Origin of the sequence: Methylobacterium dankookense (genome assembly GCF_902141855.1) — a bacterium.
Classification (GTDB): domain Bacteria; phylum Pseudomonadota; class Alphaproteobacteria; order Rhizobiales; family Beijerinckiaceae; genus Methylobacterium; species Methylobacterium dankookense.
Map to the genome: position 1 here is coordinate 1 of NZ_CABFVH010000024.1, position 55,994 is coordinate 55,994.

Here is a 55,994-nt window from a genome sequence, read left to right on the forward strand (position 1 = left end):
GGCGACCCTCGCCTCGGCCCAAGCCTTCCTCTACGCCGCTGCCGTCATGATCCTCGTTCGACGGCTGGGACGCGCCTCATGACTTATCGGACGGACTCTGAGATGAAGGCCTGCTCGCCCTCGTGTGCGATGTTGGTCAGGAGCTCCTCCGCCACGAGGTGTTCAAGGCTGATGCCTGCTCCCGGATCGCGGGCAATCATACCCAGCACGCGCGTGAGGGCGTTCAAGCGTCCGTCGAGATGCGCGGCATAGTCCTCTGCGGTCAGGCTGGTGTCGCCGGTGCGGCGCGCCAGCGCGCGCACCGCCATAAGCGTGCTCATGACCCGATGCTGCAGCTCGCCGAGCAGCAGGGTCTGGTGCTCGGCGGCTTTACGGAGGCGCCCTTCCTTCTGACGCAGATCGGTGATGTCGCGCTGGATCGCGATCCAGTGGGTGATGTCCCCGGCCTCGTCGCGCATGGGGGTGATCAGCCAGTCGATGAGGTAGGTGCTGCCGTCCTTGCGGTAGTTCACTGCCTCGCCGTGGAAGGATCTGCCGGCAGCAAGATCGGCGCGCAGGCGGTCGAGCGTGCCGCGCTCGGTCTTCGACCCCTGCAGGAAGCGGGGCGAGCGTCCAACTGCTTCCTCGCGCGTGTAGCCGGTCAACCGGGTGAAGGCCGGATTGGCGTAGACGATGAGGGGTCCGGGCGGCTCCAGATCAGGCGTGGTGATCAGAATGGCCTCGCCCGCAGCCTCAGTCGCAACCCGGAATAACCGTGGATCCAGGCCGCCCTCTTGTCGATCAAGGCAGTCCGCTGAGTTGCCGTCGGATGACCCTGTCACACGCTGGACCTCGTGAGTGTTCCTCCACGGAGAACCGAGGGTCGGAGGTCCTGTTCCGAACCCAGGGTTGCACCCGCATTGCCAACAGAGCGGAGGCAGCAGGCATCAAAGCCTACCGCGGCGAGCCGTTGTGAGGAGCCGCAGGCCTAGCGAACTGGTCGAAACCTGGCGATCGAGCCGAGCCTTGGATTGTCAGTCGAGGTCGGGCTCTGCTGTGACGTCCGCGAAGTACGCCGCCAGCCGGTGCATGGCACCGACATCGTCGCCCTCTATGTGGATTTGCACAGGCCACACCCGATGCTGTTTCCTGAGCTGATGAAGAACCAGCTCGGCCGCATCCGCCGTCTCAGCCTCGGTGTCCCCAAAGACCCGGCACTCGTAATGCTTGCCAATGATGACGACGTTCAAGGGAGCGATCTTCATACACATCAACGTGGCCGCGGAGTGTAAGTTCGAGCTGCACCAGTAGGTTTGAGGCCGAGATCAGACATGCGTAGACCGGCCGCCACGACGGGCGAGCAATGCTCCCCCTCCCATCCTGGCAGCCGGTCCACTGGCTGGATAACTGCGCCCAACCAGGATGGGTTCAGTCACCAGCACCTGTGCCCTCGGATACCTTCCCATGGTTAGCAATCGGTAAATATCGCTAACCGTCCGATGCCGCACCGAAGCAGACACTGAAGTCGACCGCTGGCTAGTGGGTCAGTTCGAAGGCCACGTCCGCCAGGTAGTCCGCGATGCGTTCGCCGGCGGCCCGGTTCTCGCACTCGACCGCGTAGCCCAGTGATAGAACCTCCGACGAGTGTCGGCGGAGCACCGCCTCGGCCGCCAGTGCGGCTTCGCGCTCCGATGTCGCCGTGATGAGGCGCATGCGCCCTTCAACTTCAATGGCGATGCAGCAGTACATGAACATGGTTAAGCCTGACGCGCGAACTGTACACAGAGCTAGGCCGCACGATTGGGCTGGCAACTGCACATACATCAGGGGTGGTGAGAGCAACGTTGGAGCGCCCGCTGCGTTGTCGCAGTAATCCAATCGCGACAGCAGGGACGTGCCCGCAAGGGGCACGGCACGATCTCCTATGGCCGAAGTTCAAAGCAATCCCCGCGAACCAACCCACCTGAACATCTGGGACCGGGTTGAGCGCGAGGCGTTCGCGGCCCGCATGGGCGTCAGCGAGGACAAACTGCGCAAGGCCGTCCAGATGGTTGGCTCGCGCATCACGACGCTGTCCTCCTACCTCAAGATCTGATCGCGCCTCCTGGCGTCAACATCAGAAAGGGCGCCGCAGGGCGCCCCTTCCATGTCCGCAGGCCCTGTAAGACGCTGCTCAGGCAGCCTTGCGCCCACCCTTGCTCTTGCCCGCATCCTCCTCGGCGTCGCCTCAGAGCCCTCGACGTTGATGCGCTCGGCGATCTCGGAGAGGAGCTGGCAACTTCAGGCGCCTTCCTCCGGCACACCCCGGTGCATCATGGCAAGCAAGGTGGCGAGAACGCAGCCGGCGATGATGCCGGCAGTCAGATCTTCAACCAGGGTCAGGCCGAAGGTGGCGAGAAGTACCGCTGCTGTGCGCCAACTCTTCAGGAGCCCCGCGAACTCGCTCTTCTCCGCCATGTTCCAAGAGACGACTACCAGCACTCCCGCCAGAGCCGCCAGCGGCACGAAGCCGGCGAGCGGGGCTGCGACCAGCATGAAGAGAAGGAGGAAGGCCGAGTGCAGCATGCCGGAGACAGGGCTTGCCGCACCGGCACGGACGTTGGTCGCAGTGCGAGCTATCGTGCCGGTCACGCTGATGCCGCCGAACAGGGCCGAAGCGACGTTCGCGATGCCCTGGGCGATCAGTTCCATGTTCGACCGGTGAATGCGATCTGTCATGCTGTCGGCAACCTTGGCAGACAGGAGGCTCTCGATCCCGCCGAGAAGCGTGAAGACCAGGGCAGTCGGGAGGACGTCGCGCAGTAACTGAGGGGTCACCTGCGGTAGCTGCGGCATAGGCAGGCCGTGCGGTAGGCTGCCGAAGCTGCTCCCGATGGTGGCAACGTCGAGGCCGCCTAGCCAAGCTAGGGCGGAGGCGGCGGCAACGGACATGAGCATGCCAGGAAAGGAAGGCTTCCACCGCCGCAGCGCAAAGACCGCGGCAGCGACCCCACAGCCCAGGGCAAGGGCTGTCGGATTAAGGGTGGGCAAGGCGTGGGCGATGGCCACAAGCTTCGGGATGACTGGTCCGGGCTCAGCGCCGGCCAGTCTGAGACCGCCCAGTTCCTTCAACTGACTGGCCAGGATCGTACAGGCGATACCCGCCGTGAAGCCAACGGTGACCGCGTGCGGGATGTGCCGGATCAGCGAACCCAGCCGGAGCGCGCCGACGAGTGTCAGCAACAGGCCGGAGAGCAGCACGGCGAGGAGGGTGCCGTCGACGCCGAAGCGGGCAACGGTGGTCGAGACGAGGACGATGAAAGCTCCTGCCGGGCCGCCGATCTGGAAGCGGCTGCCGCCTAAGGCGGAGACGACGAAGCCGCCCACGATGGCGGCGTAGAGCCCCCGGTCCGGCGAGACCCCGGACGCGACAGCGATGGCCATGGAGAGCGGCAAGGCAACGATGGCGACGGTCAGCCCAGCCATGACGTCGCGGCGGAGCGCGGACAATCGGTAGCCTTCCGCTAGGACGGTGACGAGCTTGGGCTTGAAGAGGTGCGCGGAAGCGGCGCCGTTGGGCATAACTTGGTCTTCGGGTTGTGCGCTCTGGCAGTGAGGAGTCCATTCATCAAAGCTTATGCGCACCGCAACCGCATTGATTCAGCGCAAGAGTTCCCGAGGGTCGCGTCCGCAGGCTGATGTAGACCGATAGGCACCGTGGCACCAGCGCGGCTTCGTCAGTTGGCCGGCGGCTCCTCGTCAGTTGAGCCGTTGAGCGCTTGCAGACTCGTGTCGAGTCGATGGCCTTTGGCGCGGACGGCGCATGCCATGATCCAGGTCAAAGACGGTCCTAGGGTGTCCGTCGCTTGATGAACGGGAGACATCATCTGGATCTGGCCATGTTCGACTACCTGCAGGCCGCGGTCGCCTCCATGAATCCGAAGAGCGGTCCCCCGGACGGGCGCCCGCCGGCTGGTCCGGAGGTCCGGCCCGAGGACGACTTGGACGTCAAGTTGGCGATCTGGATCCTAGTCATCGCGGCGATCCTCTACGTCGTGTCCACCGCAGCGTGAGACGCGTGCCCGCCGGGTGCCGGGTGCGGCGCGGGCGGGCGTTCCTGAGCCGGTTCGGGGAAGGGCCCGTTCCGGCGGGGCATCAAGCAAACCAACGGAGATTGCCATGTCCGCACTCGGCACACCCAACCCGTTCGACCCCTTCGGCGTCGTTGCCTCGATGAACGAGTGGTGCTGCCTGCTGAAGGCGGCGCGGGAGCTCGGGGATGCGGACGCGGAGATGATGGACACGCTGATGGAGGCTGACGCGTCGGGTCCCGCGCCCCTGTCCCCGGCGGCCCAAGCAAAGGTCCGTAACCTCTCCAGGCTGTTGCGCGGCCTGAACGTCGATGTCGATGCCTACCGGCGGCGCGCGCCCGAGGCCATGCGGGGGCTGGAGGCGGCCTGCCTCGCCTGCACGGAGCGCAGTCGTTGCACGCGTGAGCTCTGGACCGGAACGGCGGCGGCGAACTACCCGGGATTCTGCCCGAACGCGGCGGCCCTCGACAAGCTGCGCGCTGCGTGAGCCTCCGCGCCCATGCGTCGGACTCGGGCAGCCAAGGCGCACACGGGCCCCTCGACCGTCGTCCGCACTCTCCGTCATCGACGACCGCAGGGCCGCCCGCGGCCGCCTCTCGACGAGAGGGCGGGATGATGCGCGAGGCGGAGGCGGACACCTCCGATCCAGGGGATCGTACCTACGGTCGTCGGCCTCCCCGACCTCCGAGTGCGACCCAACCGTCGAACGTGCGGGCCTGCACTCACCTTGACATCCATCGACAAGGACGTTGACCACCGAGGCGAGGAAGAGCGGCTTCCGGGACCGAGGCGTCGCCGGCTGCACGGTTGATCCAGCTCAAGGCTCGCACGCCATGCACGGATAGTACGAGAGGCGCGGGGTCCGACAGCAACCAGCCCCGCGCTACCCTGACGACACGGTCGTCCGCTTCCCCGGGAGCGGCGCGGCCGCGCCGCCTCGGAAGTAACCGTCGCTCCGCCACGCGACGCCACGGGCCGCCGGTCAGGGACCGAGGCCCCCAACCGCGAACCCCTGTTTGCCGCCGTGACCCAACGCAAACGCCAACGCCTGCTCATGATCGCATCCTGCGGTGCCGTGCTGACGCTGGCGGTCGGCCTCATCCTCACGGCCTTGAGCGGCTCGGTCGTGTTTTTCCGCTCGCCGAGCGAGATCGCCCTGCAGGGGGTCGGGCCAGGCGTGCGCCTCCGCCTCGGCGGCCTCGTGCAGGAGGGCTCGATCCGGCGCGGGCCCGATCAGACGGTCGACTTCACCGTGACCGACACCAGTGCCTCGGTCCCGGTCCACTACAAGGGCCTGCTGCCCGACCTGTTCCGGGAGGGCCAGGGCGTGGTGGCGGAAGGGCGGTTGGAGCCCGGCGGCCTGTTCCGGGCCGACACGGTGCTGGCCAAGCACGACGAGGCCTACATGCCCCGCGAGGTCGCCGAGGCCCTCAAGGGCCAGGGCCACTGGCAGGGCGGCCGCCCCACGGCCAACTGACCGGGCCCGCGATCCGAGGCGGGATCGCGGGACGCCGATCGCGAGCAAGGTCGGGAGCACGGCCGGGACTCGCGTGGCGCCGTTGAGAAGGCGGCGCCGCCCCGCACCTGCCGTCAACGGTGTTGCCGAGGCCGCTGGCCTCCGGGCGGAGTTCGAACGATGCCGGGCCGGAGATCCGCGGCCAGGCCCCGAGACGGTTCCACCTCCGCCGTGTGCCCGCGTTCCTTCCATGGACCGGGGCTTACGTCCAGACCTCGGGTTCACGTCCCGTCGCGACTTCCGGATCCATCTGGACGGCGAGCCTGAGGCGCGGCACCGTCCTGTCGTACAGAATCCCGAGGATCACGACCGCGGCCGGCCGTCCGGTCGATCCCTGGGCCCGAGCTGGACGACGTCGGAGGCTCCCTTCATCCGACCGCTCGCCACCGCGGTATCGAATGAGCGCGTCGTCGGTCCGGGTCCTCGCCTTCGAAGGCCATGCCTCCGTGCATCCCGCAAGCGTCCAGGGATCCGGGCGTCTGGGGAACGGGGTGTGGCCGTGTCAGGCGGCCCTCGGCCCCGTCAGCACCCGCCAATACGCCGCCGCGAAGCCGAGGAACGCCATCGCCCATAGGGCGCCCGCCACAGGCAGGAGCGACCCGGTCCAGGCCGGATGCAGCGAGGCGCAGACCCGCGCCAGCACCGACGCGGTCGCCAGGACGTAGACCGTCCGCACGGCCGGCGAGGCGGCGAGTGGCCGCCCGGTGTGCCCAAGGCTCGCCCGCGACATGACGGCGAGCGTCATCACCCCGACGGCCCCTCCCGTCCAGGCATGGATGCCGGCCCCGACCGGGACGAGCCCGAGCGCGGAGGCCCCGACGAGGACGAAGCCGAGCGGCACGAAGGCATAGGCCACTTGCAGGACGAGCACGAGCGGGTCGGGCCAGGTGCGGTCGCCGGCCCAGCGTGCCAGGCGGGCCGCCTGGACCAGTCCGGTGACGACCAGGGCCGCGCCCGTCGCGCGGCTGCCCGGCGCGAGCGTCCAGCCGGCCAAGGCCGCGACGGCGAGGATCATCGAGGCCTTGTCGAAGGTCCCGAAGGAGGCGGGCATGCGGCCCGGGTTCTCGCGTGCCAGCCAGTTGCGGGTGAAGCTCGGGACGATGCGCCCTCCGATCAGCATCACCATTGCCAGCGCCGCGGCGATGCCCACCCGGATGCCGTACTCGGCCGTGCCGGACCGGTAGGCTTCGACGTGGAAGAGGGCGTTGCCGGCCAGCAAGGCCGACAGCGCGACGAGCACCTTGAGGTTCCGCCAGTTGCGGCCCGCTACGACCTCGCGGGCGATGGCGGCCGTGAGGAGCGTGAGGAACGAGAGGTCGAGCAGGGCCGCGGGAAGCCAGCCCAGGACGGCCGAGAAGGCCACGGCGAACCGGCCCGCCAGCCAGGCCGCCACGAGCAGGAGGAGGGGACCGCCTTGCAGGGGCAGCCGACCGGTCCAGTTCGGGACCGCCGTCAGCAGGAAGCCGGCCATGACCGCCCCCGCGAAGCCGTAGAGCATCTCGTGGACGTGCCAGTCGCGGGGCGCTAACGCCGTCGGTAGCGCGAGGTCGCCGACGAACATGGGCAGCCACGCCAGGACCGCGAGTCCGGCGTAGAGCGAGCCGAGCAGGAAGAACGGCCGGAAACCGTATGACAGGACCGCGGGTCCCTCGTAGGCCCGCAAGCGCGGTATCGGAGCCATCGTCCACCTTCCTTCGCGCGGCGCGCGTAACCAGCCGGGTCCGCCGCCCGGCCTCCCCGATACTGCGTCGGGTCGCGGCGAGGCATGATTCAGATCAATGCCGGTGCGGGAGGGGCGGGCATCTTGGCGCCGGGCAACGAACGGACGGGTGACGAAGTGCTTTCCTGGTTGAGAAGCCGCGCGACGCGGCACGCGCCGCAGGGTGATGCGGACCTTCCGCCCGGCCGCCGCGACCCGCTCGACACCGACGTGCTCGACTGCCTCCTCGACGTGCTCGACCCCGAAGTCGGCATCAGCGTGGTCCATCTCGGCCTCGTCTACCGGGCGGCGAGGACACCCGACCGCATCGAGGTCGACCTGACCCTGACGGCCCGGACCTGCCCGCTCGCCGGCCTGATCGTGGAGGATGCGCACGATTGCCTCCGGCGCCGCTTCAACGATTGCCGGGACATAGAGGTGAGGCTGGTCTGGACCCCGGGCTGGACTCCTGACCGCATCTCCGACCTTGGCTTGGCGCTGCTCGGGCGCCCGCCGCGGGGCCTCTCCTGATCGCAGGCATGCACGGCCAGGTTCACCCTCGGGCTACCGAGGCCCTAGGGTCAGCGAAGGACAGCGTCGTGCCCCACGTTCCCATCCCCGTCCCCGCCGCTCGGCAGCCGAAGGATCTCAAGCCGAGCGTACCGGCGCCGCCGGTCCAGCTGGTTCCCGTTCCGGACCGTACCGTCCATCCGCTGCGCCGCGCGGTCCTGGCCTGCGCGGTGGGAGCCTTGCTTGCGGGCCTCTGGGCGGGCTTGGCTCGCCTGGGATGGGAGTTGCCGCGTGCGGCGTCGCTCGCGAGCCTGCACGGCCCGCTGCTGGTCTCGGGTGTGTTCGGCACGCTCGTCGCCCTGGAACGCGCCGTCGCGCTGGAGGGGCGGTGGCCCTTTGCGGCTCCGGCGCTCTCGGGGACAGGATCGATTCTGTTGGTGGCCGGCGCGCCGACCGCGGCCGGCGCCTGGGCCTACGTCTTGGCGGCGGCGGTCCTCACGGCCGCCTCGCTCCTCGCGGTGCGGCGACAGCCGGCCGCCTTCACGGCCTCGCTCGCGCTGGGCGCCGCCGCGTGGCTGATCGGGTCGGGGCTATGGGCTCTCGACCATCCGGTGTCGGACCTCGCGGGCTGGTGGCTGGCCTTCCTGGTGCTCACCATCGTCGGCGAGCGCCTCGAACTCAGCCGCCTCATGCCGCGCAGCGGCTTAAGCCTGCCGCTCTACCTGCTTGCCACGGGGACCTTCCTAGCGGGGGCCGGAGAGGGGCTTTACACCGCCCGCGGGGCCGGCCTGGCGGGCCTCGGCCTCCTCGCGCTCACGGCCTGGCTGGCCCGGCACGACATCGCCCTGCGCACTGTGCGGCTCGGCGGCCAAGCCCGGTTCATGGCGATCTGCATGCTCGCCGGCTACGTGTGGCTGGCGGCGGCGGGCATCCTGCTCCTGGTCGCTCCGCCGGGGACGCACGCCTACGGGTACGACATGGCGCTCCATGCCATCCTTCTCGGGTTCGTGCTCTCGATGGTGTTCGGGCACGCCCTGATCATCCTCCCCGCCGTCGTCCGCATCCGCCCCCGCTTCCGCGCCGGCCTCTACCTGCCGCTCGCCGTCCTGCACGGATCGGTCGCCCTGCGCGTCGCGTCCGACCTGCTCGGCGCGGAGGCGGGCCGCCGGTGGAGCGGCCTCGTCACGGTTGCCGCCATCGCGGGCTTCGCGGCCTGCATCGCGCTCTCCACGCGGGGCGCCCGCTCCGACCACGCGCGGAGCGGCGCGTGAACGAGTTCGCCGCCGCCCTCGGGATCTTCCTCGCCGCGCACGCGATCCCGGCCTCGCCACACGTGCGCACGCGCCTCGTCGGCCTGCTCGGTCGCGGTCCCTATCTCGCGGGGTACTCCGTCCTGTCCACCGGACTGCTCGCCTGGCTCGTCGTCGCGGTAAGGCGGGCCGACACGGTGGAGCTCTGGGCGGCGGCACCCTGGCAATGGCACGTGACGATCCTCGTGATGCCGCTCGCCTTGTTCCTCATCGTGGCCGGCGTGCTCGCCTCGAACCCGCTCTCCGTGTCGCTGCGGCCGGGCGACGAGCCCGGCCCGGTCTGTGCGGTCACCCGCCACCCCCTGCTCTGGGGCTTCCTCCTCTGGGCGGTCGCCCACATCCCTCCGAACGGCGACCTGACCTCCGCCATACTCTTCGGCGCGTTGGCCGCATTCGCCGCCATCGGCATGCCGCTCTTGGACGCCAAGGCGCGCCGGCGGCTGGGGCGTGGACGCTGGGAAGCCATGGCACGGCGGACTTCGGTCCTCCCGTTCGCGGCACTTCTAGGTGGACGCGCCCCCGTCCGGGGCGTGGGACGGCTGATCCCACCGGCAGCGGCGACCGGTTTGCTCTACGCCTGGTTCCTGCTGCAGGGCCACGCGTTGCTGATCGGCCCCGACCCTCTCGCCACGCTCCGGGCGCTCGGTTGATCCCGGTCACCGGGAGCGGAGGCCTGCCCCGACGCCCGCGTTCCCCCGGCGATGGACGCCGGATGCCGGCGGCACGGGTCAACGTCTCGCCACCAGCCATGCCGTGCCGGGAGGACGGGGCCCGGCCTGCGGTGTCACGCGGACGATTGAGCCACATCAAGGCAGCGCGGCCGGAGAATATCTTATCGCTGGCCTCCGAGGCTCAGGTGCCCCCTTTGCCCCGAGTATGACAGGGAAGAACGCGCATGCGCGAGGATCTGAGGACGCTCTACGGCGATGAGCGCCTACCCCGCTACACCAGCTATCCCGCGAGCCCGCATTTCGGTCCGCAGGTGGATGCCGGCATCTACGCGGACTGGCTGGGCGCGCTCCCGGCAGGCACGACGGCGTCGCTCTACCTGCACGTCCCCTTCTGCCGCTCGATGTGTTGGTACTGCGGCTGCCACACCAGCATCACTCGGCACGACGCGCCCATCGCCGACTACCTGTCGACGCTGCGAGCCGAGATCGGCATCGTCGCCCGCCAGCTCGACCGTTCGCAGCGGGTCCGTCACGTGCATTTCGGCGGCGGCACCCCCACCATCGTCGCGCCGGACGCCTTCCGCGACCTCCTCGGCCTGCTGCGCGACACCTTCCGCCTCGATCCGGACGCCGAGGTCGCGGTCGAGATCGACCCCCGTACTCTCACGCCCGAGATGACCCTCGCCCTTGGCAAGGCCGGGGTAACGCGGGCGAGCCTCGGGGTCCAGAGCTTCGACCCGGCGGTGCAGCAGGCGATCCGGCGTCGCCAGGGCTACGACGTCACCGAAGCCTCGGTCGCCGGGTTGCGGGCGGCCGGGGTCCGCGGGATCAACCTCGACCTGATCTACGGCCTGCCGCACCAGACGGTGGCCTCCTGCGTCGAGACCGTGCGGCAATGCCTGGGCCTGCGCCCCGACCGCCTCGCGGTGTTCGGCTACGCGCACGTGCCGAGCTTCAAGAAGCACCAGCGCCACATCGACGAGGCGACCATGCCCGATGGCGCCGCCCGCCAGGCACAGGCCGAGGCCATTGCCGGGGCGCTCGCGGAGGCCGGCTATGTCCGGATCGGCCTCGACCACTACGCCCTGCCAGCCGATCCCATGGCGGTCGCCAACGCGGCAGGCACGTTGCGCCGGAACTTCCAGGGCTACACCACCGATCCCGCCGAGGTGCTGATCGGCTTCGGCGCTTCCTCCATCGGGCGGTTGCCCCAGGGCTACGTGCAGAACGAACCGGCCCTACGCGCCTATGCCGAGCGCGTCGCGAGGGGCGGACTCGCCACCGTGAAGGGCTACGCCCTGACGCCGGACGACCGCCTCCGAGCCGACCTGATCGAGCGGATCATGTGCGATTTCGCCGTCGATGTCGGGGCGGTTTGCCGCGCTCATGGCCGCAACCCGGACGCGATCCTCGCCGCCACCCCGCGCCTGGCCATCCTCGCGGGGCACGGCCTCGTCCGACGCGACGGTCGCGTCCTGAGCATCCCGGACGGCGCCAGGGCCTTCGTGCGCAACGTCGCCGCCGCCTTCGACGCCCATCTCGGGACGTCCGCCGCGGTGCACAGCCGCGCCGCCTAGCTTTCAGGGTCGTGCCGGGAGCCGCCGGCCGAGTCGGACCGCCCAAGCCGACAGGTGCGCCGGCGTGACGACGGTTGCCATCGTCGCAGCGCGTAGGCCTCTGGCAGGGGATGCGCCGGGACCGGCGACCGCCGGCCGTTGGCAGGCTCCCTTGTCGGCCGCGGCGGCCGGTCGGGATCTGGCTTGGGCTTGGACAGCGCGGACCCCGCTCGGCTAAGCCCGTCGCGGAGTGGTTCACGAACCTACTTAAAGGTGTAGAACCCGGCCTCAGGACCTCACCGACGAAGGGCTTGTTCGACCCGTGCGACCAGCATGACGAAGCTTGAGGATCGACTCGGCTCGCAGCTCGGCGGTGACGATCCGTCCTCCGGCGAGGAGCTAAGGCTCACGCTCGAGGAGGCGGGCATCTGCAGCTGGGCGCTGGACATCCCGACCGGCCGCGCCACGGTCTCGCCCACCTGCGCCCAGCTCTTCGGCGTCCCGCCCGAGCGCCTGGCGAGCTTCGAGGCCACCCAGGCGCTCGTGCACGAGGACGACCGCGCGGCCCGGGCGGGAGCGATCCGGGGCGCTTTGGAGCGCGGCGGCAGCTACGAGGTCGATTACCGCGCGGTGCATCCCGACGGATCGCTCCGCTGGCTGCGCTCGCGCGGCCGGGTGCAGCTCGGCCCGGACGGCCGGCCGTGCCGGCACCGGGGCGTGATCTTCAGCATCCACGAGCAGCGGCAGGCCGACGAGGAGCTGCGCGCCCGCGAGGCGCATCTGCGCTCGATCCTCGACACCGTACCCGACGCCATGGTGGTCATCGACGAGCAGGCCCGGATCAAGTCCTTCAGCGCCGCCGCCGTGCGCCAGTTCGGCTACGCGCCCGACGAGGTGGAGGGCCGCAACGTCAGCCTGCTGATGCCCGAGCCCTACCGCACCCAGCACGACGCCTACATGGCCCGCTACCTCGCGACCGGGGAGCGGCGCATCATCGGCATCGGCCGCGTCGTGGTCGGCCAGCGCCGGGACGGCTCGACCTTCCCGATGGAGCTGTCGGTCGGCGAGATGCGCTCGGGCGGCGAGCGCTACTTCACGGGCTTCATCCGGGACCTGACCGAGCGCAACCAGACCGAGACGCGCCTGCAGGCGTTGCAGTCCGAGCTCGTGCACATGTCCCGCTTCACCGCGCTCGGCGAGATGGCCTCGACGCTCGCCCACGAGATCAACCAGCCGCTGACCGCGATCGCGAGCTACCTCAAGGGCTGTCGGCGCATCCTCGCGCGCATGGAGGGCGCGGAGGTGGCGCGCCTCGCCGACGCAGTGAACCAGGCCGCCGAGCAGGCGCTGCGGGCGGGGCAGGTCATCCGGCACCTGCGCGAGTTCGTGGCGCGCGGCGAGAGCGAGCGGCACATCGAGGGTCTGCCCAAGCTGATCGAGGAGGCGAGCGCGCTCGCCCTCGTCGGCGCCAAGGAGAAGGGCGTGCGCGTGCGCTTCGACCTCGACCCGGACGCCCCCCTCGTGCTGGCGGACCGGATCCAGGTGCAGCAGGTGCTGCTCAACCTCATCCGCAACGCCATCGAGGCCATGCAGGGCGCGCCGCGCCGCGAGCTCGTCGTCGGCACGCGCGCGCTGCCGGACGACGGGCTCGTGGAGGTCACCGTGGCCGATACCGGCAGCGGCATCGCGCCCGAGGTGGCCGCCCAGCTCTTCCAGCCCTTCGTGACCACGAAGGCGAACGGGATGGGGGTCGGCCTCTCGATCTGCCGCACCATCGTGGAGGCGCACGGCGGCAAGATCCTGGTCGAGCCCGGCCCCGCGGGCGGGACGACCTTTCGCTTCACCCTGCGCACCGTCGACCGAAAGGAGCTCGCACATGCCCAGTGACGCGCCCAGTGACGCGCCCGTGCACGTCGTCGACGACGACCTCGCGGTCCGCCAGGCGCTCGCCTTCCTGCTTGCCAGCGACGGGCTGACGGTCCGCGTGCACGAATCCGCCAGCGCCTATCTGGCTGCCGTGGTCGATCCCGGCGGCTGCATCCTGACCGACGTGCGCATGCCCGAGCTCGATGGCATCGAGTTCCTGCGCCGTCTCCGCCAGCGGGGGCCGATGCCGCCCGTCATCGTCATGACGGGCCACGCGGACGTGCCGCTCGCCGTCGAGGCCATGCGGGCGGGCGCCGTCGACTTCATCGAGAAGCCGTTCGACGACGAGGTGCTGCTCGCCAGCGTCCGCTCGGCCCTGGCCCAGGCGGCGCGCAGCCTGAACCGCGCGGCCCACCAGAGCGCGGTGCGGGCGCGCCTTGCCACACTCTCCGAGCGTGAGCGCCAGGTGCTGGACGGGCTGGTCGCCGGCAAGGCCAACAAGGTCATCGGCCTCGACCTCGGCATCAGCCCGCGGACCGTCGAGATCTACCGGGCCAACGTCATGGCGAAGCTGCAGGCGGGCAGCCTGTCCGAGCTGGTCAGGATGGCGCTCCTCGCAGGGGATCCGCACGGCGGGTGATGCGTTGGCGATTCGGTCCGTCCCGACTTGAAGCGTGTTGCCGCTCCGGAGCACTAGCACGGTCTCGACCTTGTGTGCGGCATGGCTCCGGCATGGTCTCGGCGCGGTTACGTACTGTTCCTTAGCGGTTGTCCCTGAGTTTCGTGCCGGCGTTCCACGCGATAGCCATGCGCCCACGTCACGCTTTCACGCCGAGGGGGGCCATGCGGTTCGCACGCGCCATTGCGGGAAGGAAGGATCCTCCCTGCGCCGACCAACCCGAACCGCGGTCCGCGCGGCAGGGTACCGCGGCGCCCGACGAGGTTCGCGCTCGACCTGCCGCGACAGCCTCGCCCATGGCCGCGCCGGAAACGCGCGACATGGCCGGCCCCGACGACGCGCAGCCCCGGGCTTCCTTGGGCGCGCTGGGGCCGCTCGTCCCCTATGCCCTGCGCTACCGGGGGCGGATGGGCGCGGCCTTCGCGGCGCTGGCCGCCGCCGCCGGCGCGACCTTGCTGGTGCCGATGGCGATCCGGCGCGTGGTCGACCTCGGCTTCTCGCAGGCAGGCCCCACGATGATCGACGCCTACTTCGGCGCGCTGGTCGGCGTCGTGGCCGCGCTCGCCCTCGCGAGCGCGGCCCGCTACTACTTCGTGGCCACCTTGGGCGAGCGCGTGGTCGCGGACCTGCGCGCCGCCGTCTTCGCCCGGCTGACGAGCCTCGATCCCGCCTTCTTCGACCGCGCCCGCAGCGGTGAGCTGGTCTCGCGGCTCACGGCGGACGCTACGCAGGTCAAGTCGGTCTTCGGCACCTCGCTTTCGGTCCTGTTGCGGAACGCCTTCCTGTTCCTCGGCGCGGTCGCCATGATGGTTTGGACCAGCCCGAGGCTCTCCGTGCTGGTGCTCGCCGCGATCCCGCTGATCGTCTTCCCGCTGATCCTCTCGGGCCGCGGCGTGCGCCGGCGCTCGCGCGCCGCCCAGGACCGGCTCGCCGACGCCTCGGCCTACGCGGCGGAAGCCGTAGGGGCGGTGCGCACCATGCAGGCCTTCGGGATGGGGCCGGCGACGGCCGCGCGCTTCGCGGCGGCCTCGGATGAGGCCTTCCTCGCCGCCAGCCGGTCCGCCCGGGCCCGGGCGCTGCTCACGGGCGTGGCCATCTTCCTCGTCTCCGCGAGCGTCGTCGGCGTGCTGTGGTACGGCGCGCAAGGGGTGGCGACCGGCGAGATGTCGGCCGGGCAGCTGTCCCAGTTCGTGCTCTACGCGGTGTTCGGCGCGGGCGCGCTTGGGCAGCTCTCCGAGGTATACGGCGAACTCACGCTGGCGGCGGGGGCCGCCGAGCGTCTGGCCGAGATCCTGCAAACGGAGCCCGCCATCGCGGCGCCGCCTGAGCCGCGCGCCCTGCCGGTCCCGCCGCGGGGCGAGGTCGTTTTCGAGCGGGTGTCCTTCGCCTATCCTGCCCGACCGGAGCGGCCGGCCCTGCACGACCTCTTCTTCACGGTGGCGCCAGGCGAGCGCGTCGCCCTCGTCGGCCCCTCGGGGGCCGGCAAGAGCACGGTGCTGCAGCTGCTCCTGCGCTTCTACGACGCGCAAGGCGGCCGCGTGCTCGTCGACGGCGTCGACGTGGCCCAGGCCGATCCCGAAGCCCTGCGCGCCCGCATGGCGCTCGTGCCGCAGGACCCGACCGTGTTCTCTGGCACCGTCCTGGAGAACATCCGCTACGGCCGCACCGAGGCCGGCGAGGCCGAGGTGGTGCGTGCCGCGAAGCAGGCCCATGCCGACGGCTTCATCCGCACCCTGCCGCAGGGCTACGCGACGCACCTCGGCGAACGGGGGGTCACGCTGTCAGGCGGCCAGCGCCAGCGCATCGCGATCGCCCGCGCCATCCTAAAGGACGCGCCGGTCCTGCTCCTCGACGAGGCGACCTCGGCCCTCGACGCCGAGAGCGAGCGCGCGGTGCAGGCCGCGTTCGACGAGTTGATGCGCGGGCGCACGACCCTCGTCGTCGCCCACCGCCTCGCGACGGTCCGCGCCGCCGACCGCATCCTCGTCCTCGACGAGGGGCGCGTCGTGGAGGAGGGCCGCCACGAGGCGCTGATCGCGCGTAATGGGCTCTACGCGCAGCTTGCCGCCTTGCAATTCGAGGAGCCGTCGGCCGGGGCGCGGACCAACTTGCGTCCCGCCGCTTGATGGGCACACTCGACCCCTCCCTCGTCGACGGGATGCCCCCCTTCGCCGACCTCACGCCCGCGGACCTCGATTTCGTGCTGTCCCTGGCCAAGCCGGTCCGGTACCCCAAGGGCACGGCGGTCTTCGCGCAGGGCGGCACGGCGGATAGCTTCTTCGTGCTCCTGCACGGCCACCTGCAGGTCGTGAAGCTTACTCCCGAAGGCCGGCAAGTCGTGCTTCGGTACGTGTCGCCGGGGGAGATGTTCGGCATCGCCGTCCAGACGGGGCGCGCAGCCTACCCCGCCACGGCGGTCGCGGTGGCCGACAGCATCGCCCTGGCCTGGCCGTCCGATTGCTGGCCCGCCCTGCTGACGCGCTGCCCGGCCCTGGCGGCGGGCATCATGCGCACCGTCGGGTCGAGGCTCGACGAGGCACACCTGCGCGTCGTGGAGATGTCGACCCAGGAGGTCGAGCGCAGGGTCGCGCATGCGTTGGTGCGCCTCGTGCGGCAGGCGGGCCGCCCGGTGGGCGAAGGGATCCGCATCGACTTCCCGATCACCCGGGAGGACGTCGCCCAGATGACCGGGACGACGCTGCACACCGTGAGCCGAATCCTCAGCTCCTGGGAGCAGCAGGGCCTCGTCGAGAGCGGGCGGCAGAGGATCGTCGTCCGCGATCCTGACCGGCTGTTCGCCCTCGCCGAGCGCGACGGCGCGCGTTAAGCGCTCGCCCGCCTGGGAACGGGTGCCGCCGGCAACGGTCGAAGGCCGGGCGGAGGCCCACCGGACGGGTCCGTGTCCCTGCCGAGCCTCCGCCATGCCGTGGAACGTCCTGCGGGCTTGGTCCTGGGTCCGGGACGACGAGGCGGACCGCCTGTTATCGCCGCGTCACCCTGTCGCCCGGAGAAGGAGACCGGTCCGGGCGGCTCTCCGGGAGGGGTGACGTTCCGCCGTCGCGCCGGACCCCGGAGGACGTCCGCCGGCATTCCGAGGCGAGATCTCGTGAGCGCGCGGAAGGCCGGCCGCGGGTCCATCGGGGCGGTGTCGGCCTCGCGCCGCCGTCGCAGGCTGGTCAGCCGGCGACGGCGGCGTAAGCCACGAAGATCGCCCCGCCGAGCACGGCGACGTAGCCGTATAGCGCGATCCGCCAGCTGGCCCGGGCGCGTCCAAGCTCCAGGAAATCGCGCAGGATCAACACCGCCTTGAAGCCGGACACCGCGACGAGCGCGGCGATTCCGAGCACGCCCAGGGGCGAGCTGCCGTTCGGTCCTCCGGTCCACATGGCCATGCCCGTGAGAGCAAGAAGGACGAGCCAGGCGCGGGCAGGAGGGCCCGTCATGATCGAAGCAAGTAGACGAGAGGATAGAGGAGAACCCAGATCAAGTCGACCATGTGCCAGAATGCGGTACCGGTCTCGATGTTTTCGAGGCTATCGTTAAAGTATATAATTCCGATTATGACCACTCCAAGCACCACATGCATTGCGTGAAATCCGGTCATAAGAAAATAGAGAGTCCAGAACGTATTGGTGTCGATGTCGATCCCGTGCGCGAACTTATCGGCATAGTCGACGGCCTTGGTCCCGAGGAAGGCGAGGCCCAGCACCATGGAACCGATCAGGGCCGGCCCCGGGTCGAGACCGGCGCGCTTTCGCTGAAGCGCGACCGCCGCCGACCAGCCGCTCGTGACCAGGACGACGGTGGCGATACCGCCCAGCACGCGGCCGACCCGCGCCTGCGAGGCTTCGAAGCCCGTAGGGTCGAGGGCGTGCGCGACGGCGAAGCCGACGAAGAATGCGCCGAATACGCCGAGCTCTCCCAGGATCAGGATCCACATCATGGGATTTCCGGGGAGCCCGGACAGCGGCCCCCAATCGTCCCCGGCGGTCGGGGAGGGAGCGGGCGTGTGGTGCGGGGGAACGGTCATGGCCTTGTCGCGGAAGTCCCTAACGCGGGATGGAGCCCCCGTGTTTGTTCCAGCGCAAAGTCCGGAGGCGGTGGCGCAAGTAAGAGGGAGGCCCGGCCACTCAGGCGAGGCGGGGGCAGGATCCGAGGAGGGTGCCGTTGGCCGATTCGAGCGGAGTTGATCCGTAATGAGCGAACGATTCACCAAGGCCGCGGCCCGGAACATCTTCTACGGCGGTTCGGCGTTCTTCTTCGTGGCTTTCATCGCGCTGACCGCGCACAGCCACTACTACATCGTTCGCGCGAGCACGGACGCGGCCGGCCTGACCGACAGCGTGGCGCGGGGCAAGCACGTCTGGGAGCGCAACTCCTGCATCAATTGCCACTCCCTCCACGGCGAGGGCGCCTACTTCGCTCCGGAGCTGGGCAATGTCTGGGTCCGGTACGGCGGCCCCAAGGACCCCGAGGGCGCGCGCGCCGCGCTGATCGCCTGGATGCAGTCGCAGCCGAGCGGCGTCCCGGGACGCCGGCAGATGCCGAATTTCCACCTGAACGATCAGGACCTCAATGCCTTGGTCGACTTCCTGGAGTGGGCCAGCCGAACCAATAAGCAGGGCTGGCCGCCCAACGACGCCGGTTGAGGAGACCCAAGATGAAATACGCGACGCAGAAGGTCGCCTACTACTACTTCGCCGGCGCGATGATCCTGTTCGCGGTCCAGGTCACGATGGGGCTCCTCGCCGGCACGGTCTACGTGCTGCCGAACTTCCTGGCCGAGATACTGCCCTTCAACATCCTGCGCATGATGCACACGAACGCGCTCATCGTCTGGTTGCTGATGGGTTTCTTCGGGTGCGCCTACTACCTCGTTCCCGAGGAGGCCGAGAGGGACATCGAGAGCCCGTTGCTGGCCTACGTGCAGCTCGGCCTCCTCATGTTCGCGGCGCTGGCGGCGGTGATCGGCTACGCCTTCGGCGTGCACGAGGGCCGCGAGTTCCTCGAACAACCCCTCTGGATCAAGATCGGCATCGTCGTCGTGGCGCTGATCTTCCTCTACAACGTCTCGATGACCGTCGCCAAAGGGCGCAAGACCGCGGTGACGAACGTGCTTCTGCTCGGGCTATGGGGCATCGCCGTCTTCTGGCTGTTCGCCTTCTACAACCCCGCGAATCTCTCACTCGACAAGATGTATTGGTGGTACGTCGTCCATCTCTGGGTGGAGGGCGTCTGGGAGCTGGTGATGGCCTCCGTCCTCGCCTTCCTGATGATCAAGATGACGGGCGTGGACCGAGAGGTCATCGAGAAGTGGCTCTATGCCATCGTCGGACTGGCGCTGTTCTCGGGTCTTCTCGGCACCGGCCACCATTATTACTGGATCGGCGCGCCAGGATATTGGCAGTGGATCGGGAGCATCTTCTCCACGTTCGAGATCGCGCCGTTCTTCGCCATGGTGATCTTCGCCTTCACGATGGTCTGGAAGGGGCGCCGCGACCACCCGAACAGGGCCGCCATGCTGTGGTCGCTCGGCTGCACCGTCGGCGCATTCTTCGGTGCCGGAGTCTGGGGCTTCATGCACACGCTGTCGTTCATCAACTATTACAGCCACGGCACGCAGGTCACGGCCGCGCACGGACATCTCGCGTTCTTCGGCGCCTACGTGATGCTGAACCTGGCGATGATCACCTACGCCATGCCGTACCTGCGCAACCGTCTCCCGTACAACCAGGTGCTCAACATGTGGAGCTTCTGGATCATGACCTCGGCCATGGCGTTCATGACCTTCGTGCTGACCTTCGCCGGCGTGGTGCAGGTCCACCTGCAGCGAGTTATGGGCATGAGCTACATGGAGGTGCAGGAGCAGCTGAACCTGTTCTACTGGATGCGCCTCGGGACCGGGGTTTTCGTCGGGATCTCCGCGCTGCTGTACCTCTACTCGATCTTCGGCCCGGCGCGCGAGGACAAGCCGGAACGACTCGTGGCGCCCCTGCGGCCGCTGCCGCGACCCGCCGAATAGGCCAGACGGGAGCCGGCGCAGCCGCTCCCCGGAGAACAGACGATGGCGCGACCTTCGATCCTGCCGGCGCCCGGCGCCGACGACCCGCCATTCTACCGGGAGACGGCCGGGGAATGCGAGCTGTTCGAACGGGCTTTCCGCAACCGGATGCCCCTGCTCATCAAGGGACCGACCGGCTGCGGGAAGACCCGTTTCGTCGCGCACATGGCGGCCCGGTTGGGGCGTCCGCTCTACACGGTGGCGTGTCACGACGACCTGACCGCCGCCGACCTCACCGGTCGCTACCTGCTCAAGGGGGGCGACACGGTTTGGGCCGACGGGCCCCTCACCCGCGCGGTGCGCGACGGTGCGATCTGCTACCTGGACGAGGTGGTGGAGGCGCGCAAGGACGTGACGGTGGTGCTGCATCCGGTCACCGACGACCGGAGGACGCTGCCTCTGGAACGGACGGGCGAGATCCTGCACGCCCCGCCCGAGTTCATGCTCGTCGTGTCGTACAACCCTGGCTACCAGAACGTTCTCAAGAGCCTCAAGCCGTCGACGCGGCAGCGCTTCCTCGCGCTCGAATTCTCGTTCCCCCAGCCGGAGGTGGAGGCCGCCATCGTCGCCCGGGAGAGCGGCCTCGCGCAGGAGCGGTGCGCCGCGCTGGTACGGCTCGCGAACGCGCTCCGCGAACTCAAGGGGAAGGACCTCGACGAGGGGGCTTCCACCCGCCTCGTCATCTACTGCGCCAGCCTCATCAAGGCCGGCATGAGGCCGGCCGATGCGGTCGTCGCCGCGCTGATCGAGCCGCTGACCGACGACCCGGACGTGAGGCAGGGCCTCCTGCGCGTGGCTGACATCGCGTTGGGCTGACCCATGTCGCCGTTCGAGCCGGAGGAGAGCGTCGGGAAGCTGTGGCACCGGCTCGTCGGCGGCGCGTCAACCTACCCCCGCCACCCCGGGGCCACGGCGCGGCTGGACGACGTCCGGGGACGGCTCGGGGTCATGTTTCGCGCGCTCGGCGGGGACGGCGCGATCCGGATCGCGTCCGGCGCGTCCCTCGAATCGGGACACCGCCTGAGCCTCAGGCAGCGGGTGGGGCTCGGCCGCGAGAGGATCGACAGGGGGGCGCTCGACGAGAGCACGTTGCGTCTCCCGGCCGCCCTGGACGTCTTTCCCGAGCGCATCGACAACGAGGCCGCGTACGAGTGGCTGGCGGCTTGGTTCGCGCACGCGCGAACGCCGGCCGGCGCCGACGACCCGCTGCAGAACGACGTCCTCCGGCTCCGCGCGGCCCTGGCGACGACGCGCGTCACGCTCGACCGCTGGCCGGGCCTGGGACCGCTGCACGCGCGGTTGAGCGCGGCGTCCCTGAGGGTGCGACCGAGCAGAACGCTCCCACCATGCGAGGCCATCCTGGAGGCCGTCATCCGGTCGCTCCTCGGAGGCCCCGCCGCTCCGCCGACCGGCGACCTGCTGTCGGAGGCGATTCGCGGCGAGGGACCGGTTGCCGGGCTCGTCGCGCCGCGGGGCTACCAGACCTATCTGCCGGTCCCGATCTGGGGCGACGTGCTCGGCGGGGGAGGGGGCCCGCACCGCGCGGACGCACCCGAGGAAGGCGGCGGCTCCGTTCCCGCCGATCCAAGGCGCCGGCAAGCGGCACGGCGGTCCTCCGACCAGAGCGAGCGCGGCGACCCGCTGCTTCTCCACCGCTTCGAGACGATCTTCAGCATCTCGGAGATGGTCAACGTCAACCGCGGCGTGGACGACGACGACGAGGCGGGCGCGCGCCAGGCGCTTGAGGACCTACCCGAGCTGACGCTGGGCTCCAACAAGAGGCGGGCGGCCACGCGGCTCAAGCTAGACCTCGACCTCACCCCCTCCGCGGCCGAGGCTGAGCCCGTCGTTGCCGAGCTGACCTACCCCGAGTGGGACTGGAAGCGGCAGGCGTACCGGAAGGACTACTGCCGCGTGCTGGCGAGCCCGGCCCCCGAGGAGGGGGAGGATTGGTCGCCCGATGCGGAGATGCAGCAACGCATCCGGCAGGTGCGCCGCCAGTTCGAGGCCTTGCGGCCGCGGAGGCAGACCTTTCACGGGGAGCCCGACGGAGACGATCTCGACCTGTCCGCCCTGGTGCGCGACCGGGCCGACCGTCGCGCCGGGGGCGCCGGAACGGAGCGCGTGTTCGAAAGCTCCCGAGCTGCCGCCCGCGACCTGTCGCTGGCCGTGCTGATGGACGTCTCGCTCTCGACCGACGCCTGGATACAGGACCGCCGGGTCCTCGACGTCGAGAAGAGCGCGCTGCTCGCGCTCAGCCATGGGCTGACGGCGTGCGGCGACGAGCACGCCGTGTTCACCTTCACCTCGCGACGGCGCGACTGGGTCAGCGTGGCAGCCGTGAAGGAATTCGAGGAAGAGCTGAGCGCCCGGGTCGTCCGACGCATCCAGGCGCTGAAGCCGGGCCAATACACCCGGATCGGCGCCGCCGTCCGGCACGTGGCGGCGAGGCTCGACGCGCGCCCGCACCGCAAACGCCTCCTCCTCATCCTGACAGACGGCAAGCCGAACGACATCGACCACTACGAAGGGCGCTACGGCATCGAGGACACGCGCATGGCCATCCGGGAGGCGCGCGAGGCCGGCATCCGGGTTTTCGGCGTGACCGTCGACGAGCAGGCCCACGACTACTTCCCCTACATCTTCGGGCGAGGCGCCTACGCGATCTTCCCGAACATCTCCCGGATGCCCGTCGCCCTGCCGGCCATCTACCGCCAGATCACAAGCTAACCCCCACCCAGGAGCGGATCATGCGCAAATGGCTACCTGCCCCGATCCTCGTCGCGTTGCTCGTGAGCCCCGCAGTTGCCCAGACGAACATCCGCCCGGACACGAACCCGCGGGTGCCGCCGCAGGCCGGGCAGGGACTGCCGGCCGAGGATCGCGAGTTCCTCAACCGGGCGGCGAACCTGAGCGACGCCGAGGTCGAAGCCGGGCAGCCGGCCGACAGGTCCTCCACCCCCGCGGTGAGGGAGTTCGGCCGAGCAATCGCGGCGGAGCACGCGAAGCTGCGCGCGGCCGTCGGTCGCCTGGCGCAACAGCATGGAGTGGCGGTCTCCCATCCCTCGCGGGAGTGGTGGACGGCCGAGCTGCAACGGATTGCCGGACTCTCGGGCGAGGAGTTCGACCGCAACTATCTCGACTGGCAGCTCAAGGCCCACCTCGCGTTGGTGAACCTCTACCAGCAACAAGCCTCCAACGCGGCCGGGACGGACCTGTCGAAGTTCGCCATCACCACGATGAACCAGCTGCAGCGCGCCTTCGGGGAGGCGAAGCGGCTCGGCGCGGCGCACGGCGTCGCCATCGAAACCATCAAGCAGCCGCCGCAGTATTGACGCGCGGCCGCTTCCCGCGGCTTCCGGCCCGCCAGGAACCATCCGATGAACGATGCGCAGGTCGGGCTGCTGGTCGCGGTCCCCATGATCGCCGCGATGGCGGTGACGCTCCACCGCGCCGGGGCTCTCGGGGGGGCAGGGGCGGTGTCAGCCGTCGCCATGGCCGTGGGCTTCGGGGCCGTCCTGTTCTTCTCGCAGTGAGCTGCGTGATCGGCGGGGCCACATCGTCGGCCGCGCGTATGCAGGGGACCCGGTCTCACCGGTCCTTACCGTCGGTCACGGCCGGCGCCGGGGCCGGGTCCTCTCGGGACAGGGACGCGATCATCCGCCTCCCCGATCCGCCCGCGCGTCCGATAGCTGCCTCCTCGAATCCGGCCGGGTCACCACCGCGGCGGGGCTCCCGAACGCGCCCGATTTCACGGGCGCGGCGCATGTCCTGATCCGCGCCAATCCGACGGGCGGCCTGCAAGGCGCGAACCTGCGCCCCGGCCCGAGCGGCGCTCGTCGTCGCCATCCGGAGCGTGAAGCGTCGATGCCCTGGCGCGTCGCGGGTCATCGGCCCCGGTCCGGCGCCGGCCCGCGGGCGGCCGGCATCCGCCGGGTCGACACCGTCGCCCGGACTGCCGGCCGCCTGCTCGAAGCCATCGCACGGCCGTGGCTGCAAACCGGCGCATCGTTCGGTCACCGAGGCTTCGGGCAGCGCGGACCGGCCCCTCAGGCAAGGCCCTCGCCGGGCTGCCAGGCGTCGGGCGGCACGAGGCCCGGCGCCACGTAGGCGAAGTACAGGGCGTCGAGCTGCGTCCAGAGCACGTTGCACTTGAAGGTCAGCGCATCCATGGCGGCGCGCTGCAGCTCCGGCGTGGTGGCGTGATGCTTGACGTAGTCGAGGGCGAAGTCCGCGTCGCGCGGCGCCTGGGTGAGGCGCTTGTCGAAATAGGCGAGCGTCTCCTTGGTGATGAAGTCGTAGTTCTTCAGCATCCCGGCGACGCGCTCGGAGATGATGGTCGGCGAGAACATCTCGGTGAGCGAGGAGGCGATCGCCTCCAGCAGGCTCCGCTCCGAGACGAAATGCACGTAGGCGTCCACCGAGAAGCGGGTCGCCGAGAGGATGCCCTTCGTCGAGAGCACGTAGTCGCGCGCGAAGCCGACGCCCTCGGCGAGCTTCAGCCAGCGCTCGATGCCGCCGTCGCCCTCGTGGTCGCCGTCGTGATCGACGATGCGCTGGCGCCAGATCCGGCGCAAGCTCGCGTCCGGCAGGCGGGCGAGCACCGCCGCGTCCTTCACGGGGATCATCGCCTGGTAGTAGTAGCGGTTGAGCGCCCAGGCCCGGACCTGATCCTTGCTCAGCTTGCCGTCGTGCAGCAGGCGGTGGAACGGGTGCAGGTTGTGATAGCGCCGCGCGCCGATGTCGCGCAGCGCCGCCTCCAGCTCCTCGTGGCTGAGGAGGCGCTGGGTCGCGTCGGCGCCGGGAGTGGGGAAGGAGGCGTTCATGGCGTTTCCGTGCGTCGTTCGGGCGCCGGAGTGGAGGGGAGCTGCGGCCGCCCTTCCTTGATTCAGGTCAAGGGGAACGGGGCTCGGCGCCGTACCTGCCGGGTACGCCGCGGATCAGGCGATCCGTGGCGGACCACCGTAGGGCGACCTGCCCCGGCGCCGGCCCGCCGGCGGCCCACGACCGGGAGGCCCGCATGACATGCCCAACCGTCGAGGATCGCTTGGCCGGCCGCCCGCTTGTCGGCGTGACCGGCTGCTTCACGGTCGCGGCCGCCTGCCATCGGATGCGCGAACACGACGTGGGAGCGCTCGCAGTCCTCGATGACCGGCGTCTCGTCGGCATCCTGAGCGATCGCGACCCCGCGGTTCGCGTGATCGCCGGCCACTGCGACCCGCTTCTGACCCCCGTCCGAGAGGTGATGACGCGCGAGCCGACAACCCTTCCAGCGCACGCCGCCATCCCCGGTGCGCTCCGGGCCATGTCGGCCGGCGGCTTCCGCCACTCGCCGGTCACGCGGGGCGAAGGCGGTCATCGGGATGCTGTCCCTGCGCGACATCCCGCATGAGGGCGATCAGCCGAGCGGGCGCACCCGGGAGGTGCCGGTCCTTGCCCTGGGTCGAGCGTCGCCTCCAGTGGCGACGAGCGGCCGCCCGCCTCGAAGCCTGCCCTCGGTTGAGGCAGATCAAGGCGCCGCTCCGGCACCGGGCCTAGGCCGAGGTGAGAAGGGATCGGGCGCCGCCATGCCGAAACACACGGGACCGGTGCTCGTCGTCGACGACGACGAGGCCGTCCGCCACTCACTGAAATTCGTCCTGGAGCTCGAAGGCCTCGACGTACGCCTGTACCGGGACGGCGCCGCCTTGCTCCGCGACGCCGCCCTGCCGCGCACGGGCTGCCTCGTGGTGGACTATTGGATGCCCGGCATGGACGGCTTCGAGCTCGTCGGACGCCTGCGCGACCGAAACGTTGACCTCCCGGCCATCCTGATCACCGGCCGACCTTCCGGTGACCTGCAGCGCCGCGCCGCCCATGCGGGCTTCCGCCTTGTCGTCGAGAAACCGTTCGAGGACGGATCCCTGCTGGACGGCATCCACGACGCCCTCGCGGCGGCCAGCTGAGGGACGGGCGGCACCTCCGTAGAATTCCCTAGGGGGCGCCCCTTAAGAGAAGTCCCGGAATTTCGCCCCATCCGTGCGGGGCGTAGCCATGGAGCCACGTTCCGCACCCGGAGGCTTCCATGCAGACCGCCCTCGCCACCGCCGGCCTCGTCCCCGTCTTCGCGACGGCCCTGCCGAACCGCGCCGTCGCGCAGGCCGCGATCCCGCGGGCCGAGGCACGCGGCGAGGTGCGCCGGACCTACGTGGCCGACGCGGAGATCTTCGCCGAGGGCGACCGGGCGACCACCTTCTACAAGGTCGTCTCGGGCGTCGTCCGCACCTACAAGCTCCTCTCCGACGGACGCCGGCAGATCGATGCCTTCCACCTGCCGGGCGACATCTTCGGCGTGGAGGCCGGCGAGGAGCATCGCTTCAACGCGGAGGCCGTGACCGCGACACGGCTGGCTGTCCATCGCCGCGAGCCCCGGGCCCTTGCGGGAGACGACGGCCTGCTGGCCAGGGACGTCGTGGCCGCGATGATGCGAAGCCTGGAGCGGGCGCAGGACCACATGCTGCTGCTCGGCCGCAAGTCGGCCAAGGAGCGCATCGCGAGCTTCCTGCTCGGCCTGTCGCAGCGGATGGCGTGCCGCGGCACGGCGATGGAGTTGCCGATGTCGCGCACCGACATCGCCGATCATCTCGGCCTGACGGTCGAGAGCGTCTCGCGGGCGGTGACCCAGTTGGAGCGGGACGGCCTGATCGAGCTGCCGCCGAACCGCCGCGCCGTGATCCTGCGGGACGTGGCGGCCCTGGACGACCTCGCCGAGTGAACCGTGCGGCGCGAGCCTTAGTCCGGCGCCTTCGGGAGGATGCCGGCCCCGATGCAGGCGGCCTGGCCGCGTAGAAGCAGGGCCTTGATCCTGTGCTCGCGCACCATCCAGCGCAGGGGGCGCAGGGCCGGCAGCGACCCAGTGGGATCGAGCCGCGATGCCTTGCCGGCGAGGTTCCCGGCCAGCGCGTCGTGGGTCCGCGCACGGGCCACCAGATCCTCCATTCGTGCCGCGTCGGGTGCTTCCATCCGGCGGCGCGGCCTCATCGGCGACGCGAAGTGCGGGGTGCCCATCGTATCCTCAGGGGTACAGGCGCGTGCGGGTCCAGAGGGCGCCGTCGCTCGCGAAACGGACGCGGTCGTGCAGGCGGTAGGCCCGGTCCTGCCAGAACTCGAACGCGACCGGGATGATGCGGAAGCCCCGCCAATGGGCCGGCCGCGGCACCGGCTTCCCGTCCGAGCGGCTAGCCACCGCGTCGACCTCGCGAAGCAGGGTCGCCCGGTCGGCCAGGGGCTGCGACTGCCGGCTGGCGACCGCCCCGACGCGGCTCTCGCGGGGACGGCTGGCGAAGTAGGCGTCGGATTCCTCCGGGGAGACCGGCGCGACCGCGCCCCTGGCGCGGACCTGACGACGCAGGCTCTTCCAATGCAGGACGATGGCGGCCTGGGCGTTCTGCCCGAGTTCCGCTCCCTTGGCGGAGCGGTCGTTCGTGAAGAACACGAAGCCGCGTTCGTCGTAGGATTTAAGCAGCATGATCCGCACGTCCGGCATGCCGTCGGCCCCCGTCGTGGCGAGCGCCATGGCATGCGGGTCGTTCGGCTCGGTGCGCTTGGCTTCGCTCATCCACTCCCGGAACAGTTCCCAGGGATCCGCTCGACACGTGAAGTCGTCCGCGCCGTCCCGAGCGCTCCCGTGGCCTTCGCCGTCTGCGACCGTAGCTGCGAGTATCTCCGTCATCACCATTCCCCGTGGCGGGACGTCCCGCCTCTGGTTCGGGTGCTGATGGACCGCCTCGACGGCACCGGCCTTGATGCAGGTCATGGACGGATCGCACCTCCACCGCTTGGCTCGGTCCGGACCGGCACCCGGATGTCCGGGGACCGGGAAGCGGCGAAAACGCCCTCGGCCATCTCCGAAGTTGCGATTCAGGATGCGCCCGCGCCGAGGCGCCGCGCGGTTCGCGCGGGCGAAGGCCGGCGTAGAGCCGGTCGCGGTCCCGTCGCGAGCAACGAGGACACCGCGTACGACAAGAAGGACGTCGTGGCACGATAGGGAGACGACGGATGACGACCCTGCACCTCACGCACATGGCGGCCCTTGCCCACCTTGCGCCGCCCTGGCACCCCGAACGGCCCGACCGCATCCAGGTAATCGAGCGCTGCCTGGAGCAGGAGCGCTTCGCCGCCCTCGTGCGCGAGCAGGCGCCCGTCGCCTCCGAGGCCGCCTTGGCACGCGCGCACGACGTGGCTTACGTCGAGGCCACGCTCGCAGGGCTCCGGGACGGCGCCCTCCCGGGGGTGGACCACGACACGCATGTCTCCCCGGGCACGCTGGAGGCGGCCCTGCGCAGCGCCGGCGCCGCCGTCCAGGCCGTCGACGAGGTGATGACCGGGCAGGTCCGCAACGCATTCTCAGCCATGCGCCCGCCCGGGCACCATGCCGGCCGGGCACGGACGGCCGGCTTCTGCTTCTTCAACAACGTCGCCGTCGCGGCCCGCCACGCCCAGGCGGTGCACGGGGTTGGGCGCGTCGCGATCCTGGACTGGGACGCGCATCACGGCGACGGGACACAGGAGATCTTCTGGAACGATCCCGACGTCCTCTTCTGCTCGCTGCACCAATGGCCCTTCTACCCCGATACCGGCGCCGTGTCCGAGCGCGGGCCGCACGATACCGTCGTGAACGTGCCGCTGCCCGCAGGCGCCGACGGCGGGCCGTTCCGCGAGGGGCTGGCCGCGGTCGTGCTGCCCCGCATCCTGGACTTCCGACCAGACCTGATCCTGATCTCGGCGGGGTTCGACGCGCATTGGCGCGACCCCCTGGCCGACCTCCGACTCACGGAAGCGGATTTCCGCTGGGCGACCGAGCAGGTCATGGCGGTCGCCGACGCCACGTGCACCGGTCGCATCGTCTCGCTGCTGGAGGGAGGCTACGACCTCGTCGGGCTGGCGCGGTCGGTTGAGGCCCATGTCGCGGCCCTCATCGAGCCGGCGACCGGCCGGACCTGGGAGGCCGGCGAGGCCGCGCCGGCGGCGCTCGCGGATGCCGGAAGCTGACGAATGGCCTCCCTGAGGAACGCACCGAGATCGCTCATCCGTTCGGCGCCGGTTCGGGCGGCATCCGCGTGCGGGCAGATGGGCCCGTCCGCCGTTCCGCTCGGAGACCGGGCCAGCGGCGGCGCTCGCCTTCGCGCCATGCCGCGTATCGCCCTCGGACACCCGCCAGGGCCATGAGCGTCAGCGTATCAGGACGATCGGCCGCTGCGCCCGCCGCAGGGCCGGGCCCCACCGCGCCGCCTCCCTTATGTCCCGGCGCCTCGGAACGCGCCGGCTCAGGCCTCGCGGAGCGCAGGCCTGCCTTCGGCATCCAGGACGAACGCCACGCCCGACTGTTCGAGGGCACGACGCACGGCCGTGACCGTTTCCGGGCGGGGCCGGACGGCGCTATTCCCGTCCTCCAACCGGACGACGGTCGAGATCGAGACGTTCGCGCGCTTGGCGAGTTCCTCCTTCGACAGGCAGGCCATGCCGCGGGCGGCCCGGACCTGCGCGGCCGTGGGGTTGGGTAAGTCCGGCCCGACACGACCGGCAGCGGATGCCGGTTCGGGGCGAGAGGGCACGTATCGGTTCCGGCCGGGAACGGAAAGGCAGACGCCGACCCACTCGCGCACCGAGCCGTCGCGGTTCATCATCGGCGCGCCGCGCGCGTTGAACCAGCGGTACACCCCGTCCGCGCACAGCAGCCGGTAATCGGTGTTGTAAGGCGCGGCATGCGCGACCGCCGTCATCCAGGCGGCCGCCGTACGCGCACGGTCGTCCGGATGGACGGCGTCGAGCCATCCCTCCCCGGCCATGTCCGCATGGCTCTGGCCGGTCAGGGCTTGCCACTGCGGCATCTCGCGAGGTTCGCCGTCCGGCCCGTTGATCCAGAACACGGCGGCGGTCGCGGCGACGAGGGCGTTGAGGCGGTCGTGCCGTTGGCGGACCGCGCGCATGGCGTCGTAACAGTCCGTCACGTCGAACATCACGCCCATGGCCTGCGCTGGCTTGCCGTCAGGCCCGAGGAGCACCTCGGCACGGTGCCGCACCCAGCGTTGCGTCCTATCCGGGCGGACGACCCGGAACTCGCGCGTGACCGGCTGACCGGAGCGAAGCAGCGCGAACTGGTCACCGTGGGCGGATTGGTCCTCGGGATGGATCATGTCGAGCAGCGCATCGATGGCGATCTCGGCCGCGGGGTCGAGCCCGAGGATGCGGATGAGGCCCACGGACGCCTCAAGGCGGTCGCCGCGCGGCCCGGCCGACCAGAAGCCGACCTCGCCGGTGTCCTCGACCAGCTTCAGGAAATGACGCGACGACAATCCGCGCGGTGCCAGGGAGGGGGCATCCTCGGAAAGCGGTCGCACGCGCATCAGCGAACGGGTGGGCATCGGGATCTCCGCCGAGACGAGCAGGCCGCGTGAGCGATTTTCCTCCACCGGAAGGTAACCAGCGGCTTAATGCGACCGCTTCCGCCTCAACGAGGCCGAACGATCCCGGTCGATCATGCCGGTTTTCCCGGATCGCAACAATCGAACCGCTCGAACCCTAAGCTAACGTCGCCGCCGTCGACGAGGTCGGGCCGGCCTTGCGACCATCGCCTTACGTCGCGGGGCAGCCTCATGGACGTGGGCAACAAAGCGTGTCCATTTCCGTTGTGATGATGCCCCAGGGCCGAGCCTGAGCCCTGCGCCTCGGTGAGCCATGTCGGACCAGCCTATCCCGCCGCCGCCTCCCGCCCAGCCAGGGCAGGCCTCCTCGGCCCTGTGGACCGTGTTCCTGGGCGCGGCCCTCGTCGGCTTGGTCGCCCTGCCGAGGCGCTCCAGAGCAGGCTGCTTGTCCGCGGCTAGCGGTGCCCGGAAGGACGACCGGAAGCTCGGGACCGAGGACGGGCCCGCCTCGCACGAGGGCGCCGCGGCCGAGCGCGTGGCCGAGCGTGAGCCGGGACGGGGGCGCAAGGCGGATGCGCCTTCCGAGATCCCCGCCAAGGGTTGGAAGGACATCGCGCTGCGCCTCTACCGGGAGTTCTCCAACGACCGCATCCTGCTGGTCGCTGCCGGCGTCACCTTCTACGCCATCCTAGCCCTGTTCCCGGCCATCGCCGCCCTCGTTTCCATCTACGGCGCGGTCGCGGATGCCAGCACCATCAACACGCACCTGAACGAGATGCGCGGCCTCTTCCCGGACGGCGCCATCGACATCATCGGTGGCCAAGTGAAGCGGCTGACTGCCAAGGGCGACGGCACGCTCGGGCTCACCGCCGTGATCAGCATCCTGATCTCGCTCTGGAGCGCGAACGGAGGGATGAAGGCGATCTTCGACGCGCTGAACATCGCCTACGAGGAGGAGGAGAAGCGCTCGATCGTGATTCTGAACCTGCAGTCGCTCGCCTTCACGGCAGGCGCGCTGCTGTTCGTCGTGCTGGCGCTGACCGGCATCGTGGTGGTGCCCGCCGCGCTTCAGGTGCTCGGACTCGACCAGAAGGCCTGGTACATCGCGCTCCTGCGCTTTCCAGCCCTGCTGCTCCTCGTCATTGGGACCTTGGCCGTGCTGTACCGCTACGGACCCAGCCGCAGGAAGCCGAAGTGGCGCTGGGTGACCTGGGGCAGCGCGCTGGCCGGCGTGCTCTGGCTGATCGTATCGGGGCTGTTCTCCTGGTACGTGGCCAACTTCGGCAGCTACAACGAGACCTACGGCTCGCTGGGAGCGGCCATCGGCTTCATGACCTGGATCTGGCTGTCCACGACGGTGGTGCTGCTCGGGGCCGAGCTCAACGCCGAGATGGAGCATCAGACCGCGCGCGACACCACGGTCGGCGGCGAGAAGCCGCTCGGAGCCCGGCAGGCCCGCATGGCAGACACCGTCGCAGCATCCGCTTGACCGCGCGCGACGTTGTCGCCCGCCTGGGGCGCGGTCCGGCAGTCGGCGATTGCGTAGCCTCACTGGTCGGCCTACGCCTCGCTGCATATGACAAGCAAGCGGCTCCCATCTCCGTCGGGCGTCCGCAGTCATCCAGAACCCGACGCGAAACCCTGTCTTGACCGCCTCTTCCCGACGCACGCCTGACGGGCCGGCCCAGGTCCCCTACCAAGCGATCTTCGACAGCGCTGTCGACTTCGCCATCATCACCATCGACCAGGAAGGGCGAATCACCGCCTGGAACCCGGGCGCCCAGCGCATCCTCGGCTGGACGGCAGGCGAGATGGTCGGACAACCCTCCGCCACCTTCTTCACGCCCGAGGACCGCGCGGCCGACCGGCCCGCGGTCGAGATGCGGCAGGCTGCCCAGACCGGGCGCGCGGCAGACGAGCGTTGGCACCTGCGCAAGGACGGCACCCGCTTCTGGGCGAGCGGCGAGTTGATGCCCCTGCGCTCGCCGGACGGCGCGGACCTGGGCTTCCTCAAGATCCTGCGCGACCGCACCGAGGCGACGGCGAGCGAGGGCGAGACACGCCGCGTCCGCGACGAGCTCCAGGTCGTCACCGACGCGCTGCCGGTGCTCATCAGCTTCATCGACCAGGATCACGTCTACCGGTTCGCGAACCGGCACTACGAGACCTGGTTCGGGCAGCCCGCGAGCGAGATCCTGAACCGGCCGGTGCGCGATGTCGTCGGCGAGGCGGTCTACCAGGCGCGGCTGCCCCTCATGGCGCGGGCGCTCGCCGGAGAGGACATCACCTTCGACGGGCCGACGCCCTACCGCGACGGCGCGAGCCGCCAATCGGAGATCCGCTACATCCCGCGCCGGGCCGCGGACGGGACCGTCGACGGCATCTTCGTCATGGTCACCGACATCGCCGAGCGCCAGGCCGCGCAGGCCGACCTGCAGGAGGCCGAGGACCGGCTCCGGCTCGCCTTGGAGGGGGCGGGCACCGGCATCTACGACTACGACCTTCTCACCGGTGCGCTCACCTGGGACGCGCGGACCCGCGCCCTGTTCGGGCTGTCGGCCGACGACCCGGTCTCCTACGAGGGCGCGTTCCTGCCTGGCGTGCACCCGGACGACCGGGAACGCGCGGACCGCGCCGTCCAAGCAGCCATCGGGTCCTCCGAGGGCTTCGATATCGAGTACCGGGTCGTCGACCGGCACGACGGCGTGGAGCGCGTACTGGCCGCACGGGGGAACACCGTCTTCCGGGACGGCGTGCCCGTGCGTTTCGTCGGCACGGTCCGCGACGTCACCGAGGCCCGAACCGCCGAGGCGCGGGCACGGCGGCTCGCGGCCCTCGTCGAGCAGTCGAGCGACTTCATCGGCATCGCCGACGAGCAGGGTACCGCCGAATTCCTGAACGAGGCGGGGCGCAGGCTCGTCGGTCTCGCGAGCCTGGAGGAAGCCCGCCGTTATAACCTGGTGGATTTTTTCGAGCCCGGAGACAGGCCGACGGTGCTGGACGAGGCGCTTCCGGCGGCGCGCGAGAGCGGCTTCTGGGAAGGCGACCTCGCCTTCCGCAACTTCGCGACCGGCGCGGCCGTCCCGGTCCACTACACCATCTTCCCCGTCCGCGACGTCGACGGGGCGGTCACCGGCTACGGCACCGTCACCCGCGACCTCACGGAACGCCGCCGGCAGGAGGCGTTCCGCACGGCCTTGATCGACCTCGGCGACCGTCTTCGGACCTGTCCCGATACGGCCAGCATGGCCCACGTCGCTGCCGAGGTCATGGCAAGCACGCTCGGGCTGGACCGCGCAGGCTACGGCACGGTCGACGAGACGCTGGAGCACATCGAGATCGAGCGGGACTGGACGGCTCCGGGCGTGCCGAGCGTCGCCGGACGCCACCGCTTCGACGACTACGGCGATGTCCGCGCCGGCCTGGAGGAAGGCCGAGAGATCGTCATCCCGGACGTGACGACCGACCCGCGCACCGCGGGCAACCCGGGCCCGCTCCTGGCCATCGGCGTCCGTGCCCTGATCAACGTTCCGGTGCTGGAACACGGGCGCATCGTGGCCCTGTTCTTCCTGCACGACCGACAGGTCCGCGATTGGCGCACCGACAAGCTCGCCTTCGTTCGTGATGTCGCCGAGCGCACCCGCGCCGCCATCGAGCGGTTCCGCGCCGAGGCGCGCCGGCGCGAGAGTGAGGAGCAGTTCCGGGTCTTCGCCCAGGCCATGCCGAACCACGTCTGGGCCGCCGACGCGAACGGCGGGCTCTACTGGTTCAACGAACAGGTCTACGCCTACAGCGGTGCCGCGCCGGGCGGCCTCGACGGGACGGCATGGGCCTCCATCGTGCATCCGGACGACGTTGAGGCCGCGGGGCGGGCCTGGGCGGCCGCACTTGCCTCGGGTGCCAATTACGAGACCGAGTTCCGCATCCGCCGTGCCGACGGGACCTACCGCTGGTTCCTCGTCCGTGCGGAGCCGATCCGCGGGGCCGAAGGGTTCATCACGCGCTGGATCGGCACGAACACCGACATCGAGGACCGAAGGCGCGCGGTGGCGCAGCTGGAGCGCCTCAACGAAACCCTGGAGCAGCAGGTCGGGGAGCGTACGCGCGACCGCGACCGGATGTGGCGGCTCTCGACCGACGTCATGCTGGTGGCCGACTTCCAGGCCCGGATCGAGGCCGTCAACCCGGCCTGGACTACACTGTTCGGCTGGAGCGGGGCCGAGCTGGTCGGCGGCGACTTCATGAGCCTCGTCCACCCCGACGACGTGGCGCCGACGCTCGCGGAGGTCGGCAAGCTCGCGCAGGGCATTACCACCTTGCGCTTCGAGAACCGCTACCGCGCCAAGGACGGCAGCTACCGCTGGCTGTCCTGGACCGCCGTGCCGGACGAGAGGTTCATCCACGCGGTCGGACGCGACGTGCAGGCCGAGAAGGAGGCCGCCGAGGCGCTCGCCCGGACCGAGGCGGCGTTGCGCCAAGCTCAGAAGATGGAAGCCGTCGGCCAGCTCACCGGCGGCATCGCCCACGACTTCAACAACCTGCTCACCGGCATCTCGGGGTCGCTGGAGTTGATGCAGACCCGGATGAGCCAGGGACGGCTGACCGACCTCGATCGCTACATGACGGCCGCGCAAGGGGCGGCCAAGCGGGCCGCGGCGCTGACCCACCGGCTGCTGGCCTTCTCGCGGCGGCAGACGCTCGACCCGAAGCCGACGAACGTGAACGCGCTGATCCACGGCATGGAGGAGTTGATCCGGCGGACGGTCGGGCCCGCCATCCACATCGAGGTGGTCGGGGCCGCAGGCCTCTGGCCGGCGCTCGTCGACCCGCCGCAGCTTGAGAACGCGCTGTTGAACCTCTGCATCAACGCCCGCGACGCCATGCCGGACGGGGGCCGCATCACGGTCGAGACGGCCAACAAGTGGCTCGACGAGCGCGCCGCCCGGGAGCGCGACCTTCCGCCGGGGCAGTACCTCTCGCTCTGCGTCACCGACACGGGAACGGGCATGACGCCCGACGTCATCGCCCGCGCCTTCGACCCGTTCTTCACCACCAAGCCGACCGGTCAGGGCACCGGCCTCGGCCTATCCATGATCTATGGGTTCGCCCGGCAATCGGGCGGACAGGTGCGCATCTACTCGGAGGTCGGGCAGGGCACGACCATGTGCATCTACCTGCCGCGCCACTACGGCGTCGCAGAGGGTGCCGAAGGCCTGCCGGACCTCGCCTCGGCCCCGCGCGCCGAGCAGGGCGAGACGGTGCTCATCGTGGACGACGAGCCGAGCATCCGCATGCTCGTCACCGAGGTCCTGGAGGACCTGGGTTACACGGCCGTCGAGGCCGCGGACGCGGCCTCCGGTCTGAAGGTGTTGCAGTCGGACGTGCGCATCGACCTGCTGGTCACCGACGTTGGCCTGCCGGGCGGCATGAACGGACGCCAGATGGCCGATGCCGGGCGCGTGAACCGCCCCGGCCTGAAGGTGCTGTTCATCACCGGCTACGCCGAGAACGCGGCCGTCGGCAACGGGCACCTTGAGCCGGGCATGGCGGTCCTGACCAAGCCCTTCGTGATGGAGGCGCTCGCCTCCCGCATCAAGGACCTCATCGCGGCGCCCTGACGCCCCTGCCGGGGCTCGGGCGGCGGATCCCCCGCCGTCTCGGCGTCCCGCGCCAGCGAAGGCTGCACCAGGCGCCGCTTCCGCGCTGTCGGTACGGTGTGCATGCGTTGCCTCTCGGGTGCTAATAGGCAAGGGATGGCCCGAACCCGACCATGTCACCCCGCGCCCGTCGAGACCGCGCGGGGCCCCTCGTGCCGGCCCCCCGATGAACGTACCTGAAGCGACCTTGGACAACGTCGTCGACCCGGCCCGGCTCGCAGCCCTGGCCGCCTACGACATCCTCGACACCGCGCCGGAGCAAGGGTTCGACGACATCGTCCTGCTCGCCCGCAACATCTGCGAGACCCCGGTCGCTTTAGTCAGCCTCGTCGCCGGCGACCGGCAGTGGTTCAAGGCCCGCCTCGGCTTTCCCGAGTGTGGAACGGACCTGAACGCATCCGTCTGCGCCCATGCCCTGGTCGAGCCCGATCTGCTCGTCATCCCCGACCTGAGCCTCGACCCGCGCACGCGCTCCAATCCCCTCGTCACCGGAGGGCCGCGCATCCGGTTCTACGCCGGCGCTCCCCTGCGGACGCCGGACGGCATGGTGCTGGGCAGCCTCTGCGTCATCGACGTCGAGGCCCGCCCGGCGGGCCTGACGCAGCGTCAGGCCGAGTCCCTGCGCGCGCTCGCCGGGCAGGTCATGGCGCAGCTGGAGCTACGCCGGGCGCTGGCCGATCATCGCCGCCTGCTCGGCCAGAGCGAGGAGCTGATCCGCGCCCAGGCCGCCATGTCCGGGGCAAAGGGCGACATCGAGGCCATTCTCGACGCTCTTGTGACCGGCGCGATGCAGGCCCTGCCCCATGCCGAAGGAGCCGTCATCGAGGCGCGCGAGGGCGAGGAACTCGTCTACCGCGCGACCAAGGGCGTGCTCGTCCCGCACGCCGGCCTCCGGCTACCGCTCGACGGCAGCCTCGCGGGCGCATGCCTGCTCGCCGGCGAGCCCATCCTGGTGCCGGACGTGCTGAAGGATCCGCGCGTCAAGCGGGACCTCGTGGAGTCCCTCCGCCTGCGCTCCTGCATCCTCGTCCCGGTCAGGCAGGCCGGCAGGGCGGTCGGGGTACTCAAGCTGCAATCGAGCCGGCGCGGCGCCTTCACCGCGATGGACCTGAAGCTCGCCGAGGTCCTCGCCGGCACCGTGTCGGCCGGGCTCGCAGAGGTGGCCGAGGCCGAGGCCCGGCGCGAGGCCGAGATCCGGTTGCGACGCGCTCAAGAGGCCGGCGGCGTGGGCGTGTTCTCCATAGGACTCGACGGCATCCTGCACGCCACGCCCGAGTTCTGCCGCCTCTACGGCCTGGCCCCGCGCGACAGCTACCCGTCCACGGCGTTCGAGGAGCTCATCATCCCCGAGGACGCGCATCTGATCTCGACGGCGGCATCGCGACGGAGCGGGAAGGCACCGCGCGACGTGGAGTACCGCGTCCGCCGGCCGGACACCGGCGAACTGCGCTGGATCGCCCGCAAGGGCGAGCTCGAATACGATCAGGCCGGCAAGCCGGTACGCTTCGTCGGCGTGGCCCGCGACATCACCGAGCAGCGGGCCGACCGTGACGCGCTCGCCGAGAGCGAGCGGTTCAAGGCCGTGCTGCTGGGGCTCGGCGACCGGCTGCGCGATCTTACGGAGGTTGCCGAGGTGACGCGGGTAGCGGCCGAGGTCGCCGGCATGGCCCTACGTGCCAGCCGGGCCGGCTTCGGCCGGATCGACGCCGTGGGCGAGCACCTGAGCATCGAGCCGGACTGGACTGCACCGGGTCAGGCAAGCGTCGCCGGCCAGCACCGCTTCGCCGACTACGGCGACTTCCACCAAGGGCTCATGCGTGGCGAGCCCCTCGTGGTCAACGACGCCGCCGTGGACCCGCGCACGGCTGCGTCCATGCCGGCGCTGCGGACCATGGATGTGGCAGCGTTCGTCGACACCCCGTTGCGCGAGCGCGGCAGGACCGTGGCGCTGTTCTTCGTGCATGACCGAGTGCCCCGGACCTGGACCGCGCAGGAGCTTGAATTCCTGCGCGCGATCGCCGACCGGGTCGAGGTCGGCGTCGCCCGGCTGCGGGCCGAGGAGCGGCAGCGCCTGCTCAACCACGAGCTCTCGCACCGCATGAAGAACCTTATTTCGATGGTGCAGGCGGTCGTGGCGCAGACCCTCCGAGGGGCCAACGACGTCGAGACGGTGCGCGGGGTCTTGGCCCGACGCCTCGTCGCATTGGGCAAGGCGCACGACATCCTGCTCGGAGGCGTTGCCGAACGCGCCCCGCTCGCAGCGGTCGTGCGGGAAGGCATCGGGGCCCTCGAAGGTGCGTCCGACCGCGTGCATGTCGCCGGACCCGAGTTGGAGGTCGGCGCGAAGGCGGCCCTCTCGCTCGCGCTGATGCTGCACGAGATGACCACCAATGCCGTGAAGTATGGCGCGCTCTCGGTCGCGAACGGTCGGGTGGAGCTGTACTGGTCCATCTCCGAGGGCGACGGCGGCCCCGTGCTGAGGCTATCGTGGCGCGAGCGCGGTGGCCCCCCAGTCGAGCCGCCGGCCCGCAAGGGCTTCGGGACGCGGTTGATCGAGCGCGGTTTGACCGGTCAGGTCGGCGGCGTCCTCGCGCTGGACTACCTTCCCGACGGCGTGACCTGCGTCGTCGAGGCGCCCCTGCGCAACTTCCAGGACGAAGGTTGAAGCCGATATGCGGCCGGCGGGACGGCGAGCCTTGCCGCCAAGCTGAAACTTGGCGCCTTATCCGGTCGTTGCACCGCGCCGTCCCTCAACCCTGGTCGCCCCGACTGCGCCCGGCTGAGCGCCTGTAGCCGCTCCTCGAACGCATCCACGGAGCCACTCTGTCGCGGTGTGCGGCCCGCCACCGCGGTGACCACGACGAGCAGGTTGCGGGCGAGGAGAAGAAGACCGACGAGCTGCTGACCCAGATCGCGGAGCGAACAACGTCGAGGGCGCGCAGGGCGATGCTGAGGAGGGCGCTTCTGGCGGTCAAAAGGGTTCAGGCAGGAAGAGCGGCAACAAGTAGGCACCCCGTCAGGCCAAGCTTAGGTGATATCGGCACAGCGGGGTAAGCTCTGCTGCGCCGTCGCATGTTGACTTGGCTTAGCTAGCGGCGAAGGCCTGACCAAAAAATGCTGCCTCGGAGGACAGCATAGAAGTATTAGGAGGAAAAGCCCATGAGGGATCGGCTGCCTCGTTCCTTCAGAAGGTTCAGAGGAAACGCTGCGCCGCAACAACGCTAGTTGCGACGCAGCGTTCCAAGGCGCATGCAGTTTGCATGCGACAGCTTTTGACCTGAGCAGCCTCATGCTCAATCCGCCTCGACGCGTCCATGCCGTTCTGCTGTGCTGGCTCGCGCGCCGCGACGTGGCCGCTGCCGATCGCGCCCACGCATCCGGGGATCTCATCACCTCGCGGCGGCTCCTGGAGCAGGCTGATCAGCGTCTGAAAACGGCTTGCGGCTGCCAGTGGCCATCCGCGGCTCAGGAAGCCGCCGTAGGCCAGAGTAGAGATAACGACGATCTCAGAAGGGCCTGGCTCTTTCGAACGCGCTGAGCACATGCTCGGCCATATAGGGCTTGGGCACGAACATGCCGTGATCGGGCACATCGCGCGAGGCCAGTTGGCAGCGCCCCGAGGTCAACACCAAGCGGATGTGAGGCCAGCGCTCGGCTACTTGGTTAGCCAGTGCGAAGCCGTTCATCGATCCAGGCATTTCGATATCGGTGAAAAGCGCACCGATGTCGCCACGGCTTTCCAGGATCGCCCAGGCCTCGTCTGCCGTGGCTGCCTCGAAGACCGTCAGGCCCGCAGCCTCCAGCATGTCGACCGCCACCATACGCACGAGCGCTTCGTCCTCGACGACCAAGACGACGGAGATGGAGGGCGGAAGGGCAGGTGACATAGAATGATCAACCGCGGCGGAGGTATATGGTTCACGTATGTTAGGAGTAGGCGAAAGCCGGTAGGAGCCTACTCACTGTCCTCGGCAGGCTCTCCCTCTGACAGCTCAGAGGCACCCAGATTGCCGCGCAGCTCCATGCCTTTGACGCGCTGCTGCCGGCCCATCTGCCTGAACAGCTCCGCGGTCGCATGATGCCCATGCTGTGCAAGTTCGTGGGCGCGCGTAGCCAGCTCGCGGGCCATACCTTCTCGCTCGATGATCTCTGCGATTGTCGCGTCCATACGGCGCCTGCGCTCGTCGGGCATCGTCGTTTGTCAGTTTGTGAGGGTGCGGCGGAGATGGCGATCCGCGACATCCACGCAAGCGAGGGCGCTCTGCGTCTTGAGCCAGCCCGATTTGCTGGAAGTGCAAGGCTCAGCAGTGGGTTAGAGGCTTTGTGTTTGCGGCTTCGGAACAGCCTGTGATGCTCATGCTAAGCCAGGACCCCATAATGGGTGCTGCTGACCGGGCCCGGAGCGGCCTCCGCACTCCACTCAATAGGGTGGGGGACCACGCGGGGGACGCTACCGCCTGAGAAGCAAAAAAGCCCTGCATATGCAGGGTCTTGAGCGAGCAAGTGGCGGAGGGAACGTCCGGGAACGTGCGGCGCCGGATCGAGGCAACCGCCGATGTTGTGGCGGCACGCCTTTCGGCAAGTCCGGCCTCGGGCCCGGACGCGGGGCTCACGCTGCGGCGTCCAGTTTGGTTCTGCCTACCCGCCGCCCGGGTGGGCGAGTTCGACCGCCGGGGCGGCGACATGGATGGCCGGCATAGGTCGGCCCCGGGGTGCCAACGGTCCGGGCCCAGACCGGCCGTGCCGCCGGCGCGCGGATGGCGCGTTTCCCATCGCCCGTGCGGGTGGGCGGCCTGTCGCTTGGCGACGGGGATCATGCGCCGGACCCGCGCGACGCGTTCCACCCCGGTTGTTTCGCGTGAGCCGCGGTCGCGCACCGGTGGCGAGCGCTGCTTGAGCTGGATCAAGGTCGTGGATGCGCCGGCCGGGCCAAGGTGCGCCCGCAACGTTCGGAACGCCTCGGAGGCGCACATGTCAATCGCCAGCATCATGGTTTCCCTCGATCGGGGCGAAGCGGCGTCCGCCCGCGTCCGCCTCGCCGCCGATCTCGCCAGGCGATTCGAGGCCACGCTGACGGGCGTGGCCGCCCGCAAGCTCCCCCATCCCGGCCCGGCCGCCGACATCGCGTCGGCGCAATCCTCCTACGACGAGGAGCGGGCCAAGCTGGCCGAGGAGCTCGCACGGGCCAGGGACATCTTCGAGGACGAGGCCGGCGGCGACATCCGTACCGGCTGGCGGGAGGCCGAAGATGAGGCCGAGGCGTTCCTCGTGCGTCAGGCGCGCGGCGCGGACCTCGTCGTCGTCGGCCGTGAGGCGGGTCGGCCAGGGGCGGAGGACATGGCTGTCGACCCCGGTCTCGTATTGATGGAAGCGGGCCGCCCTGTCCTGGTCGTCCCACCGGGCGTCGAGCGGCTCCAGGCCGCCCGCATCGTCGTCGCCTGGAAGGATGCGCCGGAGGCGCGCCGCGCCGTTTCGGCCGCCTTGCCCTTCATCCGGCGGGCCGACCAGGTCCACGTCGCCGCGGCCGGCAGCGAGGCGCGGTTCGAGGGGGCCGAGGAGGTCTCCGAGCTGCTCGCCCGGCACGGTGCCCACGTCACCACTCACCTCTGGAACGCGCCCGTTCGCGAGACCGCCGACGAGATCCTGCGCTTCGCGAAGCGCCAGGACGCGGACCTGGTCGTGATGGGAGGCTACGGCCATTCCCGGATGCGGGAGTGGCTGTTCGGGGGCGTGACCCGGACCATGCTGCGCACGTCGCCCCTCTGCTGCCTGATGAGCCACTGATGCGCGCGGTTCGCACCCTGGCAGCGGGGGCGCTGGCGCTCCTGCCCGTCCTCCTCACACAACCCGCCAGCGCCTGGGACAGGCAGGCCGAACGCGGCCGAGCCCTGGCGCGTCGGGACTGCGCCGGATGCCATGCCGTCGGGCGGACGGGGGCGAGCCCGCTGCGGCAGGCCCCACCCTTCCGGTCGCTCCACGAGCGCTACCCGGTCGAGGATCTGGCCGAGGCCCTGGCCGAGGGCATCCGCACCGGCCATCCGACGATGCCGGAATTCCGGTTCGACCCGGACGAGGCCGAGGCGCTCATCGCCTACCTGAAAACGCTGGAGCGCTGACGAAGGCCTCAGCTCGCGGCCAAGCGCTCAAGCTTGGCCGGGTCGAGCAGTCGCGCGCCGCCGGGCACGAGCAGGATAGCGTGCGCCCGGTCGAGCCGCGTCAGCATGCGGCTGACCGTTTCCATGGTCAGGCCGAGGTAATCCGCCATGTCCTGGCGCCCCATCGGCAGCTCGACCGTGATGGAGCTGTGACCGGCCCGGGCGAAGCGGTCGCGCAGCGAGAGCAGGAAGGCGGCGACCTTCTCCTCGGCCGTGCGGCGCCCGAGCAGCAGCATCTGGTCCTGGGCCAGGCTCAGTTCGTAGCCGGCCCGCTCGTGGAGGCTCCTGAGCAGGTGCGGCTTGGCCTCGACCATCGCCGCGAAGTCGTGGCGCGCGAAGCGGCAGGTCTTCACCGGCCCGAGCGCCTCGGCCGAGACCGAGTAACGCTCCTGCAGGGCGAGCCCGAGGAAATCCCCCGGCAGGGCGAAGCCCATGACCTGGCGCCGGCCGTCGGGCAGCAGGCGGGTCAGGCGCAGCGCCCCTTCGATGACGTTGAAGACGGAGCTCGCTGTCTCGCCCTGCCCGAACAGGGCCTGCCCCTTGTCTAGGGAGAGGTGCTGGCTCAGCGCCTCAAGCTGCTCCAGCTCGGGCAGGGCCAGCACGGAGCAGACGCTGATCAGCCTGACCTTGCAGTCGACGCAGCCGTTCTCCGAGCGCCTGTGGTGGCAGACGTGCGCAGCCCTGTCGCACAAGCCCGTATCGACCAGCATGCCTCCTCCTTCGGGAGCGGGACGTACCGGGTCGGCCCCGGGTACCCCGTCCCGCGGCCAAGATGCAGTCTACGGCCTGCGCTGCATTGATCCACCGCAAGGGAGGCAAGCCGGCCGTGAGCACCGTGGCGACGTTCCGCCAGCTGACTTTCCCCGCGGGGATCCGCCGTGCCCGTTCGAAGGTCGATCCTGCGGTGGGAAGGGCCCCGCGCGAGAGTCCGGCGCCCCCGTGCGGAGGTTCCACCGACGGGGGCCGACCGCGGCGTCAGCACGCCCCGAAACCCGCTCCGGTCCCTCCGCGGCCGCCAAGGCAATGACGATCCTTGACAGGTCTATGCCTGGAGACCACGGCTGGCACACGCTCGGAACGGCCCGTCGGGCGTCGTGTCACGCGCAGCCGAGCCGAGCGGCCGCCCGTATCATCCCGCCTCCTGCCTCCGCGCGGTCCTCGCGCCCGCGCGGAGACAGGACAATGCGTTCGCCCCCGGCCGTCACGAGCCGGACCTCGCCGTCGCCGAGCCTGTGCAGGACGGACGAGATTTCCTCCTTCGGAAGCAGGCTGAAGGCGGTCGAGAGGGCATCCGCCCCGGTCGCATCGGGAAGCAGGACCGTCACGCTTCGGTACAAGGCGGCCGAGCGGCCGCTTTTCGGGTCCAGGAGGTGGTTGAAGCGGCCCTCCGCGTCGAACCGGAAGCCGTAGCCGCCCGACGTGGCGACGGCACGGTCCGCGACCTCGACGGTCTCGGCGATGGCGCCAAGCCCGTCCGGGTCTGCGATGCCGATCCGCCAGGGATGACCGTCGGGGGCCGGGCCCAAGGCCCGCGGCTCGCCCAAATCCACCAGACTGCTGACGATTCCCCCGGCCCGGAGGATCCCCACCACCCGGTCGGTCGCGTAGCCTTGCGCGATCCCGTTGAGGGTCAGACCCATGCCCCTCCGGCGGAAGGCGATCCGGTTCCGGTCGAAGGCCACCCCATCGAGGCCGACCAGGGCGAGGGCCGCGTCGCGCGACTGGGAGGAGGGGCCGGAAGGGGCAGCCCCGGGTGTCGAGAAATGGTCGCGGTAGAGGGTCCAGAGCGGCTGGACGCTCGGGTCGAAGCTCCCGTGGGTCGCCTGCCAGTAGTGCCGCGCCTGCGCGAGCACCTCGACGAGATCGGGAGGCGGGGCCGCGAGCATGCCATGCCGGTTCAGCGCGACGAGGGCGGAGTCGTCGCGGTACAGGCTGAAGACGCGTTCGAGACGGCGCACCTCGGCGACCGCCCGCCGGATCAACGCCTCGGCGGCTCCGCGGTCGGAATGATGGATGCGCAAGCTGGCGACCGCGCCCATGGCCTCGCCGTGCCAGTCGACGACGCTCGCCTCGGCGCGACCGCGCCCGCCGACCGGCAGAAGGCCGAGCCCCGCGGCGGCCGCCGTCACGCCGATGAACCGCCTTCGCGTCAAGCCTGGATGCACGACACCCCTCCCTCAGCGCGCGTGGCCTGCCGAGGCGGTACCTGGCGGGACGCGGTCGTCCCGGCCGGCCGGGTCCCCGGTGGGGGCCGGCGTCTCGGAGCCCGGGCCGAGCACGTCACCGTCGGCCATCTCCGCGAACGCGACGACCCGGCCGCCGTTCTCCCGGGCAAAAGCCTCGGCACCCTCCCGCTCGCCGAAGGGCACCGCTTCGCCCGCGCCCATGCCCCCCTTCAGCCGGCTGCCGACGACGAACGTTGCCTTTCGGGCGTCGATCCAGTTCGTCGCGCCGGGCTGCTCCCAGGACGGGGCCTTCGCCATGTCCGACACGTAGATGGCGCGGATGTCCTTGGCCTCGTCCGGGAGCCGTGTGAAGGAGATCGTGTCGCGCGCCGAGGAGAACCAAACCGGCTCGATGCGGCTCGCGAGGATGATCTGCCCCTTCGGGCCGGGGTGCTCCAGCACGTTCATGCCGCAGTAGCGGCCGATGGCGGCATCCGTCAGCTCGAAGGGCGGCGGCGCCTCCGCGGGCTTGCGGTCGTTGCAGGCGGCGGGCAGGAGGGCGCCCGCGGCTAGGGCGAGGAGCAGGGCCCGGTTCATAATTCCCTCCGGTCGAAGACGAGCGCCGCCAGGCCGAGCGGGAGAAGGGTCCAGGCGGCCAGCGCCGCGAGGAGGGCCGGGGGGCTCAGGGCTGCGGTCCTCGTCAAGCCGGACATCCCCGAGAAGGCCCCGACGTCGCCCGTCCCGCCGAGATTGAACAGGCGGTAGGCATCAGTCGGATTGAGCAGGAGGAGCGCGTCGAGCAGTCCTCCGGCTAGGGTCTGTCCCTGGTCCACCGCCAGCACCCCCAGCAGGGCCATGTCGTAGATCAGGACGAAGACCAGCCAGATGCCGACGGCCGTGCCCGCCGCGGTGCCCCGCTCGCGCGCGAGCGCGCTCAGAAGGTAGCCGATCGCGACGAAGGAGGCGCCGAGGAGGATCGAGGAGCCGATCATCGATGCGAACGCCGTCCAGCTGCCCGCCTCGACGGGCGTGCCGGAAAGGGCGAGCGCGACGGCGGCCGCGCCGTAGCCGACGAGCGTCGCGAACCCCAGGATGGCGAGATGCCCGAGGAACTTGCCCAGGAGCACCTGCCGGCGTCCGACCGGGTAGCTCAGGAGCAGCAGCATCGTTCCGCGCTCCATCTCGCCGACGATGGCGTCGTGCGAGATGAGGAGGGCGATCAGCGGCAGGAGGAAGATCGTCAGGCTCGACAAGCTCACGACGACCACGTCGAGGGCGCGGACGCCGACGTTCCCGGTCGGCGCGCTGCCGAGGAAGGCGAGCGTGAGGGCGAGCGCAGCCAAGAGGAGCGTCGTCGCGAGCACCCAGCAATTCCGCAGCCCCTCCTGGACCTCCTTGCGCGCCACAGTCAGGACGTTACTCACGGCGCGGTCCCCTGCGAGCGGAGGAAGTGGGCGTAGAGCTGGTCCAGGGTCGGCGGCACCACCTCGATGTCCTCGACCGCCGTCCCGGCCGCCATCACGCCGCGCAGGATGTCCATCTTCCGCCCCGGCGCGGCCTCGATCTCGACGACGCGCCCGTCGACCCGTCGACACGGGCAGTCGGTCCAGAGGCGGTCGGCTAGATCGTGCACCCCCGTCTCCGCCGTGAGGCGGATGCGGGTGGGCAGCCGCGCGATGCGGCGGAGGGCGTCGAGCGTGCCGTCGGCCGCCATGACGCCCCGGTTCATGATGACGACGCGGCCGGCACGCTCCTCCAGCTCGGTCAGGGCGTGCGACGAGAGCAGCACGGTCGTGCCGCGTCCGCGAAGCTCCTCAACGATCTCGTAGAAGACCTGCCGGAGGGCTGGGTCGAGCCCCGTCGTGGGCTCGTCGAGGAGCAGGATGCGTGGCTCCCCGAGCAGCGCCTGCGCGAGGCCCAGGCGCTGGCGCATGCCCTTCGAGTAGGTGCCGACCCGCCGGTCCGCCGCGGGGCCGAGCCCGACGCGGTCGAGCAGCGGGGCGACCGCGGTCCGGCCCTCCCGCTTCAGGCGGGCGTAGAAGGCCAGGGTCTCCCGGCCCGTGAGGGCGGCGTTGAACGCCACGTTCTCCGGGAGGTATCCGAGGCGGCGCCGCGCCGCGAACTCGCCGGCGGCCGGATCCTCCCCCAGCACCCAGACGCTTCCGGCGGTCGGGCGAATCAATCCGAGCATGAGCTTCATGAGCGTGGATTTGCCGGCGCCGTTGTGCCCGACCAGGGCGACGGTCTCGCCCTCGGCCAGGACGAACGACACGCGGCGGACGGCCTCGACCTTGCCGAAGCGCTTCACGACGTCGCGGATCTCGATGGTCGCAGTCATCGGCGGCTTCCTCCGCACGCCTTGGGCCGGGGCGGCGGACTCATGAGCGGATGGCTGTCGACGACCCCGCCGGGCAGCAGGGCGGGGAACTGCGCCTGCGCCCAGCGGATCACCTGCACGGCGGGCGAGTTCGCGAGCACCTTGGCTTGGGGAGCGGTCCACAGGACCTTGTCCATCAGGTCGTTCGGCCGGTATGCCCCGTCGCCCAAGCCGTCCCCGTCCAGGTCGAAGGCCGGGTTGTCGCTCCAATAGTTCCCGCGTCCGTCCTTGGACCAGTCGACGTAGCGGGTGCTGACGTACTTCACCTGGTTCCGGTTGCGCACGAAGGCGTTGCCGGACACCTCGTTGCGCTCCGAGCCGGCGGTGAAGTGAATGCCGATCTCGCAGCCCTCGAACCAGTTGCCGCGGAAGCGGTTCTGGTTGGCGTTGTAGATGAACACGCACTTGGTGGGACCCGGCCGGAGGCCGGCGGTCGAGGCCGGCGCGGCGTCGCCCGGCACGGCGTGGTCACGCTCACCCCCGCCGCGCGTGCCGGCCCCGGCCCAGCGCCCCGCCGGCTGCAGCCGGCCCAGCACCGCGTTTCCGGCGACCTCGGAGGCGTTGGCGTAATTGAACAGGAAGCCGTGGTCGCGGTCGCCGTCGGACACGTTGCCGACGACCTTCAGCCGGTGCGAGAACATGAGGGCGTAGCCGACGGCGTTGCCCACCGAAACGTTGTCCCGGACCTCGCTGTCGTCGGTGTACATGTAGTGCACCGCGAAGCGCAGGTCGCGGAAGCGGTTGCCGCTGAACACGTTGCGCCGGCTAGAGATCACGAAGATGCCGTCGCGGCCGTAGGAAACGTCGTTGTCGAGGACTTTGGCCCCGGTCGCGTTCCAGACCGAGACGCCGTTCCCTGCCTCGTTGATGCGGCCCTCCCGGACGCCGACGATGATGTTGCGGCGGGCCACGGCCCGCTCGGCGCCGTGCAGGTAGATGCCGTAGAGGTTCCCCTCGATCCGGTTGTCCTCGACGACGGCACCCCGCGCGGTCCTCTCCACGAAGATCCCGGAATCCATGCGCTCAAGGTCGGAGCCTGAGCCGCGGACCGTCAGGCGGCGGACGACCGCGTCCGCCGCCGTGACCGTGACGACGCTGCCGTGGCCGGGGCCGACCACGACCGCACCCGGCTCGCCCTCGACGACGAGCCGCCGCCCGACGCGGATCGCCCCGCGGTGCTCCCCGCCACGCAGGACGACGGTGTCCCCGTCGGAGGCCCCGTCGATGGCCGCCTGGAGAGCGGCCCCGGGCGCGACGTCGATGCGCGCGGCCCGGGCGGGGCCGCCGAGGCTGGCGGCGACGACCGCCGCCGACCAGGCGAGCAGGAGGGGGCGGCCGGCGCGCATGCTCAGGTCGCCCGCGGCTCGACGAACATCCGCCCCTTCATCTCCATGTGCATCGCATGGCAGAACCAGGTGCAGAAGTACCAGTACACCCCCGGCTTGTTCGCCTTGAACGTGACGGACGCCGTGGCCTGGGGAGCCACCTCCATGTTCAGGCCGTAGTTGACGATGCAGAAGCCGTGGGTCAGGTCCTCGACGTCGTCCACGTTCGTCACGTAGACCGTGACCTCGTCACCCTGCCGGACCTGGAAGGACTCCAGTCCGAAGGCCGGCGCGGCGGAGGTCATGTAGACGCGCACCTTGTCGCCGTCCCGGACGACCTTCGAGTCCGCCATGAGGTCGACGCCGTCGACCTTCGCCTGCCGGACGGCATCGGCGAAGTAGGGGTCGTCGCGCTTCCAGACGTGGACGGGGTTGACCTTGGAGCGGTGGACGAGGGTGGCGTCGTGCGGCTCCGCGAAGCTCGGGCTGTCGTGCACCAGCACCATCCGGTCGCCGGAGATGTCGATGAGCTGGTCGTTCTCGGGCTTCAGGGGGCCGACGTTGAGGTAGCGGTCCTTCGAGAACTTGTTGAGCGAGATGAGCCACTTGCCGTCGGCCTCCTTGGTCTGGCCCATCGAGGTGTGGTTGTGGCCGGGCTGGTAATGGACGTCGAGCTTCTGGATGACGGGATTGACCTTCTCGCCCGCGAAGGCCCGCTTGGCGAGATCGATGTTCCACTTGCAGACCTGGCTGTCGAGGAAGAGCGTCGTGTAGGCGTTGCCCCTGCCGTCGTAGGCGGTGTGCAGCGGCCCGAGGCCGAGCTCCGGCTCCGCGACGACGACGTCGCGCGGCTTGATCCGGTCGTCGAACAGGTCGTCGAACCTGCGCACGTCGAAGACCGTGACCGTCGGTGAGAGCTTGCCGTTGGCCACCACGTGGATGCCGTCGGGCGCCGTATTGATGCCGTGCGGGCTGTTCGAGACCGGGATATAGCGGGTCAGCTTGGACCCGTGCCGGCCGTCGAGGACGGGAACGCCGCCGAGGGTCTGGTAAGCGCCGCTCCTCACCGCATCCTCGATGCGCTTGAGGTTGAACACGACCACCCAGTCCTGTTCCTTCGCCGTCATCTCGGCGAGGGTGACGCCCTCCTCGGAATTGTAGCAGGTCGCGAAGGCGTACTTGCCCTGGTAGTCGGCGTCGACGTTGTCGAGGTTTCCGTCGACGCGGATCTGCCACGCGACCTTCATGGTCTCCCCGTCGACGGCCGTGAAGATGGACGAGTACTGCTTCGGGTCGTCGAGCACCTTGCCGTCGTTGGGAATCGGCACCCGGTCCTCGCCGTTGCAGAACACGTAGCCGGTCTTCGGATACTTCTGGACGCGGAGGCCGTGCACCGAGTGCTGGTTCGGTAGCTGGATGATCCTGTCGCACTTCATGACGTCGAGGCGGATCCGGCAGACGCGGGTATTCGCCTTGTCGTTCGCGAAGAGGTAGCGTCCGTCGTAGGTGCCGTCGGTAAAGGACGGGTGCGGGTGATGCAGGTCGCCGTTCAGGTACGTGCCGCCCCGCTCCTTCAGGAACTCGCGATACTCGGGCAGGAGTCCCTCCGTCAGGACCTTCAGGCTCTCGTTCGTCTGGCCCCAGCCGGTGGCGCTGTCCCGGTTGAAAACGGGGATGCGCATGAGCTCGCGCATCGACGGGCAACCGATGATCCGGACCTCGCCCGACTGACCGCTGGAGAAGAACACGTAGTACTCGTCAAGCTCCCCGGGCTTGACCTCCGACTTGTGTGCGCTCGCCTGCGCGGCGGCCGGCCTGGTCTGCGCCTCGGCCGGCGCCACCAACCCGCCGCCTCTCAGGTGCGGCCCGGCCACGGCCCCCGCGGCCCCCGCCGCGGCGACCGCCGCGGTCGTTCCGAGCATTCCCCGGCGGCTGACCCCCGCGCGCTTGTCTTCCTGAGACATGCAGATCTCCTGTTCTTGCTCGTCACGCCGTCGGGGCATCCGAGGCGCTCGACTCCCGGATTGGATCCCCGCGATGGGTGAAGACCGGTCTAGCAGGCGCCGCGCCCGGCTCTTTGCCCCCGCGCATGGAAGATGACGAAAGGGCCTCGCGCTTCTCCCGCTTCAGCCGCACCTGGATCATGTGCGGGCAGCGCCGGTCGTCGTGGTAGAGCTCCTGGCAGTGCATGCAGTAGATGCACTCGTTGACGTTGATCTGTCCTTCGGGATGGATCGACTGGACCGGGCACTCCTTCGCGCAGCGCTGGCAGGGCGAGCCGCAATCGGGCCAACGCTTCAGCCACTCGAACATGCGGATCCGCCCCGGGATCGCGAGCGCCGCGCCGAGCGGACAGAGATAGCGGCAGAAGAAGCGCTCGACGAAGAGCCCCGCCGCCAGGAGGGTCAGGGCATAGACCGCGAAGGGCCAGTCGCGGGCAAACTTCAGGATGATGGCCGTCTTGAAGGGCTCGACCTCGGCGAAGATCTCCGCCAAGGCGACCGAGTAGAGGGACAACCCGAACAGGCCGAGGAAGATGATGTACTTGATCGGCCAAAGGCGCTCGTGGAGACCCCAGGGCACCTTGACCTGCGGCACCTTGAGCCACCGGGCGAGGTTGTTCGACAGTTCCTGGAGCGCGCCGAACGGGCAGAGCCAGCCGCAGAACGGGCCGCGCCCCCAGAACAGCAGCGCTGCGGCGACCGCGGCCCACAGGATGAAGATCAGCGGCGCGGCCAGGAAGAACTCCCAACTGAACTTGGTCACGAGCGAATTCGTGAAGGTCAGGACATTGACGACCGAGAGCTGGGCATTGGCGTACCAGCCGAGCCAGACCAGCGTGAAGGCGAGGTAGCCGCGCCGCACCCAGACGTGCACCTTGGGACGCCGCACGAGCGCGTCCTGGAAGAAGAAGATCGCGGTCAGGACGACGAGGGCCGCGCCGGTGATGCCGATCCGAGTCGCGTCGGCCTTCCAGATTCGCAACCAGAGCGGCTCTTCCAGATCGCCCGCCGCCGACGTCTCCGACCCGTTCGCCTGCGCGGACGGCGGGCCGGCCGCGCCGCGGCCCGCGGGGGCGCTTGCCGCCGCTCCCGCAGCCTGCGGCCCGGTTCCGGAACCCTGAACCGGCTCAATGCGCAGGTAGCGGTCCGGCAGCGCGTAGGGGAGGTCGTAGGTCAGGAACGCCTTGTCGCGCGCGCCCACGCCGCGCTGGACGAGGAGCTGCAACTGCCACGGCTCGGCGAGGTCGAGCCGGAACTCCTCCGGCACCACGAAGAGCGCGATCTCGCGCAACTCCGGCGCGCCCGCCGCCGCGAGGTCGCCGAGCCGGGTGTGATGCCGGTCGCGGAACCGGACGCCCTGTCCGTCCTGGATCAGCTCGATTCGGTCGAAGATGCCGCCGCGGACGTAACCCGATCCCTTGAACGAGTAGGCGCCGTCGCCGGCCACCACGATGGCCTGCTGCCCGGGCTTCAGGCGAGCGCGGAGCTGCTCGTACCCTGCCTCGCCGAGAAGGCTGCGCCCGATGGTCGGTACGCTGACCGGGGCGACATAGAGGTCGATGAACGCGTCGTTCGGGTCGCCCGTCTCGGGATTGTCCGCGGCGGCCCTGTTGCCGGCCCGCCGGAAGGCCTCGTTGGCGTGCCCCACGGTTAGCGAGAGGCGGCGGACCGACCCGTCGCCCAAAAGCGCCTGCCAGTCGCGCACCTCGCTCCGGTCGGGATCGACCGAGCGGCGGGGGGACGCCGCGGCGGATGCCGCGGACGGGGCGCCGGACGCGCCCAGGCGCCCGCTCCGGATCAGGCGGACGGCGGAGCGGACGACGCTGTCGCCCATCACCAGGACCGTCACGGTGGCACCGCTGACGATGTCGACCTGCGGCGGACGCTCGGCTCCCGACGCGACCGGCCTGAGGTCCTTGCCGACCAGGACGTTCATCGCCTCGACGATGCGCCGCTCCGGGATGCCGACGAGGACGATGGGCTCCTTGTGGTCGACGAGGCGGACGCCGCGGATCACGCCCGCGGGGTCGATGGACACGAGCATGTTGACCGGCTTCCCGGAATACCCGGTGGCGTTCGCGAAGTCGGCGTTGAGGTAGACGTAACCGGCGAGGCTCCCGCCCCGGAAGACGGGGGTGAGGGGAGGCTCCCCTTCGGCCGGACCGAAGCGATCGGCCCCGGGGAAGAGCTCCGAGGGCTGAACCCTCGGCAGGAATTCCTGCACGCGCCCGCCCGCTCCCGCCGGGCCGCCCCACGAGCCGATCAGGACCGCGAGCAGGACGAACGCAATGCGTATGAGCGGCGGCATCGGATACGGCAGCGGCCGGGGGCATACCCGTTGAAGCCGATATGCCGACGGCTCACGACCTCGCCACCAGCTTGTTTCTCGACGGGGGTTCATCGACGGCCAGGGTTGAACCGGCACGCGCGGGTGCTGCCGGCGCGATGTCTGGACGCCCGACGAGGGTCGGTCCTTGATCTGGCTCAAGGCAGGGCTTGACCCCGGACAATTTGACGGGCCCGGCATCGCCCTGCCAACCTTCCCGCCGACCCCGGAAAAAGCTTGGGAAGGCCGATGCCCCTCTTGAAGACCGAACCCCCGGCCCCGGTGCGGACGTTGGACGAGCTCCTCGCCATCGCGCATGCGATGGAGGCTGAGGCGGCGACGCGATACGGGGCGATGGCCGAGCGTATGCGCGGCGACGGTAACGACGCTCTGGCGGGGGTGTTCGAGCGCCTGTCGGCCGACGAGCAGGGGCACATCGAGGGCGTGAGGCGCTGGTCGGAGGCGGAGCGGGGGAAGACACCCGATCCCTCGCAGATCCGCTGGAAGCTGCCGGAGACCTTCGACGACGAGGGCTTGGCGACGACCGACCCGCGGCTGCTGCGCGCCTACCGGGCCCTCGCCGCCGCCGTCCGCAACGAGGAGCGGGCCTTTGCCTTCTGGACCTATGTCGCCGCCCAGGCCGACCGGCCCGAGGTCCGGCAAGCCGCCGAGGCTATGGCGCACGAGGAACTCGGCCACGTCGCCATCCTGCGCCGCGAACGCCGTCGCGCCTTCCACGCCGAGAGGGCGAAGGGACACCTCGCGGAGCGGGGCGACAGGTGGGAGGCGGCCGATCTCGAACGGCGTCTCGGCGCCTTGCTGGGAACGGTCGCGCGCGACGTCGCCGTGCCGGAGCGCGCCCGCCTGGAGGCGCTCGCCAGGGACACCGAACGTCACGAACAGGACCTGCGCGGCGCGGGCTTGGCCCTCCCCGTGACGGCCGGAGGCGACATCCCGGACGACCCGGTCGCGCTGGCGGAGCTTCTGGCGGACCGGTATCTCGAAGCCGCGGACGATCCGCAGGACGAGGCGGCGCTCGCCTGCCTGCAGACCCTCGCGGGCCATGCCGTGGCACGGCTGGCTTGGCTCAGGTCGGACCTGCCGGAGCTCCAGGCCGGGGATCGGTAGGCCCACGTTCGAGGCCCGACCCCACCGCCCCGCCCGGCGACGAGTGCGCTGCCTTGCCGCTTCCCCGGGCGGCGCGCCCGGGTGGTTTCGGGTCGGGCAGCGTAACGGCGTCCGGTCCCGCCCCGCTGGGAGCGAAGAGGCGACGCGGCGGCGGCGCCCGAGGCCGGGGCTGCACAACTCGGGGCGGGTGCGGACCCGGGTGCCGTCCGGCAGCCTTCAAGGGGCCGGCACGACGCGGTCCGGAAAGGCTTCCGCGAGGTTGGCTAGGCGCCCGGACTCCGCGACGTAATCGGGAAGGAGCTCCTCGACGCCGTCCGCATGCGCCGCGGCCACCAGCAACGCCTCGACCGCGGACCGAAACGCGCCGGCCAATTCCCGGAAGGTGCCGGCGGCGGCAAGGATATGCTGGATCCGCGAGCCGAGCTCCTCGCCGCGTTCGAGGGCACGACCGGCGAGCATGGTCCGCATTCCAGAACGGGGGTTCGGAAGCTTCAGGCTCAATCCGTAGCGTCACGCCCGTGGACAACGACCAGGTGTCCGCAACCTTTCATGCGGCCGTCAGGGCTTGTGCAGCGCCTCGTGAGGCGACATCGGCATCATATTCTGGTCGAGGTGGTACATGACCCAAATCGATCCGACGAGGGCGATGACGACGAGGGTCAGCGTGAACATCAGGGACAGGAAGGTCCAGCCGCCCTCCGACCTCGTGTTCATGTGCAGGAAATAGACCATGTGAACTACGATCTGCACCGCCGCGAAGGCCATGACCGCGATGTCCGTCGTCAGCTTGTCGCCCAGCACGTCCCCCATCACGAGCCAGAAGGGAATCGCGGTGAGGATGACGGACAGGACGAAGCCGGTGACGTAGCCCTCGAAGGTGCCGTGCGCTCCGTGGGGATGAGGCCCTTCGTGCGCTCCCCCGTCGCCTTGCGGCCTGTAGGCGATCCCGCCTCCCGGCAGCGCGCTCATCGTGAGACTCCCATTAGGTAGACGAAGGTGAAGACGCCGATCCAGACCACGTCGAGGAAGTGCCAGAACATGGACAGGCACAGCAGCCGCCGCCTGTTCTCGGCGATGAGCCCGAAGCGGCGCACCTGGGTCATGAGCGTGACGAGCCAGATGACGCCGAACGTGACGTGCAGCCCGTGCGTCCCGACCAATGCGAAGAAGGCGGATAGGAAGGCGCTGCGTTGCGGCGTCGCCCCCTCGTGGACGAGATGCGCGAACTCGTACAACTCGATGCCGAGGAAGCCGGCCCCGAACAGCCCGGTCACCGCCAGCCAGCGGAGCGTGGCGCCGATGCGCTCCCTATCCATCTCCAGCATGGCGAAGCCGTAGGTGATGGAGGAGAGCAGCAGGAGGCTCGTGTTCAGCGCCACGAGCCTGAGGTCGAACAGGTGGGCTCCCGAGGGACCGGCCGCATAATTGGCGCCGAGCACGCCGTACGTCGCGAACAGGGCCGCGAAGACGAGGCAGTCGCTCATCAGGTAGAGCCAGAACCCGAGGAGCGTGCCGCCGTCGCCGTGGGCGTGATCCTCCCGCTCGTAGAAGACCGGCCGCGCGGCGCCGGGCGGGGCTGTCGTCTCGTGCATCGGCTCAGGCCCTCGCTGCGAGTTGCGCTGTTCTATGGCTCTCGAACCGGACGACGTCCTCGACCGGGATGAAGTAGTCGCGGTTGTAGTTGTAGGTGTGGGCGAGGGCGACCGCGATCAGGCCGACGAACGACAGCGCGGCCAGCCACCAGATGTACCAGACCAAGGCGAAGCCCAGCACGGTGCTGATCCCGGCGAGCACGATGCCCGTGCTCGTGTTCCGCGGCATGTGGATCGGCCGGTAACCCTCCACGGGCCGCTCGTGGCCGCGCCTCTTCATGTCCCACCACGCGTCGAGGTCGTGGACGACCGGCGTGAACGCGAAGTTGTAGGGCGGCGGCGGCGAGGAGGTCGACCATTCGAGGGTTCGCCCGCCCCATGGGTCGCCCGTTACGTCGCGCAACCGCTCCCGCCGCAGGATGCTGACGAGGATCTGCACCACGAAGGCCAGGATGCCGGCCATGATGATGAAGGCTCCGAGCGCGGCGACCGTCAGCCAGGGCTGCAGCGTCGGGTCGTCGAAGTGCTGCGTGCGGCGCGTCACCCCCATCAGGCCGACGACGTAGAGCGGCGTGAACACGACCCAGAAGCCGGTCAGCCAGCACCAGAACGACACCTTCCCCCAGAACGGGTCGAGCTTGAAGCCGAAGGCCTTGGGGAACCAGTAGTTCACCCCGGCGAGCAGCCCGAACACCACGCCGCCGATGATGACGTTGTGGAAGTGCGCCACCAGGAACAGCGAGTTGTGCAGGACGAAGTCGGCCGGGGGCACCGCGAGCAGCACTCCGGTCAGCCCGCCGATCACGAAGGTCGGGATGAAGCCCATGACCCACAGCATCGGCACCTCGAAGCGGATCCTCCCGCGGTACATGGTGAAGAGCCAGTTGAAGACCTTCGCCCCCGTCGGGATCGAGATGATCATCGTTGTGATGCCGAAGAAGGCGTT

Annotated in this window: 52 protein-coding genes and 1 pseudogene (1 of these 53 running past the window's edge); 28 read left to right on the forward strand and 25 right to left on the reverse strand. The window is 70.1% G+C overall.

Annotated features, from left to right (window positions below; translation table 11 throughout):
* Positions 1-83: 83 nt before the first annotated feature.
* From MTDSW087_RS17380 to MTDSW087_RS17390, 3 genes are all read right to left on the reverse strand, one after another.
* Entirely contained in the window at positions 84-821 is a 738-nt protein-coding gene (locus MTDSW087_RS17380) for a PAS domain-containing protein (RefSeq protein ID WP_144766004.1), read from the reverse strand.
* 192 nt (positions 822-1,013) lie between these two features.
* Positions 1,014-1,229, reverse strand: coding sequence for a hypothetical protein (locus tag MTDSW087_RS17385; protein ID WP_238179275.1), 216 nt, complete (start codon positions 1,227-1,229; stop codon positions 1,014-1,016).
* A 286-nt stretch (positions 1,230-1,515) separates the two neighbouring features.
* Positions 1,516-1,734, reverse strand: a complete 219-nt coding sequence (locus tag MTDSW087_RS17390; RefSeq protein WP_144766008.1) for a hypothetical protein — start codon at positions 1,732-1,734, stop codon at positions 1,516-1,518.
* Between the two features lie 169 nt (positions 1,735-1,903).
* Here MTDSW087_RS17390 and MTDSW087_RS17395 point away from each other — a divergent pair, with 169 nt between their 5' ends.
* Positions 1,904-2,074, forward strand: coding sequence for a DUF3606 domain-containing protein (locus MTDSW087_RS17395; RefSeq protein ID WP_144766010.1), 171 nt, complete (start codon positions 1,904-1,906; stop codon positions 2,072-2,074).
* Between the two features lie 185 nt (positions 2,075-2,259).
* Here the strand turns inward: MTDSW087_RS17395 and MTDSW087_RS17400 are convergent, their stop codons facing one another.
* A complete protein-coding gene (locus MTDSW087_RS17400) occupies positions 2,260-3,540 on the reverse strand; it encodes a SulP family inorganic anion transporter (RefSeq protein WP_144766011.1) in 1,281 nt (426 codons plus the stop codon).
* Between the two features lie 317 nt (positions 3,541-3,857).
* Between MTDSW087_RS17400 and MTDSW087_RS30235 the strand changes: the two genes are divergently transcribed.
* From MTDSW087_RS30235 to ccmE, 3 genes are all read left to right on the forward strand, one after another.
* Positions 3,858-4,031, forward strand: coding sequence for a hypothetical protein (locus MTDSW087_RS30235; protein ID WP_186383884.1), 174 nt, complete (start codon positions 3,858-3,860; stop codon positions 4,029-4,031).
* 106 nt (positions 4,032-4,137) lie between these two features.
* Complete coding sequence (locus MTDSW087_RS17405; protein ID WP_144766013.1) at positions 4,138-4,536, forward strand: DUF6455 family protein; 399 nt, start codon at positions 4,138-4,140, stop codon at positions 4,534-4,536.
* A 537-nt stretch (positions 4,537-5,073) separates the two neighbouring features.
* Positions 5,074-5,526 (forward strand): cytochrome c maturation protein CcmE, encoded by a 453-nt coding sequence (gene ccmE, locus MTDSW087_RS17410; RefSeq protein WP_280525278.1) that lies wholly within the window; start codon positions 5,074-5,076, stop codon positions 5,524-5,526.
* Positions 5,527-6,067: 541 nt separating this feature from the next.
* Here the strand turns inward: ccmE and MTDSW087_RS17415 are convergent.
* A complete protein-coding gene (locus MTDSW087_RS17415; protein ID WP_144766017.1) occupies positions 6,068-7,246 on the reverse strand; it encodes an NnrS family protein in 1,179 nt (392 codons plus the stop codon).
* 168 nt (positions 7,247-7,414) lie between these two features.
* Between MTDSW087_RS17415 and MTDSW087_RS17420 the strand changes: the two genes are divergently transcribed.
* From MTDSW087_RS17420 to MTDSW087_RS17455, 8 genes are all read left to right on the forward strand, one after another.
* Positions 7,415-7,795: a metal-sulfur cluster assembly factor gene (locus MTDSW087_RS17420; protein WP_238179277.1), complete on the forward strand. Its 381-nt coding sequence runs from the start codon at positions 7,415-7,417 to the stop codon at positions 7,793-7,795.
* A 68-nt stretch (positions 7,796-7,863) separates the two neighbouring features.
* A complete protein-coding gene (locus tag MTDSW087_RS17425; RefSeq protein WP_238179279.1) occupies positions 7,864-9,045 on the forward strand; it encodes a hypothetical protein in 1,182 nt (393 codons plus the stop codon).
* On the forward strand, positions 9,042-9,734 hold the full coding sequence (locus tag MTDSW087_RS17430; RefSeq protein WP_144766021.1) for an NnrU family protein: 693 nt from the start codon (positions 9,042-9,044) through the stop codon (positions 9,732-9,734). The genes MTDSW087_RS17425 and MTDSW087_RS17430 overlap by 4 nt, the downstream gene beginning before the upstream one ends.
* Positions 9,735-9,979: 245 nt before the next feature.
* Positions 9,980-11,332, forward strand: a complete 1,353-nt coding sequence (gene hemN / locus MTDSW087_RS17435; RefSeq protein ID WP_144766023.1) for an oxygen-independent coproporphyrinogen III oxidase — start codon at positions 9,980-9,982, stop codon at positions 11,330-11,332.
* 312 nt (positions 11,333-11,644) lie between these two features.
* Positions 11,645-13,198: a PAS domain S-box protein gene (locus MTDSW087_RS17440; protein WP_144766025.1), complete on the forward strand. Its 1,554-nt coding sequence runs from the start codon at positions 11,645-11,647 to the stop codon at positions 13,196-13,198.
* On the forward strand, positions 13,188-13,817 hold the full coding sequence (fixJ, locus tag MTDSW087_RS17445) for a response regulator FixJ (protein WP_144766027.1): 630 nt from the start codon (positions 13,188-13,190) through the stop codon (positions 13,815-13,817). The genes MTDSW087_RS17440 and fixJ overlap by 11 nt, the downstream gene beginning before the upstream one ends.
* A 359-nt stretch (positions 13,818-14,176) precedes the next feature.
* Entirely contained in the window at positions 14,177-15,982 is a 1,806-nt protein-coding gene (locus MTDSW087_RS17450; RefSeq protein WP_144766029.1) for an ABC transporter transmembrane domain-containing protein, read from the forward strand.
* On the forward strand, positions 15,982-16,683 hold the full coding sequence (locus MTDSW087_RS17455) for a Crp/Fnr family transcriptional regulator (RefSeq protein WP_144766031.1): 702 nt from the start codon (positions 15,982-15,984) through the stop codon (positions 16,681-16,683). Before MTDSW087_RS17450 ends, MTDSW087_RS17455 begins: the two co-directional genes overlap by 1 nt.
* A 349-nt stretch (positions 16,684-17,032) precedes the next feature.
* Here MTDSW087_RS17455 and MTDSW087_RS17460 read toward each other — a convergent pair whose 3' ends face one another.
* Together MTDSW087_RS17460 and MTDSW087_RS17465 are read right to left on the reverse strand one after the other, a co-directional pair.
* On the reverse strand, positions 17,033-17,299 hold the full coding sequence (locus MTDSW087_RS17460) for a cytochrome C oxidase subunit IV family protein (protein ID WP_144766033.1): 267 nt from the start codon (positions 17,297-17,299) through the stop codon (positions 17,033-17,035).
* Positions 17,296-17,799 carry a cytochrome c oxidase subunit 3 gene (locus MTDSW087_RS17465; RefSeq protein ID WP_238179283.1) on the reverse strand — a complete coding sequence of 168 codons (504 nt, stop codon included), beginning with the start codon at positions 17,797-17,799 and terminating at the stop codon, positions 17,296-17,298. Before MTDSW087_RS17465 ends, MTDSW087_RS17460 begins: the two co-directional genes overlap by 4 nt.
* A gap of 253 nt (positions 17,800-18,052) precedes the next feature.
* Here MTDSW087_RS17465 and MTDSW087_RS17470 point away from each other — a divergent pair, with 253 nt between their 5' ends.
* Genes MTDSW087_RS17470 through MTDSW087_RS30240 form a run of 6 tightly spaced genes read left to right on the forward strand, consistent with a single transcriptional unit; the run spans position 18,053 to position 23,453 of the window.
* Positions 18,053-18,505, forward strand: coding sequence for a c-type cytochrome (locus MTDSW087_RS17470; RefSeq protein WP_144766037.1), 453 nt, complete (start codon positions 18,053-18,055; stop codon positions 18,503-18,505).
* Between the two features lie 11 nt (positions 18,506-18,516).
* A complete protein-coding gene (locus tag MTDSW087_RS17475) occupies positions 18,517-19,878 on the forward strand; it encodes a cbb3-type cytochrome c oxidase subunit I (protein WP_144766039.1) in 1,362 nt (453 codons plus the stop codon).
* A gap of 42 nt (positions 19,879-19,920) precedes the next feature.
* Positions 19,921-20,733, forward strand: coding sequence for a CbbQ/NirQ/NorQ/GpvN family protein (locus MTDSW087_RS17480; RefSeq protein ID WP_144766041.1), 813 nt, complete (start codon positions 19,921-19,923; stop codon positions 20,731-20,733).
* Between the two features lie 3 nt (positions 20,734-20,736).
* Positions 20,737-22,647, forward strand: coding sequence for a nitric oxide reductase activation protein NorD (locus tag MTDSW087_RS17485; RefSeq protein ID WP_144766042.1), 1,911 nt, complete (start codon positions 20,737-20,739; stop codon positions 22,645-22,647).
* A gap of 20 nt (positions 22,648-22,667) precedes the next feature.
* Positions 22,668-23,252, forward strand: a complete 585-nt coding sequence (locus MTDSW087_RS17490; RefSeq protein WP_144766044.1) for a DUF4142 domain-containing protein — start codon at positions 22,668-22,670, stop codon at positions 23,250-23,252.
* A gap of 45 nt (positions 23,253-23,297) precedes the next feature.
* Entirely contained in the window at positions 23,298-23,453 is a 156-nt protein-coding gene (locus MTDSW087_RS30240; protein ID WP_186383886.1) for a hypothetical protein, read from the forward strand.
* Positions 23,454-23,972: 519 nt separating this feature from the next.
* Here the strand turns inward: MTDSW087_RS30240 and pqqC are convergent.
* Positions 23,973-24,743 (reverse strand): annotated as a pseudogene (pqqC, locus tag MTDSW087_RS17495) (pyrroloquinoline-quinone synthase PqqC); the annotation flags it as partial.
* Positions 24,744-24,937: 194 nt separating this feature from the next.
* Between pqqC and MTDSW087_RS17500 the strand changes: the two are divergent.
* The 3 genes from MTDSW087_RS17500 to MTDSW087_RS17510 all read left to right on the forward strand — a co-directional run bounded on the left by MTDSW087_RS17500 (position 24,938) and on the right by MTDSW087_RS17510 (position 26,671).
* Entirely contained in the window at positions 24,938-25,309 is a 372-nt protein-coding gene (locus tag MTDSW087_RS17500) for a CBS domain-containing protein (RefSeq protein ID WP_238178814.1), read from the forward strand.
* 175 nt (positions 25,310-25,484) lie between these two features.
* Positions 25,485-25,862 (forward strand): response regulator transcription factor, encoded by a 378-nt coding sequence (locus tag MTDSW087_RS17505; RefSeq protein WP_144766141.1) that lies wholly within the window; start codon positions 25,485-25,487, stop codon positions 25,860-25,862.
* A gap of 119 nt (positions 25,863-25,981) precedes the next feature.
* The gene (locus tag MTDSW087_RS17510; protein ID WP_144766048.1) at positions 25,982-26,671 is read left to right on the forward strand and encodes a helix-turn-helix domain-containing protein; all 690 of its coding nucleotides are present in this window, start codon (positions 25,982-25,984) and stop codon (positions 26,669-26,671) included.
* Positions 26,672-26,688: 17 nt separating this feature from the next.
* On the opposite strand, the gene MTDSW087_RS17515 is transcribed toward MTDSW087_RS17510, so the two are convergent.
* Together MTDSW087_RS17515 and pdxH are read right to left on the reverse strand one after the other, a co-directional pair.
* Positions 26,689-26,919, reverse strand: coding sequence for a hypothetical protein (locus MTDSW087_RS17515; protein WP_144766050.1), 231 nt, complete (start codon positions 26,917-26,919; stop codon positions 26,689-26,691).
* A 52-nt stretch (positions 26,920-26,971) separates the two neighbouring features.
* Positions 26,972-27,628: a pyridoxamine 5'-phosphate oxidase gene (pdxH, locus tag MTDSW087_RS17520; protein WP_144766052.1), complete on the reverse strand. Its 657-nt coding sequence runs from the start codon at positions 27,626-27,628 to the stop codon at positions 26,972-26,974.
* Between the two features lie 326 nt (positions 27,629-27,954).
* Here pdxH and MTDSW087_RS17525 point away from each other — a divergent pair, with 326 nt between their 5' ends.
* Positions 27,955-28,947 carry a histone deacetylase family protein gene (locus MTDSW087_RS17525; protein WP_144766054.1) on the forward strand — a complete coding sequence of 331 codons (993 nt, stop codon included), beginning with the start codon at positions 27,955-27,957 and terminating at the stop codon, positions 28,945-28,947.
* A 275-nt stretch (positions 28,948-29,222) separates the two neighbouring features.
* Here MTDSW087_RS17525 and MTDSW087_RS17530 read toward each other — a convergent pair whose 3' ends face one another.
* The gene (locus MTDSW087_RS17530) at positions 29,223-30,320 is read right to left on the reverse strand and encodes a PAS domain-containing protein (protein WP_144766056.1); all 1,098 of its coding nucleotides are present in this window, start codon (positions 30,318-30,320) and stop codon (positions 29,223-29,225) included.
* A gap of 313 nt (positions 30,321-30,633) precedes the next feature.
* On the opposite strand from MTDSW087_RS17530, the gene MTDSW087_RS17535 reads away from it, so the two are divergent.
* From MTDSW087_RS17535 to MTDSW087_RS30880, 3 genes are all read left to right on the forward strand, one after another.
* Positions 30,634-31,809 carry a YihY/virulence factor BrkB family protein gene (locus tag MTDSW087_RS17535; protein WP_144766058.1) on the forward strand — a complete coding sequence of 392 codons (1,176 nt, stop codon included), beginning with the start codon at positions 30,634-30,636 and terminating at the stop codon, positions 31,807-31,809.
* Between the two features lie 157 nt (positions 31,810-31,966).
* Complete coding sequence (locus MTDSW087_RS17540) at positions 31,967-35,938, forward strand: PAS domain S-box protein (protein WP_144766060.1); 3,972 nt, start codon at positions 31,967-31,969, stop codon at positions 35,936-35,938.
* A 226-nt stretch (positions 35,939-36,164) separates the two neighbouring features.
* Entirely contained in the window at positions 36,165-38,642 is a 2,478-nt protein-coding gene (locus MTDSW087_RS30880) for a GAF domain-containing protein (protein ID WP_238178804.1), read from the forward strand.
* 841 nt (positions 38,643-39,483) lie between these two features.
* Here MTDSW087_RS30880 and MTDSW087_RS17555 read toward each other — a convergent pair.
* Together MTDSW087_RS17555 and MTDSW087_RS17560 are read right to left on the reverse strand one after the other, a co-directional pair.
* Positions 39,484-39,864 carry a response regulator gene (locus tag MTDSW087_RS17555; protein ID WP_144766066.1) on the reverse strand — a complete coding sequence of 127 codons (381 nt, stop codon included), beginning with the start codon at positions 39,862-39,864 and terminating at the stop codon, positions 39,484-39,486.
* Positions 39,865-39,932: 68 nt separating this feature from the next.
* The gene (locus MTDSW087_RS17560) at positions 39,933-40,169 is read right to left on the reverse strand and encodes a hypothetical protein (RefSeq protein ID WP_144766068.1); all 237 of its coding nucleotides are present in this window, start codon (positions 40,167-40,169) and stop codon (positions 39,933-39,935) included.
* 779 nt (positions 40,170-40,948) lie between these two features.
* Between MTDSW087_RS17560 and MTDSW087_RS17565 the strand changes: the two genes are divergently transcribed.
* Entirely contained in the window at positions 40,949-41,761 is an 813-nt protein-coding gene (locus MTDSW087_RS17565) for a universal stress protein (protein ID WP_144766070.1), read from the forward strand.
* Positions 41,761-42,093: a c-type cytochrome gene (locus tag MTDSW087_RS17570; protein ID WP_144766072.1), complete on the forward strand. Its 333-nt coding sequence runs from the start codon at positions 41,761-41,763 to the stop codon at positions 42,091-42,093. Before MTDSW087_RS17565 ends, MTDSW087_RS17570 begins: the two co-directional genes overlap by 1 nt.
* Positions 42,094-42,101: 8 nt before the next feature.
* Here MTDSW087_RS17570 and MTDSW087_RS17575 read toward each other — a convergent pair whose 3' ends face one another.
* The 8 genes from MTDSW087_RS17575 to MTDSW087_RS17610 form a co-directional block, all read right to left on the reverse strand.
* A complete protein-coding gene (locus MTDSW087_RS17575) occupies positions 42,102-42,842 on the reverse strand; it encodes a Crp/Fnr family transcriptional regulator (RefSeq protein ID WP_144766074.1) in 741 nt (246 codons plus the stop codon).
* A gap of 387 nt (positions 42,843-43,229) precedes the next feature.
* A complete protein-coding gene (locus MTDSW087_RS17580) occupies positions 43,230-44,261 on the reverse strand; it encodes an FAD:protein FMN transferase (RefSeq protein ID WP_238178802.1) in 1,032 nt (343 codons plus the stop codon).
* A 48-nt stretch (positions 44,262-44,309) separates the two neighbouring features.
* A complete protein-coding gene (locus tag MTDSW087_RS17585) occupies positions 44,310-44,894 on the reverse strand; it encodes a nitrous oxide reductase accessory protein NosL (protein ID WP_144766078.1) in 585 nt (194 codons plus the stop codon).
* Positions 44,891-45,721 carry an ABC transporter permease gene (locus tag MTDSW087_RS17590; protein WP_144766080.1) on the reverse strand — a complete coding sequence of 277 codons (831 nt, stop codon included), beginning with the start codon at positions 45,719-45,721 and terminating at the stop codon, positions 44,891-44,893. Before MTDSW087_RS17590 ends, MTDSW087_RS17585 begins: the two co-directional genes overlap by 4 nt.
* Complete coding sequence (locus MTDSW087_RS17595) at positions 45,718-46,635, reverse strand: ABC transporter ATP-binding protein (RefSeq protein WP_144766082.1); 918 nt, start codon at positions 46,633-46,635, stop codon at positions 45,718-45,720. The genes MTDSW087_RS17590 and MTDSW087_RS17595 overlap by 4 nt, the downstream gene beginning before the upstream one ends.
* Positions 46,632-48,020, reverse strand: coding sequence for a nitrous oxide reductase family maturation protein NosD (locus MTDSW087_RS17600; protein WP_144766084.1), 1,389 nt, complete (start codon positions 48,018-48,020; stop codon positions 46,632-46,634). The genes MTDSW087_RS17595 and MTDSW087_RS17600 overlap by 4 nt, the downstream gene beginning before the upstream one ends.
* 2 nt (positions 48,021-48,022) lie before the next feature.
* On the reverse strand, positions 48,023-49,963 hold the full coding sequence (nosZ, locus tag MTDSW087_RS17605; protein WP_144766086.1) for a TAT-dependent nitrous-oxide reductase: 1,941 nt from the start codon (positions 49,961-49,963) through the stop codon (positions 48,023-48,025).
* 22 nt (positions 49,964-49,985) lie between these two features.
* A complete protein-coding gene (locus MTDSW087_RS17610; protein WP_144766088.1) occupies positions 49,986-52,310 on the reverse strand; it encodes a NosR/NirI family protein in 2,325 nt (774 codons plus the stop codon).
* Positions 52,311-52,610: 300 nt separating this feature from the next.
* Between MTDSW087_RS17610 and MTDSW087_RS17615 the strand changes: the two genes are divergently transcribed.
* Complete coding sequence (locus MTDSW087_RS17615; RefSeq protein WP_425324726.1) at positions 52,611-53,456, forward strand: ferritin-like domain-containing protein; 846 nt, start codon at positions 52,611-52,613, stop codon at positions 53,454-53,456.
* 216 nt (positions 53,457-53,672) lie between these two features.
* On the opposite strand, the gene MTDSW087_RS17620 is transcribed toward MTDSW087_RS17615, so the two are convergent.
* From MTDSW087_RS17620 to cyoB, 4 genes are all read right to left on the reverse strand, one after another.
* Complete coding sequence (locus MTDSW087_RS17620; protein ID WP_144766092.1) at positions 53,673-53,915, reverse strand: hypothetical protein; 243 nt, start codon at positions 53,913-53,915, stop codon at positions 53,673-53,675.
* Positions 53,916-54,014: 99 nt separating this feature from the next.
* Positions 54,015-54,425 (reverse strand): cytochrome o ubiquinol oxidase subunit IV, encoded by a 411-nt coding sequence (gene cyoD / locus MTDSW087_RS17625; protein ID WP_144766094.1) that lies wholly within the window; start codon positions 54,423-54,425, stop codon positions 54,015-54,017.
* On the reverse strand, positions 54,422-55,048 hold the full coding sequence (gene cyoC / locus MTDSW087_RS17630) for a cytochrome o ubiquinol oxidase subunit III (protein WP_144766096.1): 627 nt from the start codon (positions 55,046-55,048) through the stop codon (positions 54,422-54,424). The genes cyoD and cyoC overlap by 4 nt, the downstream gene beginning before the upstream one ends.
* A 4-nt stretch (positions 55,049-55,052) precedes the next feature.
* Positions 55,053-55,994, reverse strand: the 3' portion of a protein-coding gene (gene cyoB / locus MTDSW087_RS17635; protein ID WP_144766098.1) for a cytochrome o ubiquinol oxidase subunit I. Its footprint extends 1,062 nt past the window's final position; the window shows 942 of its 2,004 coding nt (coding positions 1,063-2,004); its start codon lies off the right edge, out of view; the stop codon is at positions 55,053-55,055.

Excerpts from the sequence above, each read along its gene's own strand:
- MTDSW087_RS17485 (WP_144766042.1), top strand. The coding sequence starts at position 20,737 with ATGTCGCCGTTCGAGCCGGAGGAGAGCGTCGGGAAGCTGTGGCACCGG.
- MTDSW087_RS17405 (WP_144766013.1), top strand. The coding sequence starts at position 4,138 with ATGTCCGCACTCGGCACACCCAACCCGTTCGACCCCTTCGGCGTCGTT.
- MTDSW087_RS30240 (WP_186383886.1), top strand. The coding sequence starts at position 23,298 with ATGAACGATGCGCAGGTCGGGCTGCTGGTCGCGGTCCCCATGATCGCC.
- MTDSW087_RS17390 (WP_144766008.1), bottom strand. The coding sequence starts at position 1,734 with ATGTTCATGTACTGCTGCATCGCCATTGAAGTTGAAGGGCGCATGCGC.
- MTDSW087_RS17575 (WP_144766074.1), bottom strand. The coding sequence starts at position 42,842 with ATGCTGGTCGATACGGGCTTGTGCGACAGGGCTGCGCACGTCTGCCAC.
- MTDSW087_RS17510 (WP_144766048.1), top strand. The coding sequence starts at position 25,982 with ATGCAGACCGCCCTCGCCACCGCCGGCCTCGTCCCCGTCTTCGCGACG.
- nosZ (WP_144766086.1), bottom strand. The coding sequence starts at position 49,963 with ATGTCTCAGGAAGACAAGCGCGCGGGGGTCAGCCGCCGGGGAATGCTC.
- MTDSW087_RS30235 (WP_186383884.1), top strand. The coding sequence starts at position 3,858 with ATGTTCGACTACCTGCAGGCCGCGGTCGCCTCCATGAATCCGAAGAGC.
- MTDSW087_RS17465 (WP_238179283.1), bottom strand. The coding sequence starts at position 17,799 with ATGATGTGGATCCTGATCCTGGGAGAGCTCGGCGTATTCGGCGCATTC.
- MTDSW087_RS17515 (WP_144766050.1), bottom strand. The coding sequence starts at position 26,919 with ATGGAAGCACCCGACGCGGCACGAATGGAGGATCTGGTGGCCCGTGCG.
- MTDSW087_RS17620 (WP_144766092.1), bottom strand. The coding sequence starts at position 53,915 with ATGCTCGCCGGTCGTGCCCTCGAACGCGGCGAGGAGCTCGGCTCGCGG.
- MTDSW087_RS17535 (WP_144766058.1), top strand. The coding sequence starts at position 30,634 with ATGTCGGACCAGCCTATCCCGCCGCCGCCTCCCGCCCAGCCAGGGCAG.
- MTDSW087_RS17450 (WP_144766029.1), top strand. The coding sequence starts at position 14,177 with ATGGCCGGCCCCGACGACGCGCAGCCCCGGGCTTCCTTGGGCGCGCTG.
- MTDSW087_RS17415 (WP_144766017.1), bottom strand. The coding sequence starts at position 7,246 with ATGGCTCCGATACCGCGCTTGCGGGCCTACGAGGGACCCGCGGTCCTG.
- MTDSW087_RS17600 (WP_144766084.1), bottom strand. The coding sequence starts at position 48,020 with ATGCGCGCCGGCCGCCCCCTCCTGCTCGCCTGGTCGGCGGCGGTCGTC.
- cyoC (WP_144766096.1), bottom strand. The coding sequence starts at position 55,048 with ATGCACGAGACGACAGCCCCGCCCGGCGCCGCGCGGCCGGTCTTCTAC.
- MTDSW087_RS17490 (WP_144766044.1), top strand. The coding sequence starts at position 22,668 with ATGCGCAAATGGCTACCTGCCCCGATCCTCGTCGCGTTGCTCGTGAGC.
- fixJ (WP_144766027.1), top strand. The coding sequence starts at position 13,188 with ATGCCCAGTGACGCGCCCAGTGACGCGCCCGTGCACGTCGTCGACGAC.
- hemN (WP_144766023.1), top strand. The coding sequence starts at position 9,980 with ATGCGCGAGGATCTGAGGACGCTCTACGGCGATGAGCGCCTACCCCGC.
- MTDSW087_RS17395 (WP_144766010.1), top strand. The coding sequence starts at position 1,904 with ATGGCCGAAGTTCAAAGCAATCCCCGCGAACCAACCCACCTGAACATC.
- MTDSW087_RS17595 (WP_144766082.1), bottom strand. The coding sequence starts at position 46,635 with ATGACTGCGACCATCGAGATCCGCGACGTCGTGAAGCGCTTCGGCAAG.
- cyoD (WP_144766094.1), bottom strand. The coding sequence starts at position 54,425 with ATGAGCGCGCTGCCGGGAGGCGGGATCGCCTACAGGCCGCAAGGCGAC.
- MTDSW087_RS17505 (WP_144766141.1), top strand. The coding sequence starts at position 25,485 with ATGCCGAAACACACGGGACCGGTGCTCGTCGTCGACGACGACGAGGCC.
- MTDSW087_RS17585 (WP_144766078.1), bottom strand. The coding sequence starts at position 44,894 with ATGAACCGGGCCCTGCTCCTCGCCCTAGCCGCGGGCGCCCTCCTGCCC.
- MTDSW087_RS17480 (WP_144766041.1), top strand. The coding sequence starts at position 19,921 with ATGGCGCGACCTTCGATCCTGCCGGCGCCCGGCGCCGACGACCCGCCA.
- pdxH (WP_144766052.1), bottom strand. The coding sequence starts at position 27,628 with ATGACGGAGATACTCGCAGCTACGGTCGCAGACGGCGAAGGCCACGGG.
- MTDSW087_RS17455 (WP_144766031.1), top strand. The coding sequence starts at position 15,982 with ATGGGCACACTCGACCCCTCCCTCGTCGACGGGATGCCCCCCTTCGCC.
- MTDSW087_RS17440 (WP_144766025.1), top strand. The coding sequence starts at position 11,645 with ATGACGAAGCTTGAGGATCGACTCGGCTCGCAGCTCGGCGGTGACGAT.
- MTDSW087_RS17475 (WP_144766039.1), top strand. The coding sequence starts at position 18,517 with ATGAAATACGCGACGCAGAAGGTCGCCTACTACTACTTCGCCGGCGCG.
- MTDSW087_RS17525 (WP_144766054.1), top strand. The coding sequence starts at position 27,955 with ATGACGACCCTGCACCTCACGCACATGGCGGCCCTTGCCCACCTTGCG.
- MTDSW087_RS17570 (WP_144766072.1), top strand. The coding sequence starts at position 41,761 with ATGCGCGCGGTTCGCACCCTGGCAGCGGGGGCGCTGGCGCTCCTGCCC.
- MTDSW087_RS17400 (WP_144766011.1), bottom strand. The coding sequence starts at position 3,540 with ATGCCCAACGGCGCCGCTTCCGCGCACCTCTTCAAGCCCAAGCTCGTC.
- MTDSW087_RS17460 (WP_144766033.1), bottom strand. The coding sequence starts at position 17,299 with ATGACGGGCCCTCCTGCCCGCGCCTGGCTCGTCCTTCTTGCTCTCACG.
- MTDSW087_RS17555 (WP_144766066.1), bottom strand. The coding sequence starts at position 39,864 with ATGTCACCTGCCCTTCCGCCCTCCATCTCCGTCGTCTTGGTCGTCGAG.
- MTDSW087_RS17565 (WP_144766070.1), top strand. The coding sequence starts at position 40,949 with ATGTCAATCGCCAGCATCATGGTTTCCCTCGATCGGGGCGAAGCGGCG.
- MTDSW087_RS17530 (WP_144766056.1), bottom strand. The coding sequence starts at position 30,320 with ATGCCCACCCGTTCGCTGATGCGCGTGCGACCGCTTTCCGAGGATGCC.
- MTDSW087_RS17560 (WP_144766068.1), bottom strand. The coding sequence starts at position 40,169 with ATGCCCGACGAGCGCAGGCGCCGTATGGACGCGACAATCGCAGAGATC.
- MTDSW087_RS17610 (WP_144766088.1), bottom strand. The coding sequence starts at position 52,310 with ATGCCGCCGCTCATACGCATTGCGTTCGTCCTGCTCGCGGTCCTGATC.
- MTDSW087_RS17500 (WP_238178814.1), top strand. The coding sequence starts at position 24,938 with ATGACATGCCCAACCGTCGAGGATCGCTTGGCCGGCCGCCCGCTTGTC.
- MTDSW087_RS17470 (WP_144766037.1), top strand. The coding sequence starts at position 18,053 with ATGAGCGAACGATTCACCAAGGCCGCGGCCCGGAACATCTTCTACGGC.